Source organism: Mycolicibacterium bacteremicum (assembly GCF_002086115.1).
In the GTDB taxonomy this organism is placed as follows: Bacteria; Actinomycetota; Actinomycetes; order Mycobacteriales; family Mycobacteriaceae; genus Mycobacterium; species Mycobacterium bacteremicum.
In genome coordinates, this window is record NZ_MVHJ01000028.1 from 1 (window position 1) to 57,239 (window position 57,239).

The window sequence follows — 57,239 nt, forward strand, 5'->3', positions numbered from 1 at the left end:
CAGTTGGGCGGCCGGGGGCTGGGCAGCGACGACCGGCGAGGTCTGCGGTGTCGACAGCGTGGCCCGGTTGGCCAGAGAGGCCGACGCCGGTAGTTCCGAGCCGCCGAATTGCGAGCCGACCGCGAAGAGGGCGATCACCGCCGTCACCGCGGCGGCCCCGGCCAAGGTCATCAGGCGTCCACCGAGCGGCGGCAGCGACCACTCCCGGCGCGTGCGGACGGCGGCGGCGGGTTGTCTGGGCACCGCGTTGGTGAGGACCAGGTGCGCTGCCGCGTAGGCCGGCAGTTGCCGGGCGGCGGGCCCGCAGTCCAGGACGCGGCCATCGTCGATGCAGTCGGCGGCGTCGAAGTCGATATCGCCCTCGAACAGCTCTGCCAGCAGCGCGTGCGCGTCCATCGCGCTGGTCTCGGCCGTCGCGCTCTCGGCGGGCGGCGCCGTACCGGCGGGGGTGACCTGACGGACCGGACGCACGTCGGCACATCCCGTCGCGCGCAACGCGCTCAACAGATCGGCGGATCGGTTCTCGACCTCGGGGCTCCAGCAGACACCGATCGCCCCGATCCGGTGGCCGCCGGCCGCGGCGATACCGGCGGCGCCGCGCACCGCGGCAAGACAGCGCGGCACGAGGTCGTCGAGGTCGGTGACGGTGAACTGGTCGTCATCGAGCGGACGACCGGCGGGCACGGTGGCGTCGACGAGAACCCAGCCGATTCCGGCCGCGGTCACCGACAATCCGAGTACGGTTCTCAACCCCTGACCTCTACTCCTGTCTCATCCCCCGCCGCGGATCGCGACGAGCCTAGTTTGCTCGCATCGACTCGGCATCTCGTGAAAACGCCGTTTCCGGCGCCCTGCACTCGTTATCGCCGCCGCTACCACGGGCGTTACCAGGCACGATGGTCTCGTCGGACGGGCGAGTGAAATTCACCGAGAGTTCATTCACCACCGTGCCCCGTGAACCTGTTTCATGCCAGGCCTCGCAGCATCAGGTTCCAATACATGAACGGCAGGCCGTATTTTTTCAGATACCAGTAGCTACGGTGCGGCTTTGTCGGATCGAACAGCGGAAACGACGGTGTCAGATTCAGGTCGTAGTCGAATTCGGCCAGGAGCATGTCATGCGACGAAGTGACCAGCGGACACGAACCGTAGCCGTCGTACTGCGAGGTCAGTGGACGCCCCGCCAGATGCGACTCGATGTTCTTCACCACGACCGGAGCCTGCTTGCGCACGGCGGCGCCGGTCTTGGAGTTGGGTGACGATCCGGCGTCACCGAGAGCGAACACATTCGCATGGCGCACGTGCTGCATCGTGTGTTTGTCGACGTCCACGTAACCGGTCTCGTCGCCGGTCGACAGCGGGCCGGCCTTGATCCAGTCCGGTGCCGACTGCCGCGGCACGGCATGCAGCACGTCGTAGGTCAGCGAAAGATCGGACTCGGCGCCGGCTATGGCCACCTTGTGTGCCGCCGCGTCGACAGACGTCACTTCGGCGCTCGTGTGCACGGTGATCCCATAATCGGCGGCGACGGCATCGAGGGTGTCCGCGATCGCCGGGATACCGAACAGGCGCGGCGTCGGAAGCACGAGGTGGACGTCGATATCGGCGAGTACACCTTGCCTTCGCCAGTAGTCACTGGCCAGGTAGGCGATCTTCTGCGGCGCCCCGGCGCATTTGATCGGGCCCGACGGCATTGCGAACACGGCACTTCCGGAGCGCAGGTTTCGGATGAACTCCCACGTACGGGGCGCCAGATCGAATCGGTAGTTGGAAGACACCCCGTCCTTGCCGAGCGCGTCCTGCAGGCCTTCGGTGCGCGCCCAGTCCAGCTGGATGCCAGGGCAGACCACGAGCACGTCGTACTCGTATTCCGCCCCGTCGACGCAGATGACCTTGTTGTTGTCCGGGTCGATCTCGATGGCCGCATTCTTGATCCACGTTGCGCCTTCCGGCATCACCGAAGCCTCGGTCCGCACCGTCGATGACGCCTTCGCTTGGCCCCCGCCGACCAGGGTCCACAGCGGCTGGTAGTAGTGCACGTCGGACGGTTCGATGACGGCGACGTACGTGTGTCCGCGGCGCAGCAGTCGGGCGGCCACCGAGATGCCCGCCGTGCCGCCGCCGACGATGAGAATCTGGTGCTCGGCGATTGTCATGTTTCCTCCCGTTCTCAGGCCTGTTGTCGGGCGTCTTCCCAGGCGCCATACCCGCCCAGGATGTCGCTCACGTCGGTGAACCCGTTGCGCCGCAGCAGGCTTGCGGCCACCGAGGACCGGTAGCCACCGGCGCAGTACACAACCGTCGGCCGGTCCGGGTTCAACTCGCCGAGTCGGCCCGGTAGCTGACCCACCGGGATCGGGATGGCGTTCGGGATCGCGCCCGCCGCGACCTCACCGGGATTGCGCACGTCCACGATCTGTAGGTCGGCCAGCTCGGCCGCGCGCTGGTCGAACGCCCTGGCGGTCAGCCTGGACGCGACCTGAACCTCGTCCGGGTGGTCGACCATCGCCTCGAACGGGCGGTCCAGATATCCGATGACGCGGTCGAATCCGATGCGCGCCAACCGGGTCTTGCCCTCCAGTTCCTGACCGGGCTCGGTGAACAGCACGATGTCGACATCGCTGGCCAGCACCGACCCGGCGAACTCGGCATACCGGCCCGCCAAACCGATATTGACCGCGCCGCGCAGGTGCCCCAGCGCAAATTCTTCCGGCCCACGTCCGTCGACCAGCACCGCGCCCGCGTTCATGGCTTGGCGGACCTGGTCGAAGCTCATCGCCGCAGGCATCTCGGTCTCGTCCAGCAGCGCGCGGTCCTTGCGATTGAGGATCGCGTCGTAGACGAAGTAGCCCGGCGCGGGTGGCTGCCCCTCGGTGACCAGTTCCATGAAGGTGGCCTTGTCCGGGGCGCGCAGCGCGTAATTGGTCGCCTTCTGCTCCCCCATCGTCGACCACAGTTCGGTGGACAGGTTCTTTCCGCACGCCGAGCCGGCGCCATGGGCCGGATAGACCCGGGTGGCATCGGGCAGGGTCATCAGCTTGTTGTGCAGCGAGTCATAGAGTCTGTCGGCCAACTCCTCTCGGGTGTAGCCGATGGAGGCCAACAGGTCTGGCCTACCGACGTCCCCGATGAACAATGCATCGCCGGTGAGCACGCCGTAGGGAATCGTGTCGTCGGAATGCTCGTAGACCACGATGCTCAGCGACTCGGGGGTGTGGCCCGGGGTGTGCAGGAACTGCAGGGTCACCTCGCCGAGCGAATAGCGTTCACCATCGGCCACGCCCATCGACTCGAATTCCGTCTCGGCGACCGAAGAATAGACAATCCGAGCGCCGGTGGCCTTGGCCAGCTCCAGGTGACCGGACAGAAAGTCGGCGTGGAAGTGCGTCTCGATCACCAGTTCGATGGTGTAACCGTGCTCGCGCGCATCGCCAAGGTACTCGGCCACGTCCCGTTGCGGATCGACAACCACTGCGCGGCCGGTGGTTTCGTCGGCAATCAGGTACGACGCGTGGGACAGGCAATCCAAATAGTACTGAACGAACTTCATCTTGCAGCCTTTCATTCGCCTGACGGGCACCGCCATGATGGCCATACCCCGGTAGGTATGTCAACTACCCCGGGGGGTATAAAAATTTCGTAGTCGACAATACCCGCATGGGTATATCTAAACTGCCTTCAGCATACCCCCGGCGGTATCACTCACCCAAGAGCACTTGGTCACCGCCATCCCGTCGAAAGGACGTTTCGCCATGACCCCACCCGTGAACATCGATCCACAGACGCTGCAGGAAATGCTCGCTTCGGGCGCTCCACCGCGTGTCCTGGACGTGCGCACCCCGGGCGAGTTCGAGACCGCCCACATCGCCGGTGCCTACAACGTGCCGCTCGATCTGTTGCGCGAGCACCGGGACGAAATCATCGGACACCTCGACGAGGTGGTGTTGGTCTGTCGCTCCGGCCAGCGCGCCGCCCAGGCCGAACAGACACTGCGCGGCGCGGGCTTGTCGAATGTGCATATCCTCGACGGCGGCATCACGGCCTGGGAGGCAGATGGTTTCGCGGTCAAAAAAGGCGCGCAGCGCTGGGATCTGGAACGCCAGGTGCGCCTCGTGGCCGGATCGATCGTGCTCACCGGCATTCTGGGCAGCGTTGCCGTCCCCAGCTTGAAGTGGCTGGCCGCAGTGGTCGGCGGCGGCCTTGTGTTCGCCGCGCTCTCCAACTCCTGCGCCATGGGCATGCTGCTGTCCAAACTGCCCTACAACCGCGGCGCACGTTGTGATGCACAATCCGTCGTGTCGCAGCTAATCGACCCGGCCGGCACGGCGAGCTGACCGACCATGATCGCGCTCACCATCGGCTTGGCCGTATTCGTCGGCGTCGCACTGGGTTTACTCGGGGGCGGTGGCTCGATCCTGACCGTCCCGCTACTCGCCTATGTTGCCGGGATGGAGGCCAAGCAGGCCATCGCCACCTCGCTGCTGGTCGTCGGCGTCACCAGTGCCATCGGAGCCATCTCGCACGCGCGCGCCGGACGCGTGCAATGGCGCACCGGCTTGATCTTCGGCACCGCCGGCATGGCCGGCGCCTATGCCGGCGGACTGCTGGCCCGATTCATTCCCGGCGCCATCCTGCTCGTCGGCTTCGCCGTCATGATGATCGCGACCGCCGTTGCGATGCTGCGTGGCCGCCGGCGCGTCGAGACGGCCAGCGGTGATCACGGGCTGCCGATAGCCAAGATCATCGCGGAGGGCCTCGTCGTCGGGCTGGTCACCGGACTGGTCGGTGCCGGTGGCGGATTCCTGGTGGTGCCCGCGCTGGCGCTGCTGGGCGGATTACCCATGCCCGTCGCGGTGGGCACCTCACTGGTCGTCATCGCCATGAAGTCTTTCGCCGGCCTCGCCGGGTATCTGTCCACCGTGACGATCGACTGGCGCACGGCAACCGCGGTCACGGGCGCAGCGGTGCTCGGCGCGTTCGCGGGAACCAAGCTGACCGCACGCGTCGATCCCGAGACCCTGCGGAAGGCGTTCGGCTGGTTCGTGCTCGCGATGTCAGCGATCATCCTCGGCCAGGAAGTGAACCCGATCGTCGGGATCACCGCGGCTGGGAGCACGGTGCTCGTCGCCGTCATAACGTTCGCGTGCGCGCGGTACGCCCACTGTCCGCTGCGCCGCCGCACGGCGCGCCGAACGCCTGCGTAGCGAGCCCGGGAATACCCCCGCCGGTACCATTGCTGTTCGGTTCAGCGAAAGGAGAAGCCATGATCGGCGACGAGGATGCGATCGTTGCAGTGCTCAACCGGCTGCGCCGTGCTCAGGGCCAGCTCGCCGGTGTCATCTCGATGATCGAGCAGGGTCGCGACTGCAAGGATGTGGTGACTCAACTCGCCGCGGTATCGCGCGCCCTGGATCGCGCCGGCTTCAAGATCGTCGCGACGGGTATGCGGGAGTGCCTGACCGGCGAGACGGCCGACGGGCAGCAACCGCTGACCGAGGCCGAGCTGGAGAAGCTGTTCATGGCGCTGGCCTGACGGCCCTCGCTCAACCGAACAGTGTCGACGCGATGAGTACGCCGACGATGACGACGGCGAAAACCGCTGTCGCCGTGCCGATCCACACCACTTCAGCATGTGCTGCGGGCAGATGCGCGGGCTCGGGTACTGCGTGACCGCGCCGGATGACCTGGGCGCGTCGATGACCGACCGCCAGCACGCTCAACGCCAGGCCGGCGGCGATCAACGCGAGCACCGCGCGACCGGGCCCGAACGGCCCGTGTTGGCGGATCATGAGCAATACCCCGCCCACGAGAAAGCCCAAGGCGCTTCTCTCCCACGACAGCAGGGTGCGCTCGGCTTGCAGGCCGGGTTGTTGTGGCCGCAGCGCCATCTCACCGACCGCCGGCGGGCCAGAGCACCAAGATGACGAGCACGCCGACGGTGATCACGAAGATGGCACCGGCGAGCAGTGCCGGAATCGCGGTCTGCGGGAGGTCCGCGTTGCGCCGCATCGCCTCTTGCACCCGCCGCCAACGCCACACCGCCAACACTGCCAGCACTCCCCCGCCGGCCGTCAGCACGATACTCAAACCGTGCCGCACTCCGGCGATGCCGAAGGAGGGTACGAACTGGACGACGGCGATTCCGCCGGCGATCAGCGCCAGCGCAGTGCGGATCCAGGCCAGAAACGTCCGCTCGTTGGCGAGGGTGAACCGGTAATCCGGTTCCATCCCGACGCGATCGTCATCCGACTCGGTCACGAGAGCTCCCCCTAAGGCACATCAGCGGTCAGCGTACGTCGCCGGCACCCGCCGCGGCGCGTGCTTCACACCTTCGCGATCCGCGTCACGGTCGCGAACCGGGCCTGCAACCCGTCGATGAACGACGTGAGCGCCAGGTCGAAACTGGCCAGGTCGATCTCGTCGGCCCTGGCGGGCAACCGGTGGGCCTGTTCCATGTGCGGATAGCGGTCCCGGTAGACCTGGACGTCGTCGACGAAGCCGCGGGAGAACGACCCGATGGTGGATCCGAGCACCAGCGACCGGGTCGCGGCACCGATCATCGTGGCCTCGCGCGGCGGCCACCCGGCCCGCACCAGCCCGCCGTGCACGGCGTTGGCGATGCGCAGGCTCTCGTCGCGGTGTCCCGGACCCAGCGCCAGGAACGGCACCAGGTTGGGGTGGGCGGCCAACGCCGAACGGTAGGAGCGGGCCCAGTCCGCCAGCGCCACATCCCACTTCTCGTCGGCGTCGAAGGCCGAGGTGTCGACGACGCTCACGACCAGGCCGGCGACCTCGTCGAGCACCTCGGTCTTGGTCGGATAGTGCTTGTAGAGCGAGGCGGCCTGCACCCCGAGGTCGGCGGCCAGGTTACGCATGGACAGGCCCTCCAGCCCGGCCCGGTCGATGATGTCGAGCGCACTGTCACGGATGCGTTCGCGGCTGAGAATGCGCGGCCTACCCACGATGAGCTCCTTCGTTGCGTCAGCGAACGATGTTAGCTTATAGTGGCAGCAGATAGCTAACACCGTTCACCCCGAAGGAAGGTAGCGATGCGCAGGGACGTCTACACCCAGGAACACGAGGACTTTCGCGCCATGATCCGGGCGTTCATCGAGTCCGAGGTCGTGCCGGTGTACGACAAGTGGTTCGAGGACGGCATCGCCCCCCGCGACTTCTACTACAAGCTCGGCGAACTCGGCCTCTTCGGCATCGAGATCCCCACCGAATACGGCGGGTCGGGCATCGACTCCTACAAGTTCCAGGCGATCATCACCGAGGAATGCTCGCGGGCCGCGGTGTCCTTCGGCGGCTCCAGCGTGCACATCGGACTGTGCCTGCCGTACCTGAAGGAACTGGCCACCGAGGAGCAGAAGCAGCGCTGGTTCCCGGGCATGATGTCCGGTGAGACCATGTTCGCGATCGCCATGACCGAGCCCGGCACGGGTTCAGATCTGGCCGGAATGCGCACCACCGCAAAGCCTTCCGACGACGGCACACATTATGTGCTGAACGGGTCCAAGACTTTCATCACCGGCGGCGTGCACGCCGACCGGGTGATCGTGTGCGCCCGTACCGCCGCCCCGCGCGAGGACGACCGCCGGTTCGGCATCTCGCTGCTGGTGGTCGACACCACCTCCGCGGGCTACACCGTCGGGCGCAAGCTCGACAAGCTCGGGCTGCGGACCTCCGACACCGCCGAACTCAACTTCACCGACGTGATCGTGCCGGCCGAAGACGTGCTGGGCGAGGTGAACATGGGCTTCTCCTACCTGGGACAGAACCTGCCCCGGGAGCGCCTTGCCATCGCGGTCGGTTCCTACGCCCAGGCGGCGGCCGCCGTACGCTTCGCCGCCCAGTACACCAAGGACCGCACGGTCTTCGGCAAGCCGGTTGCGGCCTTCCAGAACACCAAGTTCGAATTGGCGGCCTGCAAGGCCGATGTCGATGCCATGGAAGCCGTGGTGGACCGCGCCATGAACGCCCACGACGCCGACGAGCTGACGCCGGCCGATGCGGCCGCAGCCAAGCTGTTCTGCACCGACCTGGCATCCAAGGTGATCGACCGCTGCCTGCAGCTGCACGGCGGCTATGGCTACATCAACGAGTACCCGATCGCCCGGCTCTACGCCGACAACCGGGTCAGCCGGATCTACGGCGGCACCAGCGAGGTGATGAAGATGATCATCGCCAAGGACATGGGCCTGTAATGCCGCACCCGATGTAACCGCCGTCACTTCCACCACGGGGTGACATCGGCGTCACAGTCTGCCGATGATCGCAAATCCGTTGCGCTGTGGTGCAATTGGCCGATGATCACGGCGCCGGGGGCCGACTCGACCGAATCGGTCGACGAGGGGCCCACCAACGACCCGAAGGAACCGCCGTATCGGGTGGCGGGCGCGGTCCTGCTGCTCATCGTGGTGCTGGTGTTCGGCTTCACCTGGGTGCAGTTCCGCGGGTACTTCGAAAGCGTTGTGCCGCTGGTACTCATGGCCGAGCGGGCCGGATTGTCGATGGACCCGGGATCGAAGGTGACCTTCAACGGAGTCCCGATCGGCCGGTTGACCTCCGCGGGCACCGTGACCGAGGACGGCGACGTCCGCGCGAAACTGCTGCTCGACGTCAAACCGCAGTACCTACAGCTGATTCCGGCCAATGTGGACGCTCAACTGCGGGCCACGACGGTGTTCGGCAACAAGTACATCTCGCTGCTCTCGCCGGCCGATCCGTCAGCGGACCGACTGCAGCCGGGCGCGGTGATCAACGCCTCGGCGACCACCACCGAATTCAACACCGTCTTCGAGACGATCATGGGGATCGCCCAGCAGGTGGACCCGGTGAAACTCAACCAGACCCTGACCGCGACCGCTCAGGCGCTGAACGGGTTGGGCGACAAGTTCGGTCAGGCGCTGGTGGACGGTAACGACATCATCGGCGAACTCAACGGACGGATGCCGCAGATCCGCCGGGATATGGCCGGCCTGGCCGCGCTGTCGGACACCTACGCCGATGCCGCTCCCGACCTGTTCGACGGTCTGGAGTACGGCAGCGTCACCGCACGCGCCCTCGATGACGAACGCGCCACGGTGGACGCCGCACTGCTCTCGGCGGTGGGCTTCGGGGCCACCGCCGCGGATGTGCTCGAACGCGGCGGCCCGTATCTGGTGCGCGGTGCTCAGGACCTGCTACCGACGAGCGCCCTGCTGGACTACTACAGCCCCCAGCTGCTGTGCACGCTGCGCAACTATTACGACGCCGCACCGAAGTTCGCGGACATGCTCGGCGGCAACGGCTATTCCCTGCAACTGCGCGATCAGCTCGTCGGGGCCGGCAACCGCTACGTGTTCCCGGACAACCTCCCCCGCGTCAACGCGCGCGGCGGCCCGGGCGGGCGTCCCGGCTGCTGGCAGCCGATCACCCGGGACCTGTGGCCCATGCCGTATCTGGTCATGGACACCGGCGCCAGCATCGCACCGTACAACCATTTCGAACTCGGCCAACCGCTGACCACGGAGTACGTCTGGGGACGTCAGGTCGGCGAGGACACCATCAACCCCTGACTCGACGATTCCGGGTCAGGCCGTGCCGGTGCGTTCCCGGTGCTTACAGCCCGGCCAGCAGCACGGCCTGCGTTTGCCCTCTTCGAGCTCCTCGGTGGTGCGGCGGATCCGGCGCGCGCGGGTCGCGTCCTGCTTGGCGTCCTCCACCCAGCAGATGAATTCGTTGCGTGCCAGCGGCGTGATGTCCTGCCACGCCGCCAGCACGCTGTCGTTGCCGATAAGCGCCGCGCGCAGATCGGCGGGCAGGGTGTGCACCACCCCGCCGGGAACCTGCCGGCCTGCCATCACAGCAATATAACCCAGCGGCTAGCGCCCGAACCCGGCGTTGCGCAACGCATCTGCCATCGATCCCGACGGCGGTGCAGCATCGCGGCGTCCGGACTGCTTGCCGCGGTTCGAGTTCCGGTTCTGATCGGCGCCGCGCCGCGGGTTGCCCCGTTGCTGATTGCCCTGTTGTTGATTGCCCGGTCCGCCCTTGCCGGGACGGCGGTCACCGCCGCGTGCCTCGTTGCCCAGCCGCAACGAGAGGCCGATCCGCTGCCGGTCGACATCCACGTCGACCACCTTCACCCGCACCACCTGACCGGACTTGACCACCTCGTGCGGATCCGAGACGAACTTCTCCGACATCGCCGAGACGTGCACCAGGCCGTCCTGATGCACGCCGACGTCGACGAACGCACCGAACGCCGCGACGTTGGTCACCACACCCTCGAGCACCATCCCGACCTCCAGGTCGGCGACCTTCTCGACGCCGGCGGCGAACGTCGCGGTCGAGAACGCCGGGCGGGGGTCGCGGCCCGGCTTCTCCAACTCGGCCAGGATGTCGGTGACGGTCGGCACGCCGAACCGCTCGTCGGCGAAATCGGCGGGTGCGAGCTTGCGCAGGGTCCGCTCGTTGCCGATCAGCTCGGCCAGCGTGAGGTTGGAGCGGTCCAGGATGCGCCGCACCACCGGGTAGGACTCCGGGTGCACGCCGGAGGCGTCCAGCGGGTCGTCCCCGTCGTTGATCCGCAGGAAGCCGGCGCACTGCTCGAATGCCTTGGGCCCCAACCGCGGAACCTTCAGCAGCGCGCTGCGACTACGGAACGGCCCGGTGTTCTCCCGGTGCGCGACGATGGCCTCGGCCAGGGTGTCGGTGACACCGGAGACCCGGGCCAACAACGGTACCGAGGCGGTGTTGAGGTCCACACCGACCGCGTTCACGGCGTCCTCGACCACGGCGTCGAGGCTGCGGGCCAGCGTGCCCGGCGTGACGTCATGCTGGTACTGCCCGACGCCGATCGACTTCGGCTCGATCTTGACCAGTTCGGCGAGCGGATCCTGCAGCCGCCGCGCGATGGACACCGCACCGCGCAGCGTCACATCCAGCTGCGGCAGTTCGTGCGCCGCGTACGCCGAGGCCGAGTACACCGAGGCACCGGCCTCGCTGACCATCGCCTTCACCGGCGCAGGCCCACCCGCCGCGCGGATGTCGGCGATCAGCTCGGCGGCCAACGCGTCGGTCTCCCGCGAGGCGGTACCGTTGCCCACCGCGATGAGCTGCACACCGTGCCGGGCCACCAGTGCGGCCAGCGTCGCCTTGGCGGAGTCCCACTGCTTCTGCGGCTGATGGGGGAAGATCGCGCAGGTGTCGACGACCTTGCCGGTGCCGTCGACCACGGCCACCTTGACCCCGGTGCGGAAGCCCGGATCGAGGCCTAGCGTGGTGCGGGTTCCGGCCGGCGCGGCCAGCAGGAGGTCTTTGAGGTTGCGGGCGAACACCGCGACGGCGTCGGCCTCGGCGCGCTGCCGCAGCCGGATGCGGGCGTCCACGGCGGCCGAGATCATCAGCTTGGTCCGCCAGGCCAACCGCACGGTGGTGGCCAGCCAAGGGGTCGCCGGTCCCCCGGCGGACAGATCGATACCCAGGCTCTGCGCGACCCGCGCCTGGTACACCTCGTCCTCGCCGCCGTCGAAGTTCACCGCCAGGATCTGTTCCTTCTCCCCACGCAACACCGCCAGCACCCGGTGCGACGGCATCTTCTCCAGCGGCTCGGAGAACTCGAAGTAGTCACGGAACTTCTGTCCGGCAGCGCTTTTCGCGGCCTCCTCGGACCAGGGCGCGGTCCGCAGCGCACCGTCGGCCCAGAACTTGGTGCGCACCTCGCCGACCAGTTCGGCGTCCTCGGCGGCCCGCTCGATCAGGATGTGCCGGGCCCCGTCCAGGGCGGCCGCGGCATCGGCGACCTGCTCGGAGAGGAACTCGGCGGCCACCTCGTCGGGTACCAGCGCCGGATCGGCCAGCAGCCGGTCGGCCAGCGGCTCCAGCCCGGCTTCGCGGGCGATCTGCGCCTTGGTGCGCCGCTTGGGCTTGTACGGCAGGTAGATGTCCTCGACCCGCGACTTGGTCTCGGCCGACAGCAGCGCCGTGCGCAGCTCGTCGGTCAGCTTGCCCTGCTCCTCGATGGACGCCAGCACCGCCTCGCGGCGCTGATCCAGTTCGCGCAGATATCCCAGCCGCTCCTCCAGGGTGCGCAGCTGCCCGTCGTCGAGGCTGCCGGTCACCTCCTTGCGGTAGCGCGCGATGAACGGGACCGTGGCGCCCTCGTCGAGCAGTTGCACAGCGGCAGCGACCTGCCGTTCGGCGACCGCCAGTTCCTCAGCGAGACGGGCATTTACGGTACGGATCACGGGCGCGCTCGAAGTCACGCCGAGACCCTACCGAATAGCCCTGACGGCGGCTCGGAGGGTGAGAGCGCAGCGAGCGCGCTTGGTATCAAGCGAGGGCACGCGCGGTCAGCACCCCGACCAGGAAACATGCCAGCGGAACCCATCCGTCGGCCCCGGCCAGGCCGTTCTTGGCGACCAGCAGCATCGCCACCCCGGCCGCGCAGATCAGCCCCCCGGCGACGACCGAACGGGCTCCGCGCGCGCCGACCTGGCCGTCCCACCACGGCAGCTTCCGGTGTTCCAGCGGGGAGAGCAGCAGGAACGTCGCGAACATCACCACCGCGAAGACGACCGCCCGCAGCGCCAACATCGCCCAGAAGTCGGGCGCGTCGACGTCGTAGGCGTCCAACCCGACACCGTTGAGGGCGAAGGTCGCCACGGCGATCGCGGGGATATGCCACAGGTAGAGCGTCATCGCCCCGGAATTGCCGACGGCCACGACGTACCAGACCCGTGGGCGCTGTGCCCAGCGGTCGACCAGGCCGGCGGCGGCGACGAACACACACGACATCCAGATGCAGTGCATCGCCAGCAGGACCGTGGGCGGGGACACGTTGGACACCCCGTGGCTGCTGCCGTTGGTGACCAGTGGCACCTCATAGGTCTGCGACAGCGCCAGCAGCACCTGCGCGGTGAACGCCACCGCGGCGACAGCCAGCGCCACGGCGGGCCGGATCAACCGGCGTGCATAGGCGACGCCGATGACCACCGGGATCAGCCAGACGATCAGGAAGTTGGTGACGCCCGCCTCGGCCGACCCGACGGCGAACCGCACCTGGTCGACGCCGGCGGCCACCGCCACCAGCCCGGCCACCACCGCCCCGGCGGCCGCCGCACTGCGCAGCCGGGTGAGCAGCGGTACGAAGGCGATCACCACCAGGTACACCCCGAGGAACCAGAGCAGCGCCACACATTCGCGGCCCAGCCGGTCGGCCGAGGCATCCCCGAGAATCAGCCGGGCCACCACCAGCGCGGCCGTCCAGAACGCCAGGTACCAGAACACCGGCCGGCACAGTCGCTGCGCTCGGCTGACCAGCCAGCTCCCCCACGGCGTACCCGAATGCCAGCCGTAGGCCGCCGCCGCACCGCCGGCGAAGAAGAACAGCGGCATCACCTGCACCACCCAGGTGATCGGACTCAGTGCCGGCAGTTCGCCGAGGATGTTGCCGATCCAGAGGCCGTCATCGTCGACGGTGGCCAGCAGCAGCGCGCAGTGTCCGAACATCACGACCACCAGCGCCGAGAGCCGGGCGACGTCGATGGCGCGGTCACGGTTCCCGGCGTCGGCGGCCACCGAACTGGGCGCGGGCAGAAGTTTGGCGAGCGGCATGGCTACAGCGTGCACCAATCGGCGCCGGCCCGGATGAGTAGGACTACCCGAGTTCACGCCGTGTTGTCGGCCAGCAGCTCGATGCGCTGCCGGGCCTCCTCGGCCGCGGTCGCGGTGTCGATACCGCCCGCGGTACCGCAGCTGGTGATCTCGATTGCCGCGTTGTGCGCGGCGACGAACAGGTTGTCGCAGTTCCACTCGGGGGCGCGCAACGACCACAGCACCGCTGCGTCGGGGGCCGGCTGCGCCGACGGCTGGACGTCGAAGGTGTAGGTGCGGCCCAGCATGGTCGTCACGGTGACGGCGGTGCCGGCACATTCCTCGACGGTCGCGCGGGCCCGGTCGACGGCGTCGGTGGCGGAGAAGTCGGACGGGTACACCGCCACCATCTCCTCCACCACCGCGTCGACACCGCCGACCTCGGTTGACCAGTGGCCGCCGTCCTCGGCCTCGGGATCGTGGTCGGTGATGAACGGTGGCTCGACCTCGCGCGCGACCCCGGCGCACCGTTGCGGCTCGACGGTGGCGAACAGGTTGCCGTCCTTGTCGAAGATGTCCGGGCTCAGCAGATCGGCGACCTGCCCCGGCGTGATCGGCCCGATCGGGGCCTGCGGTCGGGCCTGCGGGTTGTCGACCGGGCGGGTGCAACCGGCGATGGCGAACACCAGCACCGGCACGACCCACCGTCTCGTCACGGTGGCAAGTCTAGAGACGCTCGTGCATGTCACCACCCGGCGATGTCGTCGGTGGTAAACCCCTGACAACCCGATCGCGCTCTGTAAAGCTGCTGGGCCATGGCCACGGAACTGACGCCGCCGACGCCGGGCACCCATGGCCCGCGCCGCGCCTGGGCCGCGGTCGCGGTTCTCGCCCTGGTCGGCACCCTCAACTACGTCGACCGCTTCCTGCCCGCGGTGCTCGCCGAGCCGATCAAGAAGGATCTGGCCCTGTCGGACACCGCGATCGGTGTCATCAACGGGTTCGGCTTCCTGATCGTCTACGCGGTGCTGGGCATCGTCATCGCACGCATCGCCGACCGCGGCATGTTCGGCGCCGTCATAGCCGGCTGCCTGACGCTGTGGGGCGCGATGACGATGCTGGGCGGCGCGGTGCAGTCCGGGTTCCAGCTCGCGCTCACCCGGGTCGGCGTCGCGGTCGGCGAGGCGGGCAGCACGCCGGCCGCGCACGCCTACGTCGCACGTAATTTCGTCCCGGAGCGGCGGTCAGCGCCACTGGCGGTCATCACCCTGGCCATCCCGCTGGCCAGTGCGGCCAGCCTGCTCGGCGGCGGGTTGCTCGCCCAACACCTGGGCTGGCGGACGGCGTTCGTGGTGATGGGTGGGATCAGTGTGCTGATCGCCCCGCTGGTGCTGTGGGTGGTGGGTACCCGGCAGACCCTGCCCGCGCCGCCGGTACGCGAACGTCAGGTCAATTGGTGGGAGCTGCTGCGCAAGCCGAGCTTCCTGGCCGTCGTCGGCGGAACGTCGCTGATCTCGGCGGCCGGCTATTCGTTGACGACATTCGCGCCGGCGTTCCTGATGCGGACCCGCGACATGTCGCTGGGCGAGGTCGGCGTCGAATACGGTCTGGCCACCGGGGTGACCGGCATCCTGGGTCTGCTGATCGTCGGCCGGATCGCCGATCGGCTGGCCGCCCGTGACCCGCGGTGGCTGTTGTGGATCGTGGTGGCGCTCACCGCCGTTCTGCTCCCGGCCTCGGTACTGGCGTTCCTGGTCGAGAGCCGGACCTGGTGTGTGCTGCTGCTGGCACTGAGCTATGTGATCGGCACGGCGTATCTGGCACCCTCGATCGCCGCGATCCAGCGCCTGGTGCTACCCGAGCAGCGGGCCACGGCGTCGGCGATCTTCCTGTTCTTCAACGCCACACTGGGTTCGGTCGGGCCGTTTCTCACCGGGGTGATCAGCGATGCGCTGACCCCCGAACTGGGGCCGCACGCACTCGGGCGCGCGCTGCTGATCCTGGTACCGACGATGCAACTGGTGGCGCTGTGCTGTTATGCGCTGGCCGCCCGGCTGTACCGGCGCGACATCATCGAGGAGCCCGTCCGATCGTCGGGAGAGTGACGCAGTCGCTGCTCAGCGGGCGACCGCAGCAACGCGTTCGGCACTGTCGGCGGGCACCGCGGATCGGGCCGGCCGCCGGGTCGCACCCCACAGTCCGACGCCGATCCCGACGACGGCCCCGCCCAGCCCGATGACCCGCTGGGACTGGCGCATCTCGTGATGCACCCCGGCCCCGCCGAGCAGATCGGCGGCATCGGCGCCGCCGGAGGCCAGAAACCAGCCGCGGGTGCCCTTGCCGCGCAACCCGGCCGCCAGCAGCATGCCGCCGATGAGCGCGTCCCGGTAGCCCATCGACCGCAGCAGCAACTGCGCGGTGGCGTCGGGTTTGTCCGGTGAGCCCCATAGCTTGTTGGCGCGCAGCGGGTCCACCAGAAAGGAGATGCCCGACGCCATCCGCAGGCCCCCGGCCGCCACCGCGGCACCGTCGATCGACATGGCTGGCAGCCTAGGGGCGCCCCGGCCCGACCGCGTGCAATCGGGCCAACTCGGTCCGGCCACGACGCGGCACCGCGATAATCGAGAAGACCCGCCGAGCTCGACGAGGAGCACAAGAGATGGCCAACAGCGCCGACACCACATCCGAGCAACAGTTCGAGCAGGACGTGGCTGCCACCCAGGAGTACTTCGACAGCCCGCGCTTCGCGGGGATCACCCGGTTGTACTCGGCCCGCCAGGTCGCCGAACAGCGCGGCACCATACCGAGCGACTACCCGGTGGCACGCGAGGCGGCCGCCGCGTTCTATCCGCGGCTGCGGGAACTGTTCGAGCAGAAGAAGAGCATCACCACCTTCGGGCCGTACTCCCCCGGTCAGGCCGTCACGATGAAGCGGATGGGCATCGAGGGCATCTACCTCGGCGGCTGGGCCACCTCGGCGAAGGGCTCCATCAGCGAGGACCCCGGGCCGGATCTGGCCAGCTACCCGCTGAGCCAGGTGCCCGACGAGGCCGCAGGCCTGGTGCGCGCCCTGCTGACCGCCGACCGCAATCAGCAGTACCTGCGGCTGAAGATGACCCCCGAGCAGCGCGCGGCGCAGCCCCCGATCGACTACCGGCCGTTCATCATCGCCGACGCGGATACCGGCCACGGTGGTGATCCACACGTGCGCAACCTGATTCGGCGCTTCGTCGAGTCCGGCGTGCCGGGCTATCACATCGAGGACCAGCGCCCGGGCACCAAGAAGTGTGGACACCAGGGCGGCAAGGTGCTGGTGCCGTCGGATGAACAGATCAAGCGGCTCAACACCGCCCGCTTCCAGTTGGACATCATGCGGGTGCCCGGCATCATCGTCGCGCGCACCGATGCCGAGGCGGCCAATCTGATCGACAGCCGCGCCGACGAGCGCGATCAGCCGTTCCTGCTCGGCGCCACCAATGTGAAGATCCCGCCCTATAAGGCGTGCTTCCTGGCGATCACCCGCTATTTCCACAACCTGGGGGTCACCGAGCTCAACGGGCATCTGCTCTACGCGCTGCCCGACGGCGAATACGCCGCGGCCGAGGCCTGGTTGGAGCGGCAGGGCCTGCTCGACGCCATCAAGGAGGCCGCCGGGTCCTACCGGCCCGGCCAGTCCGTGGACGCGCTGTTCGACACGGTGGAGTCGCAGTTCGTCGAGGCCTGGCAGAACGACGCCGGCCTGGAAACCTACGGTGACGCGGTGGCCGAGCTGCTGGAGTTCCGGGAGCGCGAGGGCGAGAAGGCCGACATGAGCGCCGCCGAGTGGCGCGAATTCGCCAGGACCGCATCGCTGTACGCGGCGCGGGAGCAGGCGAAGTCGCTGGGCGCCGATGTGGCCTGGGATCCCGAGCGGGTCAAGACACCCGAGGGGTACTACCAGATCCGCGGCGGCATCCCCTACGCCATCGCCAAATCCCTTGCCGCCGCGCCATTCGCCGACATCCTGTGGATGGAGACCAAGACCGCCGACCTGGCCGATGCGCGGGAGTTCGCGCACGCGGTGCACGCCGTGTACCCGGACAAGATGCTGGCCTACAACCTCTCGCCGTCGTTCAACTGGGACACCACCGGGATGAGCGACGACGAGATGCGGGCCTTCCCGGAGGAGATCGGCAAGCTCGGGTTCGTGTTCAACTTCATGACCTACGGCGGGCACCAGATCGACGGTGTCGCCGCCGAGGAGTTCGCCACCGCGCTGCGCCAGGACGGCATGCTGTCGCTGGCCCGGCTGCAGCGCAAGATGCGGCTCGTCGAATCCCCCTATCGCACACCGCAAACGCTGGTGGGTGGCCCGCGCAGTGATGCCGCGCTGGCGGCGTCGTCCGGGCGCACGGCGACGACGAAGTCGATGGGCAAGGGCTCCACCCAGCACCAGCACCTGGTGCAGACCGAGGTGCCCAAGAAGCTGCTGGAGGAATGGCTGGCGATCTGGGGCGAGCACTATCAGCTCGGTGAGACGCTGCGGGTCCAGCTACGGCCGCGCCGCGCCGGATCCGATGTGCTCGAACTCGGTATCTACGGCGACGGCGAGGACAAGGTCGCCGATGTCATCGTCGACCCGATCAAAGACCGGCATGGCCGCAGCATCCTGACCGTCCGGGACCAGAACACCTACGCCGAGAAGCTGCGCAAGAAGCGTCTGATGGACGTCATCCACCTGTGGCTGATCCACCGCTTCAAGCCTGAGATCGTCTACTACGTCACGCCGACCGAGGACAACATCTATCAGACCGAAAAGCTGAAGAAACACGGCCTGTTCAGCAACGTCTATCAGGAAGTCGGCGAGATCATCGTCGCCGATGTGAACCAGCCACGCATCGACGAGCTGCTGTCCCCGGACCGGGAGGCCTTGAGCCGGCTGATCCGCAAGGAGGATTAGCGATTTCGGTGAGGATACGTGCGGTCAGCGCACGTATCCTCACCGAAATCACTACGGGGTGCCGAGGTTCAAGAACACCGTCTCGCCGTTGGCGTCCTCGACACCGTCGTTGTCGGTGATGACGTACAGGTTTCCGTTGCCGGCCACCGCCATTCCCTCCACCTTCTCCTGCACGAAACCGTTCGTGGCGGCCAGATCCGGGAGCAGATCACGGGCGAGGGTCTTGGGCAACACCTTCGGCGCCGCGGTGCCGGTGACGCCGGCCTCGGTGGGCAGCGCGACGCGGTAGATGGCCTTGACCCGGGCATCCGGACCGTTGAGCTTGTCCCGCTCGAGGACCAGCAGCGAGCCGTCGTACACCGCGATCTCGGACAGACCGATCCAGTCCCCGTCGGCGTCGGTGGTCTCCGTTCGGTAGCCGTACCACTCCCACTTCTGGTCGGCCGGGGTGTACTTGCCCAGCCGCACGACACCCGCCGGGTCCCCCTTCACCCCGCGCTGCAGGGCCACCCAGATGGTCTCGCCGTCGATCGCCACACCCTCCAGCCCCTGGCCTTCCAGTCCGGCGGCGATCTCGGCCGGCAGCGCGACGCGATCCTTGATCGCGCCGTCGGGTGCGACGTTGACCAGTTCGTTGCCGTCGCCCTGCTCGCCCTCGACGGCCAGCACGTACCCGTCGGGGCGCACCGCGAGACCTTCGATGTCCAGCGCGACCGGCTGCCCGTTCTCGGTGACGGTGAGTTCGCTGTCGATGAGGGCCGGGGTCTTGGTCAGGTCGATGCTCAGGATGCGGGCCGGCCCGTAGGCGATATCGGTCGCGGTGAACAGCCGGTCCCGCGCGGCGGGATCGGCGGCCAGCGCACCGAGGGCGCCCCAGCCGATGGGGGTGCCGTCGATGTCACCGGAGACGATGGACGGGAAGGCCGGCTTGCCACCGCTGCCGGCGAACGCCGCACCGAACCCGTAGACGTTCACCGACGCGCGGACGCGGTTGTCGGCGTCATCGGACTCCGAGGAGATGACCAGCAGGTCGCGGTTGGGGATCGCCAGGATCCCCTCGGGACCGGGTGTGGTCGGCAGGATCTGCCGGAAGACCGGCGCTTTCGGATCACTGACGTCATAGGCGGCGACGAAATTGCTGCGCTCGGAGGCCACCAGGGCCGTCGGCCGTCCGCCGATCTCGGTGATCGCCAGCCCTTCGGGCTCGGGGCCTTTGGACTCGGCACGGGACTCGATGTGTAGGCCGGTGCGGACCGCGAGCTGTTCGAACGAGTTGCCGGCATCCCAGACGACCGCACCGGTGGCCGCGTCGAAGACCGTCCAGCCGCGGGTGCCGCCCTTCCAGTCGCCTTCGTTGGCGGTCGCGATGTGATCGTCGCCGATCCAGCCGATGGCGTCCGGTTCGCGCGGGGCCGCCTCGATCGAACCGGTCTGATCCAGCGTGCCGTCCTCGGCGTTGTCGATACCGTTCACCGCCTGGGTGCCGGCGGTGAAGATGTCGGATACCGTGCCGGTTCTGCCGTCGATGATGGCGATGCCGTTGTTCTCCTGCAGGGTCAGTGCGATCTGCCCGCGGGAGTTGATGCTGACGTATTCGGGCTCGAGGTCTTGCGGGGTGTCCAGTCCGGCGGCGCGGGCGGCCTCGACGTCGAAGTCGACCGTGCGGGCCCGCCACCCGGCCGGCTCTCCGGTCAGGTCGAGCAGTTGCAGAAAACCGGTGGGCGGTTGCGGCAGATCGCCCTCGTCGCCGCCCGGTGGGGTGAACTCCTCGTCGCGCTGATTCTCCATGGCGATGGCCGCGAACGAGCCGTCCGGGCTGATGGCGATCGAGTCCGGCTGGCCGCCGAGGTCGATGCTGCGCACCCGGGTCCGGTCGGCCACCCGCACGATGTCGACGCGGCCGGACGGGTTGGCGAAATCGCCTCCGGTGGTGTCCACCACCACCAGGACGTACTCACCCACGGCCGCGACGGAGGTCGGCTGGTCATCGGCGTGGCCGAGCTCTTCCAACGACAGCGTGCCCACACCAACGGGTTTGAGCGGGTCGCGGATGTCGACGAAGCCGATGCGCTTGGCCGCGGCGTCGGTGTAGATGACGGTGTTGCCGTCGGGGGTGACGGTGGAGATCTCGGCGACGGTCTCGGTCTTCGGGTCCTCGCCGGCCGGCCGATTCAGGTACACCGGGTAGGTCGCCAGCCGGTGATAGCGCTCGGCGTCGGGGAAGTCGAAGTCGACCGGCGAGGTGGCACGCTGCACCTGCGGGGCGGGCCCACCATGGCCGGGCTGCTGGGTGTCGGTGGAGCAGCCGGCGGCCAGCAGCGCCGCGGCCGCGGCGGCTGTCAGACGACCCAGGTTCGACGTCATGAGGACCCCTGTTCGGTTCGGCGGTGAAGTCGAGTGATCTTGACGAAGCCGGGTGAACGTCAGGCAACACTCAGGTGGCCAACGAGAAAGGGCCGGTCCTGGGTTCCAGGACCGGCCCTTCTCTCACCTGTCGGGACTTTGCACTCTTGTCCCTGTCGGGACTATGCACTCTTGTCCCTGTCGGGACTACGCACCGTTGTCGGCGCCCTCATTGCCCGGGCGACCGCCGGGACCACCGCCGGCGCCGCCCTGCCCGTTGGAAGCGCCGCCGTTGCCGCCGTTGCCGCCGAGGCCACCGAAGCTGCCACTGCCGCCGTCGCCGCCGTTGCCTCCGGTACCCGACGTGATGCCCTGGTCGCCGATCCCGTTGCCGCCGTTGCCGCCACGACCACCGCCGGTCAGGATGCCGCGGCCGTCACCACCGTCGCCGCCCTCGCCGCCGGTGCCGCCCTGGAGTTCCTTGGTTCCGTCGCCACCGTCGCCGCCGCGGCCACCGCCACCGAGTGCCAGGCCGCTTCCGCCGCCGCTGCCGCCCGCGCCACCGGTGGCCTCACCGGTGGTCGCGGTTCCGCTGCCGCCGTTACCGCCACGGCCGCCGCTGCCCAGGATGGCGTTGCTCCCGCCGCTGCCGCCGGCGCCACCGGTCGCATTTCCGGTTGTCGCGGTGGCGTCGCCGCCGGTGCCGCCCCAGCCGCCGCCGCCGACCTCGACGACACCGCCGGTGCCGCCGGCACCACCGACCGCCGAACCACCGCCGCCCGCGGTGGCGCTACCGCCGTTGCCGCCGCGCCCCGGGTCGTACAGGCCCTGGCCGGCGTCGCCGCCCGCACCGCCGGTGGCGGTGCCGAGGCCGTCGCCCTGAGCGGTGCCGCCGGCACCGCCGTCGCCACCGCCGCCCACGATGCCCGCGGTGCCGCCATTGCCGCCGGCGCCGCCGACCGCGTTGGCGCCCTCGGCGCTGCCGCCGTTGCCGCCGTGACCGCCGTTGCCGCCGATCAGGCCGGCCGCGCCACCATCGCCGCCCGCACCACCGGTCTCGTCCGCGCCGGCCTGGTCACCGTCGCCGCCGCGCCCGCCGTCACCGAAGATCAGACCGCCGCGTCCGCCGTTGCCGCCGTCGGCGTTCAGTCCGGAACCGTCGCCACCGCGTCCACCATTGCCGAGAAGTCCTGCCGCGCCGCCGTTTCCGCCACCGAGGCCACCGTCGCCACCGCTGCCGAGAAGGCCGCCCTGGCCACCGTCGGCACCGAAGCCACCGGCACCACCGTTGCCGAACAGCAGGCCGCCGCGGCCGCCGTTGACACCCGCGGTGATGGAGCTGAAGCCGTTGCCGATCAGCAGGCCGCCATCGGGATTGGAAAGCGTGCCGTTGCGCACGAAGAAGCTGACGACCGGGATGCGCCCGCCGATGTCACCGAGTAGGCCGGCGATCACGCCGGGCAGATCACCGAGGCTGGCCTGGGCGACCTGCAGGGCGCCGTCGGCAGCAGCCACCATCACGGTTACCTCGGTGTCGGAGTCACCACCGGTGCGCGCGACCGCATCGGCCAGCACCTGGGGCGAGAAGTCCGGCGCGCCCGAACGTGCGCTGCCAGCGCCGAATTCACCGGACGGTCCCCCCTCGGCGCTGCCGCCGGTGGGCACGAAGGTGATCAGCGTGCCGCCGGCATCCGCCGCGCCGGGCACGGCGGCCTCGGGCGCGGCCGTGCCGCCGCCGACCTGTGCACCATAGAGCGCGTTGGGCGCCGGGGCAGGCAGCACCGCAGCCGCGAGGACCGGTTGCGCGTGCACGATCGGCGGGACCGCGACCGTTGCCGGGGCGGCAACCTCGGTCCGATCACCCTCCGCCGAGACGACGGCGATGCCCGTCGTCGCGAGGACACCTGCTGCCAATGCCGAAAAGACTGTGCTGGGCACGTTTCCCACCGAAGCTCCTTAAGCTGACCCAATTTGCCGCGAGCAGTATGTCAGACATTTGCTTAGAAATCTCTCAGTTTGCGGCAGTCTGCGCAAAAGTCGGCATCCGACGGCTTGACGTCGGCGTTTACCGATGAGTTTCGCGCGCACTACCGTATCTTCATCAAGATCATTGCCATCGACACGGTTTTGCTGCGCGCAATTTCGGCGGTGCTGCGACCCCGTCCTGAGCCGGTAGCTGTCCGTCGGAGTCGATCGCCGGGCGCACACCGCCGCCCGTCCCGGGTCGTTCGACGCGCCCGTCGACTTCGCCGACATTGCCATGAGCGGCGCGGTCGGGGTTTAAGGTGCAGTCCGTGAGCAGATTCGGGTTAGCCGGCAACCGTGGGCGGTGGTTGGCGCTCACGATGTCGGTGGTGGTGTCCGCGGCGGTGCTCGTCGCGCAGAACGCCACCCCGCCCGTCCACCCCGAAGAAGTCCCGGCCGCCGGCGCGCCGAGCACCGCACCCGCACAGCTGCCGGCGTTCTCCCCCATGCCCGGGCAGAGCGCGACCGAGGCGGAATTGTTGGCCGCCAGCGTCCCCGTCGAACCGCGGGTGCTGGACTTCCCGCTCGATCCCGGGGTGGCCCCGGAATCGAGCCTGCAGGTCAAGACGATCTGGGTGGCCCGCGCCATCAGCATGATGTTTCCCGAGATCACCACCATCGGCGGATACCGCCAGGACGCACTGAAGTGGCATCCCAACGGGTTGGCCATCGACGTGATGATCCCCGATCACAACAGCGAGCAGGGAATCGAACTCGGCAATCAGATCGCCGGGCTCGCACTGGCCAACGCCGAACGCTGGGGCGTCATCCACGTCATCTGGCGACAAGGCTTCTACCCCGGCATCGGCGCCCCGAGCTGGACGGCCGATTACGGTTCCGAGACCCTGAACCACTTCGATCACGTCCACATCGCCACGGATGGGGGCGGCTACCCCACCGGTGACGAGTCCTACTACCTCGGTTCGATGACACCGGCTCGATAGGGCCTTGGCATCAGACCGCGACAGCGGCGTCCCCGCACTGACCGGCCACCGCGTTCGGGTCGCCGCACACGGCGACCATCGTGATCACCTGGTTGGGGTCGTAGGGCGTGATGTCGGGCTCGGCCGGTGGCCACAGCGGGAAGATGCTGGCGCCGGTCACGCCGGTGATCCGCGCGACGATCTGCGCGGCGAAATTGGTCACCACGTAGCCGAGGTCGCCGAGGAACTCCGCCGGACCGACGGCCGCGCCGGCCAGGAAGCTGACCAGGAAGATGTTCTGGCCGGCAACGTCTTTGAGACCTCCGACGACGGTGTCGACGAACTGGCCCAGGAAGTACGGGATGGAGGCGAAGATGGTGCGCGCCCCCAGCGCCACATTGGTGACGATATCGGGGTAACCGTTCTTCTCGATGATGTCCTGCAGGGCGGCCCGCAGGGCGTCGTCACTGTTGATCGGGGTGACGTTGTCGTCGAGGTCGGTCATCGACGTGCCGTCGCTGTTCGGCCGGACCGGGACACCGAAGATGGTGGCCACCGTCGGTGTGACGTCCACGATCTCGTACTGAAGATTCACCGTGCCCGCGTCGAAACCGTCACCGCGGACGACGACGAATGTGCCCGTCTCGTCCGGGGATTGGAATCCGTGACCGAGCCCGCGCTGGGGCTGGTGCCCGTGATCGGTGACCATGATGACCGTCCACGTCTCACCCGGATTGGCGGCCTCCCACGCCGCGACGTCGGCCATGATCTCACCGAGATTGCGATCGAAGTTCAGCAGCGCATCCTTGTACTGCTGCGACGCCCCGCCGTACATGTGCCCGACCTCGTCCACACCGACGAAGTAGCTGAAGACGAAGTTGGCGACGTTCGGGTCGGCGCCGAGGATCACCGACTCGGTGACGTCGCCGACGGCGTCATCGGTGAGCATCCAGTTGGTGTCGCCGGGCACCTGGGCGATGTAGCGGATGTCGTCGGCCGGGGTGCTGCCCGCCCCGGCGATGGCGGCGATGACGTCCCAGTTGGCGATGGTGGTGGTCTGGATGCTCGGATCATGGTCTTCGAGCTGGTTGAAGATCGTGGGCCACTTGTCATAGGTCCACGGCGTGAAGATGTTGTTGATGACACCAGTGCGCTCACCCCAGACCCCGGTCAGGATCGACGACCAGGACGGGTTGGAGATGGTGGTGTGCCCGACGATGCTCGACGGGGCGGTGCTGCTCTGCTGGATCAGCTGGAAAAAGTTGGCGTTGGCGGGATCGGCCAGCACCCGGCTGAGGTTGGTGCCGTCCACGCCGATCAGCAGGACGTTCTTGGTCTGCACCGACGCGGTCGTCACCGCCTGCGCAGATGTGGTGCGCCGCAGCGTGTTGCGCTCCAACTCATCGCGCACCGCGGCCAGTGCCGCGACCGCCACCGCGGCCTGCAGCGGCGGCGCCTCCGGGTTGGTCTCCACCAGCGGCTGATCCCCGGCGGCCGAGGCGAGCTCGGCGGCTTCGCCCGAGGCGGCCCCGCGCAGCACCGGATCCACGGTCTGGACCGGGCCGGAGACGGCCGCCGGCAGCGTGGCGGCGGTGGCCGTGGCGGTGGACGTGGGGACGGTGGCCGACCGCGCCGGCGCCGACAGCGTCACCGTCGTGACCCGCTGGGTGTCGGCCTGCACCGCGGCCGGCGCCGTCTCGGCCGGTGGGCGCTCCTCGAGTCGGACCCGGCCGGCCGCCCGGCGCTCGATGGCCCCGGCCGCCCCGGCCTGCCGAGGGGACTTCTTCGCGGTCTTGCGGCCCTGTTGGGTGGTCCCGGCGCCCTCCGACGACGATGACGACGAAGACGACGGAGATGACGACGATGAGGTCGGCTCGGCGGTCGAGGATCCGGCGGACTGCGGCCCACCCGCCGTGGCGTCCGACGCGTCCGATCCCTCGGACCCCGACGTACCCGATGAGGTACTCGACGAGCTACCCGAGGGCGACGACCCACCGGTCGAATCCGCGAACGCCACAGGCGCAGAAGCCAATGCAACCCCGACGCCGAGCGTCACCGCCAACGCCCCCACCCGACCGATGTGCTTGGCGTAACCCATGAGAGTCCTTTCGAAGGCGGTACGGATCCGCAGCGTCGACCCGCCCGATGACGGCGGTTGCTATGGTCGCCACATCGTTGTCACACGCTGCTCGGTGAAGCTGTACCGCAAATTACGCCCCGGACACCGTCCGGTGGCCGGGAATGCACGACTTGGGCTGGCCGTGTTGTCGGCGACGGCGCTGCTGGTGTCGTGCGCGCAGACCCCATCGCCGGCCCAGCCGGCCGAACCTTCCGCGCCGGCGAACCCGCCGCAGGCCGAATCCGCTGCTCCGCCAAGCCCACCCCCGCTGCCGGCAACACCGCTGCCCGCGCAGCCCCGGCTGGCGGCCGATCCGGTACAGATCGCCGACGATCTGGTCGCCGACGAGCGCACCCTGCGCAAGCCCGGCTCATCCGAGGAACTGTTACGGGAAGCCGCGCGGCGCCAACAGATGGCCTACCGCACCATCGGCAGGCACCCCGAGTGGGACACGGTCGTGCGCCCGCGCATCGCGCCGGAGTTCGCAGCGATCTACGACCTGAACATCAGTGCGCGCCGGCACCTGGATGCGCTGCTCACCACCGAGGCCAACTCGACGCTGCCGGCCTGGCGGATCGTCGCACCCCCACCGGCCGGCGAATTGCTCGGTCACTACCGGGAGGCCGAGGCCGCGTCCGGGGTCGGCTGGCACTACCTGGCCGCGGTGAACCTCGTCGAGACCCGGCTGGGCAGCATCACCGGCACCTCCAGTGCCGGGGCGCAGGGGCCGATGCAGTTCCTGCCGTCCACCTTCGCCGCCTACGGAGAGGGCGGCGACATCCACGCACCACGCGATGCGATCCTGGCCGCCGGCCGCTACCTGGCCGCCAACGGATTCGTCGGCGATCCCGCCCGCGCGCTGTTCCGGTACAACAACTCCGATGACTACGTGTCCGCGGTCAAGGATTACGCGGCGGTGCTGGCGGCCGACCCGGCCGCAATGACCGGGTACCACCGCTGGGAGGTCTACTACCGGACCACCGCGGGAGATGTGTTGCTGCCCATCGGCTATGAGCAGGTCTCCCCCGTGCCGGTGGCCGATTATCTCGCGGCCCACCCGCAGTGACTACCGCGTCACGACGACCTTGCCGATCATCCGGCCAGATTCCACCGCACGATGTGCTTCGCGGATCCCCTCGGCGTCGAATCCGGTCACGATGCTGGTGACGGTGGTCGCGATCTCGCCCCGGTCGACCAGATCCGCCGTCGCGGCCAGCAGCTTCTGCTGGGCGATCATGTCGTAGCCGAACAGCGCCCGGGTGAACATCAGCTCCCAGTGCCAGGCGATGCTCTTCTCCTTGAGCACCACCAGTTCCAGTCCTTCGGGCTCATCGATCGCGGTGATGTGCCCAAAGGGGCGCACGATCTCGGCGTACACGTCGACGTTGCCGGCCGAGTGCGGTGAGAAGAGGTAGTCGATGCCCGCTGGTGCGATGTCGCGGGCCTGGGCCGCCAGGTCGTGGTGGTCGATGACGGCGTCGGCGCCCATCGTGAGGGCCCACTCGCGCGAATCCGGCCGGCTGGCCGTACCGATCACCCGCACGCCGGTCAGCTTCTTGGCCAACTGGATCAGCACCGATCCGACTCCGCCGGCCGCGCCGAGCACCAGCAGGTCACCGGTCGACCCGGCGGTCAGCGCGAACCGCTCGAACAGCGTCTCCCACGCCGTGATGGTGGTCAGCGGCAGGGCGGCGGCCTCGGCGAAGGACAGCGAACTCGGTTTACGCGACACGATCCGCTCGTCGACGGCATGCAGATCGGCATTGGTGCCCGGCCGGCTGACATCGCCGGCGTACCAGACCTCGTCGCCCACCGACAGGGTCGTGACCGCCGGCCCCACCGCCTCGATGACACCGGCGGCATCGTGACCGAGGATGACGGGTTCCACCGTGGGCTGCAGCGCGCCGCGACGCTTGATGTCGACCGGGTTCACCGATACCGCTTCGACACGCACCAGGACATCGTGTGGGCGCAGATCCGGCACGTCGATCTCGATGTTCTGCAGCGCTTTCGGATCATCGACCGGTAGTCCGTCGAATGATCCGACCGCCCTCATCGTGGCCATGTGCGTTTCCTCTCCGCTGGAGATGACAGTCCTCGGCGTCGGACGCCGATCCCTCGGCGCTCGCCCGAGGCGTTGCAACACCGTCGGCGCCCGCTGGCATTCCTGCCCAGCCGAAGGAGCCTGCCGACCGCGCCCCGTGCCGACCGGATAAGAATGCGACATCGCCGCGTTGTTCACCGGGACAACCGCTGCACGCCGGATGAAGGAAGACGCCATGGGATCGCATCTGTCGGTGGACCTGCTGGTCATCGGGTTCGGCAAGGGCGGCAAGACACTGGCCGCCGCGCTGGGCAATCGGGGCCGCAGCGTGCTCCTCGTCGAACAGTCACCGGCGATGTACGGCGGGACGTGCATCAACGTCGGGTGTGTCCCGACGAAAGCGATGGTCTACCGCAGCGAGCAGCGCCGCCCCGGTGACGACGGCGTCGCCGCGCACAATGCTGCGGTGGCCGCGACCGCGGCTCTGACCGCCGACCTGCGCGCGGTGAATTTCGGTATCTTCGAACCGATTCCGAGCGCCACCGTGCTGACCGGACGGGCTGTGTTCACCGGGCCGACCTCGGTATCGGTGGCAACTGCGGACGGCGAGGTCACCGTCACGGCCACCGACATCGTCATCGGTACCGGTTCGGTGCCCGCCGTTCCGGACATCCCCGGCCTGCGCGACTGCCCGGTGGCCGTCACGAGTGCCGAACTGTTGGAACGTATTCCGCGCCCGGACCGGTTGGTGGTGCTCGGCGGCGGATACATCGGCCTGGAATTCGCATCGATGATGGCCGGTTTCGGAACCGAGGTGACCGTTCTGGAACACCATGCGCAGATCCTGCGCGCCGAGGACGACGACGTCGCTGCGGCGGCCCGCGACCTGCTCCGACGGCGCGGGGTGGACATCATCACCGGCGCCGGCATCGAACGGGTCGACTCGGTCGACGGCGGCGCCCGCGTGAGCTATGCGGTCGATGGCCATCTCGACACGGTGGATGCCGATACGATCCTGGTCGCCCTCGGCCGTGTCCCGGACACCGCGGGCCTCGGGCTGGAGGCGGGCGGGGTACGCACCACAGCCGAGGGCGCCATCGTGGTCGACGAATTCCTGCGCACCAGTCAGCCGCACGTGTATGCCGTCGGCGATGTCAACGGCGGCCCGCAGTTCACCTATATCTCCCTGGACGATCACCGCATCGTGCTCGATCAACTGCTGGGCACGGCCGATCCGCGATCGACCTCACAGCGGCTCGCCGTGCCGAACTGCCTGTTCCTGACCCCGCCGCTGGCCCGTGTCGGGATCACCGAACGGGAGGCACGCCAGACCGGTCGGGATGTGCGGGTGGCGGTCAGCCCGGTGGCGAAGCTGGCGACAGTGCCGCGGGCCCGCATCGTCGGGGAGACCGACGGGCTGATGAAGCTTGTCGTGGAGGCCGAGACCGATCTCATCCTCGGGGCTGCCCTGTTGTGCCACGATGCGCACGAAGTCATCAACCTGGTGGCGCTGGCGATGCGCCACGGCATCACCGCGACGGCGATGCGCGACGGGATCTACACCCACCCGTCGATGTCCGAGTTCTTCAATCAGCTGCTGGGAATGCTGCGCTGACCGGTCCGGGGCCGTGCGCCGAACCGGTGCGCAATATCAGTGCGCGATGTCAGTGCGCAAAAAATGTCAGGCCGCAACGATCGGACCGGGCACCGAATCCGACGGTTCGGCGTGCGCCGCGGTCAGCAGCGGCGCACACACCGCGCATGGCTGCGGCCCGATCACGGGATAGCCGCACCCCGGGCACAGACCGACCCGCCGCTCTCCTGCATTCGTCATCGGGGTTCCTTTCGCCGACGCCGGCATACCCGTCGTAGGCAAATTTCATTCGGTCGACGTCAATATTTTCGCCACGCGTCCGAGTCCGCGTTTTCGGCACCGATTTCGGTGCGGTTTCGGCGGGCTTCGGCGCGCCGGACGATTTTCGCACGCCGCGGACGCGAAGATACAAATGTGGTTGTTGATGCGAATGTGACTGATGGTGAGAACCCCCCGGTGACGTCCGGGGAGCAGTCCGCCGAACCGGCAGCAGCGCCCATCACCGGGACGGCGGCACCGACCCCGCGCCCGAAACGGGAATGGTCGCTACCGAAGAATCCGGTGACCCGCCGGCATGTCGACCGGGCCGGCCGGGTCGCCCTCGACGTGGGCGGCTCGCTCGGCCGGTCCTGCGCACGCGGCGGCCGCGCAGTGGCACAGTCCGTCGCGTCGGTTCCGCCGACCGTGCGCGCCCTGGTCGTGCTCGCGTGCCTGATGCTGCTGGGCATCGTCGGTTCCATCGCCTGGCAGGACACCGCCGGCCTGCTGTGCTCGGTGGTGGTCATCCCGGTATGTGCCATCGCGCTCGGCGCGCTGGGCCAGCGCTGGTTCGGCGGCGCGCACGTCCAGCAAACCCAGTCCACGGGGGCCGCCGCGCCCGGGGAGACCGACCTGCAGCGCTCGGTCGAGTACATCGACACGAAGCTGACATTGGCGCTGAACGCATTCGGTGCCGAACGTCAGCAGTCGGCGATGATCGCACTCTTCCAGGCCAAGACAGCCATCGAACTCACCCTCGGGACCGAGCAGAGCGCCGCCACGGCCATCGAGACGCTGTTGACCGTCGACGAGAACGCGGCCCGCCCGCGCATCCGGGCCGGTGCGAAATCTGCGCTGCGCGACACCAATTCTCTGGCGGCATCGTGAACGGCCAGGTCGCCCACATCGAGGATGACTACACCCTGGTCATCAACCGGGGCGCGCAGGCGGGCGTCACGGCGGGCATGGTGTTCGCGGTGCACTCCGATTCCGGTGCGGTCATCACCGACCCAGAGTCCGGCCGGGAGCTGGGCCGGCTCAACCGGGAGAAGGTGCGGGTCAAGGTGTTCGACGTGCATCCGCTGTTCGCCAGGGCCCACACCTTCGCCCGCACCGACGATGTGCACGGGCTGTTCCAGGCGACGGCGGTGGTGACGATCGACGTCGGCGACACCGTCGAGCTGGTCGGTGCCGACACCCGGCTCGCCGAGAGCGGCTGATTCACCCGGTCCGATTCGGCCGGTTTGCTGCGCCGAGGGGCTCGGGCGGTCCATGCTGAAACCCGACAGCCACCCCTCATCTCCTGGGACCGCCCATGCCAACAGCGGAAGAACGCATCAGACGGCTTGCCCTGCTCTCCCGGCTGCAGGCCACCTTCCCGGAGGACCCGGAATGGCCCTTCGCCGACCAGGTCACCGTCGACCACTTCTGGGCCTACCTCAAGAACGCCCACGACGTCGGCGGTGAACTCGATGTTCCGGCCGTCTATGCGAACAAGGAGGAGGAACACTGGGAGCTGATGACCTACGTGCTGTGCGAAGTGCTCGGCTGGCAGGGCATCTGGGTCTCCGAGGAACGTCGTCGGCTGGCGAATGTGGACGTCGGGCGCTCGATCTACCTCGGCTGGCCGTACTACAGCCGATGGCTCTGGTCGGTGGGGCGGGTGCTGATCGAGAAGAAGTACATCACCTGGGGTGAGTTCACCGATCGATTGGCCGAGGTGCAGCAGCGCTACGCCGGCCTGCCCGTCGGCTCCCATCTGGACGCCGCGCCCCGATTCGCCGGTGACGGCAGCCAGGTGGTGCGCAACAAACACCACCGGCACGCCCAGGGAATCGGTGATCCGCAGGTCTTCACCGGCCGTGCCGGTCCCGCCAGGTTCGCCGTCGGCGATCCGGTCGTCGTGCGTGATCTGCCGGCCATGTACTACACCCGGACTCCCGAATATGTCCGCGGTGCGGCCGGCGTCATCGCCGACCTGGCCTACGAGAGCCCCGCCCCCGAGGACGAAACCTGGGCCGACGAGGACGCCACGCCCGAGTGGTTCTACATCGTGCGGTTCCGCCAGACCGAGTTGTGGGGCGAGACCTACACCGGATCCGATCACGACACCCTGCAGACCGAGATTCCCGAGCGCTGGCTCGCCGCTGCCGACAGATAGGACGGCCATGTCCGACGACCACGATCATGCCCACGACCATGACCACGTCCGGACCGTCAAACCGATGGTCGACGAGATCACCGACTTCGAAGTCCTCGAGATCGCGCTGCGCGAACTGTGCATCGAGAAGGGTCTGTTCACCGCGGAACAACACCGGCACTTCACCGAGTTCGCCGAACAGATCGGTCCCACCCCGGCCGCCCGGTTGGTTGCCCGGTCGTGGCTCGACCCGGAGTTCAAATCACTCGTCCTCACCGATCCGATCGTCGCGTGCCGGGAAGTCGGCGTGGACTGGTTGGCGCCCACGGGATTCGGGACACCCAGCGACTTCGTCGCGTTCAAGGTTCTGGAGAACACCCCGGATGTCCACCACGTGATCGTGTGCGCACTGTGCTCCTGCTACCCGCGGCCGATCCTGGGCAACTCGCCGGAGTGGTACCGAACACCGAACTACCGACGCCGCATCGTGCGGTGGCCCCGCCAGGTGCTTTCCGAATTCGGCCTGAATCTGCCCGACGCGGTGCAGGTGCGGGTCGAGGACTCCAACCAGAAGCATCGGTTCATGGTCATGCCGATGCGCCCCGCGGGCACCGACGGTTGGACCGAAGAACAGCTGACCGAGATCATCACCCGGGACTGTCTCATCGGTGTCGCACTACCCACGCCGGGGGTCACCACGAATGTCATCACCCGTACCCGGCCCGCCGCCGATCCGATCTGACCGCGATGAAGACCCCGCCGCCCAACGCACCCATCGACGCACTCGATGAGATCTCGAGTCGTGGTCAGACCTGGCCCACCATGGCCGCCAAGTATGGGGTCGAAAACCCGCTGCCGCCGTGGAAGACCAGTCTGGACGGCCTCACCGACGCCTTGGACCAGGCCGGGTGCGACGGCGCACTCACGTTCAAGGACCGCCGCGACGAGGAGGACGTGCTCGCGGCGTCGCACTATCAGCATCTGCCGTACCCGGAGAATCAGTTGATGGCACTGGCGCATTCCTTGATCAGCCGGGGCCTCGTCGACGAGGACGCACTGCGCGACCGGATGGCTGCCGTACGCCGGCGGCTGGAATCCTGAGCCTCAGTCGATCCCGCGGGCGATCATCGCCTCGTTGAAATCGTCGGCCGCGCGCAGCGCCCCCACGATGACCGGGACGAACACGATCCGCGGGGTGATTCGCAGTCCGCGTGCCCGCCGCGCCTCGTCGACCTTGCCGATGATCTCGACCACCAGCGGAATCGAGCGGATCGTCAGTGCCAGCGCGACCGCCACCTGGCGGACCGGGAATCCGAACCGGGCCAGCGGCGTCATCGCCCGGGTCGCGGCATCCAACATCGCCGTCGTGCGGGTCGTCAGCGTCACCATCGCGGCCAGCGTCACCGCCAGCAGCAGCACCCCGCACACCACCAGAGCCCGGCGCCAGTCGGTGAGCACCACCTGCAAGATGAAAATGACGCCGACCACCCAGAGCACCTGTCGCAGTTGCACAATGAGCGCCCATACCGACAATCGCGCCGTGACGGCGGCCGACACGACGGCAACCGCGGCCACCGCCAGCCGAGCCGGCGAATCCACCAGCACGGTCATCACGATGATGATTGCGCCCAGCCCCACCAGCTTGACCCCGGCCGGCAGCCGATGCAGCCACGAGGCGCCCGGCCGGTAGTGCCCCAGCATCGTCACGTCATCAACCGCCGGTAGACCCGCAGCGCGGCGGCGGGTGCATCGTCGGCGACCACGCGGCCCTCATCGAGCACGATCACCCGATCGACATCCTCGACCAGCTCCAGGTCGTGGGTGACCACCACGAGCTGGGTGTCCAACGCGGCGAACGCCTTCCGCAGCATCCGCGCATTGCGCAGATCCAACAGCGTCGTCGGCTCGTCGGCCACCACCACGGCCGGCTCGGTGACCAGCACGGTCGCCAACGCCAGCAGCTGCTTCTGCCCGCCGGAGAGCAGATGCGCGGGCTGATCGGCATGCCCGGCCAGCCCGAAGCGGTCGAGCACCCGGGCCACCTGCGCGGTGCGCTCCGCGCGGCTCAACGGTCGGCGCGACAGCGAGAGCTCGACATCCTCGGCGACGGTCGGCATCAGGATCTGCCGGTCCGGGTCGGTGAACACGAATCCGACCAGCCGGCGCACCTGTTTGGCCGCCCGTCTGGTGTCCAGGCCGCGTACTCGCACCGAACCCGCGTCGGGCAGCACCAATCCGTTGAACAGTCGGGCCAGCGTCGACTTCCCGCTGCCGTTGGCTCCGACGATGCCCACCCGCCGCTCGCCGATGGTCAGCCAGATGTCGCGCAGCACCTGTCGGTCACCGAAGGCGTGCGAGACGCCGTCGACGACGATGGTCTGCTCGGTCACCCGCGCCCCTGGGGGTCCTCCGTCGCCGCGCTGGCCCCGGCGCGGCGCCGCCACGGGGTGATCAGCCCGGGCCGGGCGCGGTGCACCTGTGCGGCGACGACACCGCACAACACCGCCTTGGCGATATCGCCGGGGAGGTAGATGCCGTTGGTGGACAGCGCGGCCCACCACGACAGGTCGGTGCGCAGCATCAGCCCGGCGGTGCCGAAGAGGTAGATGACGGCCATCCCGCCGACAATGTTGATGCCGATGCCCCACAGCACCCGGTAGCGCGGCATCATCAGCGCGGTCAGCACCCCGATGACGATGACGGCGGGCAACCAGCCGACGAAGAAGCCGGCCGTCGGCGAGGACAGCGACACCAGTCCGGTCCGGCCGCCGGCCAGGATCGGCAACCCGGCGATGGCCAGCACGGCAAACAGCGCGACCGCCAGCGCACCCTTGCGCGGCCCGAGGATGGATCCGGCCAACATCACCCCGAGGGTCTGCAGCGTGATCGGCACCCCGCTGGGTCCGATGGTCAGTGTTCCGGGCAGGCCGAGCGCGGCGAGCAGACCAGCGAAAACCGCGGCCTGGGTCAGATCGCCGGACTCGAGGCGGCCGAACCGTCGCGGTGGGGAGGTCTGTGCGCTCACCGGAGAAAGTATGGTCGACGCCGCGGCGTGATTGACTACTCCCCCGACTGGGTACCGCTGATCTTGAAACCGGACGTGCCGGTCAGGCGGAGGTAGCGCGGACACATGCTCGATATCAGCCCGGTGACATGGGGTGTGACGATTGGGATCATCGTCGTGCTGCTGGCGGTGGATCTGCTGCTGGCGGCGCTGCGCCCACACCGGGTCGGCTTCAAGGAGGCGACGGCCTGGTCGGTGTTCTACATCCTGGTGGCGGTGGCGTTCGGCGTCTGGTTCGCCATGGCCTACGGCGGGGACGCCGGCACCGAGTACTTCGCCGGCTATCTCGTCGAGAAGAGCCTGTCGGTAGACAACCTGTTCGTCTTCGTGATCATCATGACGACGTTCGCGGTGCCCGAGGAGCATCAGCACAAGGTGCTGACCTTCGGCATCATCCTGGCCTTGATCATGCGGGCGATCTTCATCGCGCTCGGCGCGACGCTGCTCTCGCTGTTCTCCTTCATGTTCCTGATCTTCGGTCTGCTGCTGATCTACACGGCCATCCAGCTGTTCCGGCACCGCGACGAGGATCCCGATGTCGAGAACAACATCATGGTCCGGGCGACCCGCCGTTTCCTGCCCGTCACCGACGACTACGACGGCGGCAAACTGTTCACCCGCGCGAACGGCCAGCGGATGGCCACGCCGATGCTGGCGGTGCTGATCGCGATCGGCAGCGTGGATCTGCTCTTCGCGCTGGACTCGATCCCGGCGGTGTTCGGCATCACCAGCGAGGCGTACATCGTCTTCGCCGCCAATGCGTTCGCGCTACTCGGCCTGCGCGCTTTGTTCTTCCTCGTCAAGGGCTTGCTGGACCGGCTGGTGTACCTGTCTACCGGGTTGTCGATCATTCTGGCCTTCATCGGCATCAAGCTGGTGCTGCACTGGGGGCACGTCGACATCAACCCGAGCATCCCGGAGATCAACACCTACCTGAGCCTGGTCGTCATCATCGTCATCCTGGTGATCGTCACCGTCGCCAGCCTGATCAAGACGCGCAACGATCCCAGCGCGAAGGCGCATCCGGGTTCGCTGCGCGCCACTCGCCGCAAGCCGGAAGAGCAGGCCGATGGCACCGGGTGAGTCGGCGGACTGATCCGGCGGTGTCGGTCAGATGAGCTCTCCGGTTTCCACCTGGGCGCCCTTGCGGTCGCCGGTTTTCCGCGCGCTGTGGATCGCGCAGTTCGTCTCCAATCTGGGTACCTGGATGCAGACGGTCGGCGCACAGTGGATGTTGGTCGGCGATCCACGGGCGGCCGTGTTGGTGCCGCTGGTGCAGACCGCGACGACGCTGCCGGTGATGCTGCTGGCGCTGCCGTCGGGCGTGCTGGCCGACCTGATCGACCGGCGTCGGCTATTGATCGCCACGCAGGGGGCGATGGCCGCCACCGTCGGAATGCTGGCCGTGCTGACCGGGTTCGGGCTGACCACGCCGACGGTGTTGTTGCTGCTGTTGTTCCTGATCGGCTGCGGGGCCGCGCTGACCATGCCGGCCTGGCAGGCCATTCAGCCCGATCTGGTTCCGGCCCAGCAGATCCCGGCGGCCGCGGCGTTGGGCAGCATGAGCATGAACGGCGCCCGGGCCATCGGACCGGCGATCGCCGGCGCGCTGGTGTCGCTGTCCGGCCCCGAGGTGGTGTTCGGGCTCAACGCGGTGTCCTTCGCGGGTACCGTGGCGGTGCTGTTGTGGTGGCGTCGGCCGGCCACGGAGCAGAACTTTCCGTCCGAGCGTGCACTGGCGGCGCTGAGCGCCGGCGGCCGCTATATCCGCAGTTCGCCCATCGTGCGGCGGATCCTGTTGCGCACCGCGTTGTTCATCGGCCCGGCCAGCGCGCTGTGGGGCCTGCTGCCGGTGATCGCCGACCGCAAGCTGGGCCTGTCGGCGTCCGGGTACGGACTGCTGTTGGGTGCATTGGGGGTGGGGGCGCTGCTCGGCGCACTGGCCCTGTCCCGGTTGCGGTCGCGGTTCGGCGAGAACTCGCTGCTGCTGGTCGCCGCCGTCGGATTCGGTCTGTCGACAACCGTTCTGGCCTTGGTTGACAGCTTCGCCGCGGTCATGGTGGCGCTGGTGTTCGGTGGCACGGCCTGGCTGCTGTGCCTGTCGACGCTCAATGCGTCGATGCAGCTGAGTCTGCCGGGCTGGGTGCGGGCCCGGGGATTGTCGGTGTATCAGCTGACCTTCATGGGCGGTCAGGCGGTCGGTTCACTGGTCTGGGGATTGGTCGCGGGGGCGACGACACCGGTCATCAGCCTGCTGATCAGTGCCGGACTGCTGGGCATGTGCGCACTGTCGCTGCTGTGGTGGCCGCTGCACGCCAAGACCGGGAACATCGATCTGAGTCTGTCCACGCACTGGCCGGAGCCGGCGCTGCTGTTCGAGCCCGAACCATTGGACGGCCCGGTGCTGGTGATGACCGAGTACCTTGTGGATGCGGCCGACGAGGCCGAATTCATCGCGGCGATGTCCGTGCTGGGTCGGTCCCGGCAACGCACCGGTGCGGCACGCTGGCGGCTGTATCGCAGCATCGAACGCGAAAGGGTTTTCGTCGAGACGTTTATCGTGCGGTCCTGGGGTGAGCATCTGCATCAGCACCACACCCGGCAGACCGGGCAGGATCTGCTCATCGAGCAGGGCGTCGCCCGGTTTGTCGACGGGGTGTCACATCACCTGATCGCGGTGCGTACTACTCGGTGACGTCGAGTTCGTCGAGCAGGTGTCGGACCTGCCGCTCGATGGCATCGCGAATCGAACGCACCGCATCCACCCCTTGGCCGGCCGGATCGGGCAGTTCCCAATTCTATCCGGCCGGCGCCGGCCGAACCCCGCCGCTGTCGCTGCCGAATGTGAATCCCCTGCGGTGAAATTCGAGATTCTCCGCTGACGATTCACATTCGGCGATCGACCTCCAGTGTCGTGCCCACGAAATGGTCTGCCGGGTGGTGCTATTCGGCCGCCGCGGGTGAATCCGACGCCTCTTCGTCATCGCATCATGCCGCCCTCCCCGCGGCGCGCACCGCGGCGCACGCCTCCTCGAAGCGTGCCCACTCCTGTGGGGTCGGCCGCGGCCCCACGTCGGCCACCGCCGCCGCGCTGATCTCCGGGCTCGGCAGATTCTCGGCCGACAACAGCTCGGCGAGGTTCATCAGGTGGCCTGCCGGGCTGTCCGCGAAACTCTGGTAGACCCTCTTGCGCAGCCAGGATTGTGCCTCGGTGATACCGGCGTCGATATCGAGCGCCGGAGCGCCGATCTGCCCGCCGCACCGTCGCAGCTGTTCTTCGTAACGGTCCTCCCAGAACTCGGTCCGCCAACCGGGCCACAACTGCGGCAACCATCGCAGCAACCCCGGGGCGGGATTGGTCATCCACACCCCGAGCGTCTTGTTCGGCACGTTGACATAGACGCCGCTTTCCGGGATCGCTCCCAGTTGCAGAGTCGGTTGACCCGGCCCCGGCAGCATGTCCAGCAGACCCGGACCGTGCCACGCGGCACTGCTGCCCCACCACAGCGGCCAGGCGCGTACCCGACCGGTGCGGTCGATCACGGTGACGAGGTGATGCAGCCGCGCAGTGTCCTCGGCCAGGGTCAGTTCGGGCTCGGATGGCCTGTCACGCAAGGACGCCGGCGCCCCGACATAGGCGGCGATCTCCGCCGTCGCGCCGTACGCCCAGGACACCGTGTATCCCGGCCAGAGCAGGGCCAGCACCTCGAACATGGCCCGGCGTTCGTTCATGGTCGTCATGAGTTCCTCACCGAAGAACAGCAGTCGGTGTGCGGTGAGGTCGAGCAGCAGGCCGCCGTCCGCCCACAGTTCGTCGGTCCAGAATTCGCTGGTCTGCTGCGCCCGGATATAGCGTGCGGCCAGCTCCGGTCCGGCCAGCAATGCGTCAAGCAGGCGACAGCCCGCACAGTGCGCGTATCGCAGCTGCCAACCGTCGTCGTCCACCAACACGATGTTGGCCCTGTTCCCCATGGTGCCCCCTAGCGGATAGGCGCCGCCGCGCTGGCGGCGCTCAGTCGTTTCCAGCGCCGACGGCGCTCGTTGTCCGCAGTATCCGCCCGGCCTCCGACAAGCCCCGACAAGCTCGCGATCGCGGAATAATTCCGTCGGCAGCGAGGTAGTCTGACCCATGACGACAACATTCCCGCTGGGTCCGTTCACCGTGAAGCGCATCGGATTCGGCGCCATGCAGTTGCCCGGCCCCGGTGTCATGGGCCCGCCGCGCGACCACGATCAGGCCATCGCCGTATTGAAGCGGGCCGTCGAGCTGGGCGTCGACCATATCGATACCGCGCAGTTCTACGGACCCAACGTCGCCAACGAGCTCATCCGCGAGGCGCTGCATCCCTACCCCGGGGATCTCGCGCTGGTCAGCAAGGTCGGTGCGCGCCGCAACGAGCAGGGTGAATGGCTGTCCGCGCAGCAACCCGACGAACTGCGCGCCGATATCGAGGCGAACCTGGAAACCCTGGGCACCGATCGGCTGGCGGCGGTGAATCTGCGGATCCACTCCGGTGACCCCACCAGTGTCGGCCCGGTGGACCGGGAACTCTTCGATCGTCAGCTGACCGCGATGATCGGTGCCCGCGACGAGGGGCTGATTGCCGGGATCGGACTGTCCAGCGTGTCGGTCGAGCATCTTCGAATTGCCTTGGACCGCACCGAGATCGTCACCGTGCAGAACGCGTTCAACCTGGTCGACCGCTCATCACAGCCGGTGCTCGACCTGTGCACCGAGCACGGCATCTCGTTCGTGCCGTTCTTCCCGCTGGGCTCCGGATTCACCGCCGACAACCCGGTGCTGGGTAATGCCGCGGTCAAGGAGGCGGCCGCCGATCTGGGTTACACACCGGCCCAGATCGCGCTGGCGTGGACGCTGTCGGTGGCACCGAACGTGCTGCTGATTCCCGGCACCTCGTCGGTGGCCCACCTCGAAGAGAACGTCGCCATCGCCGACATCGAGCTGCCAGCCGACTTCACGCCGTAGCCGCCGGCGCCGTTCGCCGGCATTCGATTCACGCTGCACCGCGACCCGCGACGTCGGTCGCGGTGCTCGCGCGCGCACGCTGACCGTATCAATGATACGGTCGAGCCATGGCCGACGGTTCGCGCGTCACACACCTGTCCTACGTGGTGCTGGGCGTGATCGCCGTGCGCGGGCCGACGACCTCCTATCAGCTCAAGCAATACGTCGCCGAGTCGATCGCCTATCTGTGGCCCCTGCAGCACGCGACGCTCTACCGCGAACCGCGCCGGCTGGAAAGCATCGGATTCCTGCAGTCGGAGACCGAACCTGGCGGCCGCCGCCGACAGTTCTTCACCATCACCGAGCAAGGGCTTGCGTGCCTTCGTGATTGGCTGCGCGAGCCGTCCACCGCCCAACCGGCCGAGCTACACGACGAGGCGCTGCTCAAACTGCATTTCGGTGAGGTGGTCGACCCGTCGAGCATTCGCGATCTCGCCGAGACGCAGATCGTGGAACGCAAGGCGCGGCTGGCCTATTACGCCGATCTGCAGCGCCGTTACCAGGACCGGCCGGATCTGGGATACCCGTTGGCGACGCTGAAGGCCGGGCAGATGTTCGAGAAGGCCTCCATCGCGTTCTGGCGCGAGATCGCCGAGACCGCCGACGAGCTGGCGCCGGCACGGCCCAGCACGGCACAGTCCCCCGCCCCCGACCGAAAGTGATTGCCTGATGACCCTTCCCGATATCCTGCGTGACAACCTCGCCCTTCCCGTGGTCGCGTCACCGTTGTTCATCTGTTCGGGGCCGGAACTGGTGATCGCCCAGTGCAGCGCCGGCATCGTCGGGTCGTTCCCCGCCCTCAATGCCCGTCCCACCCCGGCGCTGCGGGAATGGCTGGAGCAGATCTCCACCACCCTGGCGACGCGCCGCCGGGAGCATCCCGAACTGATCACCGCGCCGTATGCCGTCAACCAGATCGTGCACAAGTCCAATGCGCGCCTGGAAGAAGACGTTCAGGCGTGCGTCGACTTCCAGGTGCCGATCGTCATCACGTCACTGGGCGCCCGCGCCGATGTCAACGACGCCATCCATTCCTACGGCGGCATCGTGCTGCACGACGTCATCAACGACACCTTCGCCCGCAAGGCCATCGACAAGGGTGCCGACGGCCTGATCGCGGTCGCCGCCGGGGCCGGCGGGCATGCCGGCACGATCTCGCCGTTCGCGTTGGTCCAGGAGATCCGCGCCTGGTTCGACGGGCCGCTGCTGCTCTCCGGTGCGATCGGCCACGGCCGCTCCATCCTGGCCGCGCAGGCCGCCGGCGCCGATCTGGCCTACATCGGCTCGGCGTTTTTGGCCACCACCGAGGCGCGGACCGAACCGGCCTACAAGGAGATGGTGACCGCCAGCGGGGCCAGCGACATCGTGTACTCGAATCTGTTCACCGGTGTGCACGGCAACTATCTGCGCGGATCGATCGAGGCGGCCGGCCTGGACCCGCACAACCTGCCCGTGTCGGACCCCTCGAAGATGGACTTCGGTTCGGGCGGCAACACCGACGCCAAGGCGTGGAAGGACATCTGGGGCGCCGGGCAGGGCATCGGACCCATCCGCGAGGTGCTACCGACGGCGCAACTGGTCGAACGGCTGACCGAGCAGTACGTCGACGCGCGGACCCGCCTGCTGACCGAGAGTCTGGCCGCCGCCGGGGCGTGACGAGGCGTCGACACGATTCGCTGGGTCACCCACCCCAGGGCGTCACAGGTCGAGCACGACCGCGTCGACTGGTTGCGCGCAGCAGATCAGGATGTTTCCCTCGGCGGGCGGTTCCAGCGGCTCCGGGTCATAGCGGACCGTTCCCGACAGCAGCGCCGTCTCACAGTTGTGACACACCCCGGTGCGGCACGACCATCGGGTCGGGACGTCACACGTCTCGGCGAATTCGAGCAGACTGCTGCTGGGCGGCCCCCAAGGCGCCGTGATCGCGCTGCGGGCGAACTGCACTTGTGGCCCTTGCCCGGGCGGCCCCGCCGGCAGGTGCGGGGCTACCGACGTCGCGGCGATGCCGGGTGTGAGTGCGGAAGACGCGCCGAAGATTTCGGAGTGCACCCGGTCGGGGCGCAGCCCGTATGCCTCAAGGCTCGCGCTGAGGTCGTTCATGAATGCCGTTGGTCCGCAGAGGTAGGCGTCGGCGTCACGTGGAAGATCAAGTTCGGCAATGGTTTCGATTGTCAGGCGGCCATGGTCGGTGAAAGCTGTGCCGTGGCGGTCCTGCGGTGCCGGAGCGCTGTAGAAGATGCGCGCATGGCTGCCGGGCAACTGCTTCAACAGCTCGGCGCTTTCCCGCGCGAAGGGGTGTTCTGCCCCGTTGCGGGCCACGTGTAGCCACCACAGCGGGCGGTCGGAATGTGCGGACGCGAGGCGATGCAGCATCGAGAGCATCGGTGTGACACCCACACCCGCGGACAGCAGGATCACCGGTGCGTCCGAGTCGGTCAGGACGAAGGTGCCGCGCGGAGCCGCCACGTCGAGCAGGTCACCGGGGCGGATGTGCGCGTGGATGTATGCGCTCGCTGCGCCGTGGGACTCTCGTTTGACGCTGATCCGGTATGCGTCAGAACCGGGTCGGTTGGACAGCGAATAGTTCCGGATCAACGGCGCATCGCCCGGGCCGGGACGCAACCGCACGGTGATCGACTGTCCGGCAAGCCATGTCGGCAACCGTGTGCCATCCGGGTCGCACAGCCAGACCGAACGCACATGGTCGCTTTCGTCGTTCACCGCCTCGACCCGCAGTGGACGGAACCCGGTCCATGCCGGTGGTGGACTCGCGGGTCCGGTCAGCCCCGCGTTGCCCGCGGCTCCCTCGGTGCTCTGGTCTGCCAGGCTGCGCAGCGATCGCTGCCAGCCGGGGCTGAGCGCCGGGATGCGCAGCGCGCGGTGCAGGGCGTCGCGCGGGTGGCCGGGCAGATACAGCAGCGCGTCGATCTCGGCGACCGACACCTGCTCAGGCCCGGATGAGACCTTGACGATCTGCTGACCGGCTGCGAGCTCACCTTCGGTGATGACGCGGCAGTAGAACCCCGGCCGACCGTGCGAGACCATCAGTGCCGCCATCCGTGGTTCGCCGATACGCATTCCGGCGCGGTAGCAGGTGACCCGTGGCTGCGTGACTTCAAGAACGGCGTCCCCGATCCGGTACCGATCTCCGATGCACACCTCGTCGTCGGGCAGGCCGTCGACGGTGAGATTCTCCCCCAGCATCCCCGGCTCCAGGTCGTCACGGCCGAAGTGCTCCGCCCAGTGCCGGTAGGAATCGAGTTGGTAGACCAGCACGGCCCGGTTCTCTCCGCCGTGACCACCCAGATCACCCTGGCCGTCCCCGTCGATGTTGAGCCGGCGCACCATTCGCGGACCGGACACCGGGTGCTTCCACGCACCGGTGAAGACGGTGCGGTGATTCCACTCGACATCCCTGGGCAGGCCCACGTTCACCGAGAGCAGGGTCGCCAATGGAGTCTCCTCACTTCGCCGCTGCGCACGCTATTGCGGCGAGTCACCCGTAGTCGGGTGACGATGCCGCATCCTGATGCGGGGCGCGAGCCGTCCCGCCGGTGCTGCGCTACGCCGGATCCACGTCGAGCGCCGCGCCCGGTAATAGCGTTGCATAGCCGGGCCCGTGTTGATGCGAACCTTAACCATCCGCCGATAGCCGCGCTGCCACAACTTCGCCAACAGCACCGACCGGCCGTCGAAGGGGTTACGGTCGCCGGGTTCGGCTACCGAGCCCAGATACAGCGCATAGACGTATTCGGCGCGCGTGGACACCGCGCAAGCATGACCGAGTCGGCCCTGACGACAGCGGCGCCGCGCCGCGAGGGAGCCGCGGGTTCGCATCGAACTTCGGTCGAGGCCGACCGGAAACGACAGAACCCGCTCCAACCGAGGTCAGAGCGGGTTTTCTTGGTCGGGCTGACAGGATTTGAACCTGCGACCACTTGACCCCCAGTCAAGTGCGCTACCAAGCTGCGCCACAGCCCGAGTGCCTCCCGGGATCGCCGGTAGGCGAGCGAAACTCTACCTCAGGCCCCGGCGCAAATCCCAACCGCGTCATCCGTACCGGGAATGGGTACTGATCAGGGGTGCCCGACACCCGCGATGACACTCCCCTGTGGCTGTTCGCCGACCAGCTCGGACCCGCCGTCCACGGAGGTGAGCACGCCCATCGCGAGGTGCTGCTCATCGAGTCCACGGCTGCTCTGGCCAAACGCCGCTATCACCGCCAGAAGCTGCACCTGGTGCTGTCCGCCATGCGGCATGCCGACAAAGACCTCGGTGACCGGGCCACCCTGATCAAATCCGACAGCTACACCGATGCCCTGGAGCAATTCGGCAAGCCGGTGCTCGTCCACGAACCCACCTCACACGCCGCCGAGAAGTTCGTTCACCGGTTGCAGAAGCAAGGGCTGGTCACGGAGGTGCTGCCGACCCCGACGTTCGCGCTGCCGCGCAAGGACTTCGAAGAGTGGGCGGGCGAGCGCACCCGGTTCCGGATGGAAGATTTCTACCGCGACCAGCGGCGCCGCTTCGACGTACTGATGGAGGGCAAGGACCCCGTCGGCAACCGGTGGAACTACGACGAGGAGAACCGCGAGTCGCCGCCCAAGAAGCAGAAGACGCTGGAGGTCCCCGCGCCCTACAAACCGCGGGAGGACGATATCGACGCCCAGGTCCGCCGCGATCTGGACAAGCTCGACCTCGATACCGTCGGCAACGACGGCCCCCGCCTGTTCGCGGTCACCCCGGCCGAGGCCCAGCGGGCGCTGAAGAGATTCATCGAGCACCGGCTGCCGGCGTTCGGGCGCTACGAGGACGCCATCATGGACCAGGACTGGGCGATGTCGCACTCACTGCTGTCGGTCCCCCTCAACCTCGGCGTGCTGCACCCGCTGGACGCCGTCGAGGCGGCCGAACGCGCCTACCGCGAGAACGACGCCCCGCTGGCCGCCGTCGAAGGATTCATCCGCCAGATCCTGGGCTGGCGTGAATACATGTGGCACCTCTACTGGCATTTCGGCCCCGACTACACCGACAACAACGAGCTCAACGCCCGCACCCGGCTGCCGGACTGGTGGGCCGACCTCGACGCCGACGCCGTCACCGCCGCCTGTCTGCACTCGGCGCTGGAGGGTGTCCGCGACCGCGGCTGGACCCATCACATCCAACGGTTGATGATCCTGGGCAGTCACGCGCTGCAACGCGGATACCGCCCCGACGAACTCACCGACTGGTTCGCCACCGCCTACGTCGACGGCTTCCGCTGGGTGATGCCCACCAACGTGGTGGGCATGAGCCAACATGCCGACGCCGGCCTGCTGGCCACCAAGCCGTACACCTCCGGCGGCGCCTACATCAACAAGATGAGCGATCACTGCGGGGACTGCGCCTACGACCCGAAGAAACGCGTCGGCGAGGATGCCTGCCCCTTCACCGCCGGCTACTGGGCCTTCACCCACCGCCACCGCGACCGGCTGGCCAAGAACATGCGCACCCGACGGGCGGTGTCCTCGATGGACCGGCTCGGCGACCTCGAGCTGGTGCTGGAGCAGGAGTCAGCGCGCGACCGGTTCTGAGGGCACCTCGACCGGCTCACCGTGCTCGGGGGCATATTTCGGCGCCCGCGACACCCGCCAGGCGTAGCCGACCAACGACACCCACACCAGCACGATGACCGTATAGATACCGGTGGACCACGGCCACTGGACATCGAAGTGGTGCACCAGCTTCTGACTGTTGGTCAGCACGATCACGCCGCCCACGGCCGACCCCAGCAGCGCCGGGCTGATCTTGGTGACCAACCACGCAGCGATCGGCGCGGCGATCACACCGCCGACCATCAGCCCGACCACCACCGGCCAGTTCTCCAGGAATTCCTGTCGCAGCCCCACCAGGAAGCCCAACGAGGCCGACACCGCGACCAGGAACTCCGACGCGCTCACCGATCCGATCACGGTGCGCGGCGCGGTCTTGCCCTGCGACAGCAGCGTGCTGGTGGTCACCGGCCCCCAGCCGCCGCCTCCCGAGGCATCGATGAACCCACCGAAGAGACCCAGCGGCGCAAGGAACTTCGCGCTGTGGCTGGTGCCCCTGACCCCGAAGCTCAACGGTGTGCGCAGCGAGAACCGCAGCAACACATAGGCACCGATGGCCACCAGGATCGCGGCCATCAGCGGAGCGGCATGCTCGGTGGACAGGGAGGACAGCACGGTGGCGCCCAGGAACGCCCCGACCGCACCCGGTCCACCCAGCTTCAGGACCAGGGCCCAGTCGATGTTCTTGAATTTCCAGTGCGACAGCCCCGAGGCGAACGTGGTGCCGACCTCGGCCAGGTGCACCGCGGCGCTGGCCTGCGCCGCGCCCACCCCGGAGAGCACGAGCAGCGTGGTGGCGGTGACACCGAACGCCATGCCCAGGGCGCCGTCGACCAGCTGGGCGCCGACGCCGACGAGGGTGAAGATCAGAAGCGAACGCATGGCAGCTCTCGGGGATGGTGGTCACCATGGGGGTGACCGCGACGGATGGGGCGCGTCAGGGACGCGGACAACACCACTCGTCGAAGGCCATCAACCGACGGGACGGCCAGAACGGCTCGAGCGCGGACAGCTCGGACGGCGCAGACGTAATGCACACGCTGTCAGCCATCACCAATCCCATCGTCGAACCGAAACCTCGCCCAGCCTACACAGCCAACAATCGGTAGAGCCCGATCAATCCCACCACCACAATCACCGCGCGCAATGCCCCAGGAGACAGCCGGCGACCGTAGTGCGCGCCCAGGAAACCGCCGATCAGCGATCCGACGGCGATCAGACCGGCCGCGACCCAACTGATCCGGTCGAAGGCCACCACCGTGTAGGCCACCGCCGCCACGATGTTGACCAGCAGCGACAGCAGGTTCTTGGCGGCGTTCATGCGCTGCATGTCCTCGGGCAGCAGCGCCCCCATCACCGCGATCAGCAGGATGCCCTGTGCGGCCGTGAAATAGCCGCCATAGACGCCGACGGCGAACGTCCCGGTGATCAGAGCCGCCAGTCGACCCGCGCTGATGTGATCCGCCGACTGTCCCCGTGCATCGGCCCGCCGGCGGGCCCAGGCCTGGATGCGCGGGCCGACGACCACCAACACCAACGCCAGCACCAACAGCACCGGGACGACCTGTTGGAAGACCTTCTCCGGCAGGTGCAGCAACAGCCAGGCACCGCCGCCCGCGCCGAGCAATGACGCCGGAATCTGCCAGCGCAGCCGCGTCCACTGCCCGCGCAGTTCGCGCCGGTAACCCCAGGTGCCCGACACCCCGCCCGCGACCAGGCCCACGGCGTTGGACATCGTCGCCGTCACCGGCGGGAAGCCCAGGGCTACCAGCGTCGGAAAGGTGATCAGGGTGCCCGAACCGACGATCGCGTTGATCGCGCCGGCCCCCACACCGGCCAGGGCGACGAGGATCATGTGGGTGGTTGACACTCCGGCCACCCTACTCAGCGGGCAATCAGCGCTTCGGGCCGCGCTTCTGGGTCGCTTCGCTCCGTGCCCGAGGGTCGCTCCGCTAGCGCTTCGCTCCGTGCCCGAGGGTCGCTCCGCTAGCGCTTCGCTCCGCGCTTCTCGCGTACCCGGACATTGATCCGGATCGGGCTGCCCTCGAAGCCGAACGTCTCGCGCAGCTTGCGCTCCAGGAACCGCCGGTAGCCGGCCTCGAGGAACCCACTGGTGAACAAGACGAAGGTCGGCGGACGCGACGCTGCCTGGGTGGCGAACAGGATGCGCGGCTGCTTACCGCCACGCACCGGCGGCGGTGTCGCGGCGACGATCTCCTTGAAGAACGTGTTGAGCCGTCCGGTCGGGATGCGCATGTCCCAGGACCGCAGCGCGGTCTCCAGGGCGGGCACCAACTTCTGCACGGCCCGGCCGGTCCTGGCCGAGATGTTCACCCGCGGCGCCCACTGCACCTGCACCAGTTCCCGGTCGATCTCCTTGTCCAGCAGGTAACGCCGGTCCTCGTCGACCAGATCCCACTTGTTGAACGCCAGCACCAGGGCGCGTCCGGCCTCGATCACCATCGTCAGCACCCGCAGGTCCTGTTCGGTCAGCGGCACCGACCCGTCGACCAGCACGATGGCCACCTCGGCGGCATCGATGGCGCTGTGCGTGCGCACCGAGGCGTAGAACTCGTGGCCGCTGGCCTGGCCGACCTTGCGCCGCAAACCGGCAGTATCGACGAAACGCCAAGGCTTGCCGTCCAATTCGATCAGCGAGTCCACCGGATCGACCGTGGTGCCCGCGACGTCGTGCACCACCGAGCGCTCATCCCCGGCCAACCGGTTCAACAGCGAACTCTTACCGACGTTGGGCTTGCCGACCAGTGCGACGCGGCGTGGCCCGCCGGGCCCGCCGGTGCCGACCTCGGACACCTCGGGCAAAGCCTCGAGCACCTTGTCCAGCAGATCGGCGACCCCGCGGCCGTGCATGGCGCTGATCGGGTGCGGCTCGCCCAGACCCATCGACCACAGCGCGGCGGCATCGGCCTCACCACGCTCGTTGTCGACCTTGTTGGCGGCCAGGTACACCGGCTTGCCGGAGCGCTGCAGCTTCTTGGCCGCAGCCTCGTCAGCCGAGGTCGCGCCCGTGGTCGCATCGACGACCATGATGATGGCGTCGGCGGTCTGCATCGCGATCGCGGCCTGTTCGGCGACCTTCTGCTGCAACCCCTTGGCATCGGGTTCCCAGCCTCCGGTGTCCTGCACGACGAATCGCCGGCCCACCCAGTTGGCGTCGTAGGACACCCGGTCGCGGGTCACCCCGGGAATATCCTGCACGACGGCCTCGCGCCGGCCCAGGATCCGGTTGACCAGAGTGGATTTGCCCACGTTGGGGCGCCCGACGACGGCCACCACCGGCGGCGGTGCGGTCTGCTCTTCATCGGCGGTCTCATCGAAAACGACCGATTCCCAGTCGCTTTCGTCGGACCAGGTGCCGTCCTCGGTCATCGGTGCGCTCCTACCCGCTGCTCCACGAGCTCCTGCAGGTGAGCGATCACCCCTGCTTCGTCCATATCGCTGGTGTCCACGATCACCGCGTCGTCGGCGGGCCGCAGCGGGGACACGGCGCGCGTGGAATCGAGGTGATCGCGCCGCTGCACATCGGCGAGCACGGCCTCGTAGGCATCGCCGAGACCGGCCGCCATGTTCTGCGCGTTGCGACGGCGCGCACGCTCCTCGGCCGAGGCCGTCAGGAAGATCTTCACATCCGCGTCGGTCAGCACCACGGTGCCGATATCGCGTCCCTCCACGACCACCCCGTCCGTACCGGCGGCCAGCTCGCGCTGCAATTGCACCAGCCGCGCCCGGACGGCCGGTACCGCGGACACCGCCGAGACCGCACCGGTGACCTGGTCACCGCGGATCTCCTGCGAAACATCCTCACCGGCAAGGTAAGCCAGGTCCTGGTCGGGGTCGTAGCCGACCGCCAGGTCCACCTCGGCGGCCACCGCGGCCACCTGCTCGGCGTCGGCGAGGTCGGCCCCGGCACGCAGCACCGCGAGCGTCACGATCCGGTACATGGCGCCGGTGTTGAGGTAACGCAACCCCATGGCACGCGCCAGACCCCGTGACACCGAGGACTTTCCGGTGCCGGCCGGCCCGTCGAGCGCAATCGTCGGTCCCGTGCTCACATTCCCACCACCTTGTACAGCTCGCCGATCTCCTTGCGGGTCAGCACCCGGATGCTTCCGGGCCGCATCTCCCCCAGGTTCACCGCACCGATGTCGGTGCGCACCAAGGCCTCCACCGGGAAGCCCACCGAGGCCAACAGCCGGCGCACGATGCGCTTGCGCCCTTCGTGCAACGTCACCTTCACCAGCGTCTTGCCGGGCAGGGTGTCCACGACCGCGAAGTCATCGAGGGCCACCGGCCCGTCGTCGAGTTCCACGCCCTCGCGCAGCTTCTTGCCCAGGCCGCGCGGCACCCGGCCCACCACGGTGGCCACATAGGTCTTGGGCACCTCGTAGGACGGGTGCATCAGCCGGTGTGCCAGTTCGCCGTCGTTGGTCAGGATCAGCAGTCCCTCGGTGTCGGCGTCCAACCGCCCGACGTGGAAGAGGTTCTTGTTGCCCCGCACCCGGTGCTCCACCAGATCGCCCACGCACGGGCGGCCGCGTTCATCGGACATCGTGGAGTGCATCCCGCGCTCCTTGTTGATGGCCAGATACACCAGATCCTCGTTGACGACGACACGGCTGCCGTCGACCCGAATCTCGGCGTTGTCCGGGTCGACCCGGGTGCCGAGTTCGGTGACGATCCGGCCGTCCACCTCAACGCGACCGTCGAGAATCATGCGTTCGGCGACGCGGCGGGAGGCAACCCCGGCCTGCGACAACACCTTCTGTAAGCGGACACCGTCCGGCTCGTCCATGTCAGTCCTTGTCCACATCGATACCGGCCGGCGGCTCGGGCGCGGCGGCCGGGGCGCCGAGCTTGGCGAAGCGCGGCTCGTCGTTGAGATTCTCGCTGAGGTCGTCGATGACATCGACATCGGGCAACAGCGGCGCGATATCGGGCAAATCGGTCAGCGAGGTCAGACCCAGCCGTTCCAAGAACAGCTCGGTGGTCGCGAAAGTGACTGCGCCGCTGTCGGAGTCGGTGCCCGCCTCGGTGATCAGACCGCGCGCCAACAGGGTTCGCATCACCGCGTCGACGTTCACGCCGCGCACCGCGCTGACGCGGGCGCGGGTGACCGGCTGCCGGTAGGCGACCACGGCCAGCGTCTCCAGGGCGGCGCGGGTCAGCTTGGACCGGGCACCGTCGAGCAGCAGCCGCTCGACATACGGCGCGTAGCGGGCGCGGGTGTACATCCGCCAGCCGCCACCGGCCTCGCGCAGGTCGATCCCGCTGTCGCGTTCGGTCAGTTCGGCGGCCAGATCGGTCAGGGTGGCGGCGATCCGGTCGGCGGGCTCCCCGGTCGCCGAGGCCAGTGCCTCGACCGGCGCCGGGGTGTCCACCACCAGCAGCAGGGCCTCCAGTACGGCCCGCAGCTCGGCATCGTCGAGGGGCTCGACCGACGCCTGGGCATCGACTCCGTCGGCCGTGTCGAGCGCGTCGACGCTCGGCTCGGTATCGGTCACGTTGTCGGTCATGAGTCTTCTTCCACTGCGGCTGCCAGGTGTTCGTTGGTTGGCCGATCCCCGGTCCACGAAACCTGGAGCACACCGAGCGGTTCTACTTGCTCGAATGTTACCGCCCTGGCCCGGTACAGCTCCAACAGCGCCAGAAAGCTGCCGACGATCTGCATCACATCGCACCCGGCGACCAGCTCCCCGAACGAGGACCAGCCGCCGACGCCGCGCTCCTCCAGCAGACCCATCAGGCGCATGGCCTGCTCGGGTACCGACACCGGTTGCACGTGCAGGTGGTCCAGCCGGACGGTGGGCACCGGCCGCGGGGTGAAGGCCGCGGCGGCGATCTGCGCGAACCGATCGGCATCCACCCCGATCATCACCTCGGGCAGCAATTCCTCGAATCGCGGTTCCAGCGACACCGACCGCGGGTAGCTGCGCAGCGCGGCGGCCTCCAACTCGGCGAACATCAGCGCCACATGCTTGAACGCCCGGTACTGCAGCAACCGGGCGAACAACAGGTCACGGACCTCCAGCAGCGCCAGATCGTCCTCGTCGTGCACCTCGCCGGCCGGCAGCAGCCGGGCCGCCTTGAGATCGAGCAGGGTGGCCGCGATCACCAGGAATGCCGTGGTCTCGTCGAGTTCGAGCTGACGCCCGATCTCGCGGGTGTAGGCGATGAATTCGTCGGTGACCTTGTGCAGCGCGACCTCGGTGACGTCGAGGCGGTGCGCGAAAATCAGCTGCAGCAGCAGGTCGAACGGGCCCTCGAAATTGCTCAGCCGGACCTGAAAGCCCTGGGCAGCCTCGGGGGCAGCGTCCTCGGTCACGAACCGAAGCGGGCGATGACCTCGCGGGCCAACGACCGATACGCCAGGGCGCCGGTGGATTTCGGAGCCCACGTGGTGATCGGCTCGCCCGCGACGCTGGTCTCGGGGAACCGCACGGTGCGGGTGATCACGGTGTCGAAAACCAGGTCGCCGAACCGCTCGACGACACGCGCCATCACCTCGCGGGCGTTGACGGTGCGCGGGTCATACCGGGTCACCAGGATGCCGCTGATGTCCAGTTTGGGGTTCAGCCGATCCCGGACCTTGTCCACGGTGTCGGTCAGCAGCGCCAGCCCGCGCAGCGAGAAGTACTCGCACTCGGTCGGGATGATCACCCCGTCCGCGCAGGCCAGACCGTTCACGGTGAGCAGGCCCAACGACGGCTGGCAGTCGATGAGCACATAGTCGTAGCGGTCGAGCACCGGATACAGTGCGCGCGCCAGCGACTGTTCCCGGCCGACCTCGTTGACCAGCTGGATCTCGGCGGCCGACAGGTCGATGTTGCTGGGCACCAGGTCCAGGCCGCTGACCCGGGTCTTGATCAGTACCTGGTCGATCGAGACGCGGGGCTCGATCAGCAGATTGTGCACGGTGTGTTCGAGCTCGTAGTGCGGCACGCCCAGACCGGCCGACAGCGCCCCCTGCGGATCCAGGTCGACCAGCAGCACCCGGCGGCCGTACTCGGCCAGACTGGCGCCCAGGTTGATCGTCGAGGTGGTCTTGCCGACGCCGCCCTTCTGGTTGCACATCGCGATCACCTTGGCCGGGCCGTGCGAGGTGCGCGGCGCCGGTTCGGGGATCTCGCGGGGCGGGCGGCCGGTCAGGCCGAGTTCGACCTGGGGCTCGATGCCGAGGTTCAGGCCACCGTCTTCGCTCATGCGACGACCACCCAGGTCAGGCGGCACTCATCCACGGCGAACATCGCAGCGAGTCTAGCCGTGGACGACCCCGCGGTACGGCAGACCCGCTGGTTGGTGAGAAAGCTAGCGGGCCCGGGGGTGAGCACCGGCCCACACCTCACGCAGCGCGTTGACGGTGACCAAGGTGTAGATCTGTGTCGTGGTCACCGACGCGTGGCCCAGCAGTTCCTGCACGACGCGCACATCGGCGCCGCCCTCAAGCAGGTGGGTGGCGAACGAGTGGCGCATCGTGTGCGGTGAGACGGCCGCCGAGATCCCGGCCGCCGACGCCGCGTCCTGGAGCACCTGCCAGGCGCTCTGGCGGGACAACCGGCCGCCGCGCGCATTCAGGAAGATCGCCGGTGTGCCCTTGCCACGCCGGGCCAGGTCCGGCCGACCCCGCACCAGGTAGGTGTCCAGGGCGCTGATCGCGGGTCGCCCGACCGGCACCAAGCGGTCCTTGCCGCCCTTGCCGCGCAGTAGCACCGAGCGGTACTCGGTGTCGACATCGTCGATGTCCAGACCGACGGCCTCGGAGATGCGCGCACCGGTGGAGTAGAGCAACTCCAGCAGCGCGCGATTGCGCAGGCTCAGCGGGCCGTCGGAGTCACGATCCCCGCCGGCGGCCTCGAGCAGGGCGAGCACCTGGTCGACCGTCAGGCTCTTGGGCAGCCGCCGCGACGGGGTGGGCGGTTTGACGGCGCGGGCGACGTCGACCTCGACGACACCCTCGGCGGCCAGGAATCGGTGCAGCCCGCGCACCGCGACCAGCGCCCTGGCCGCCGACACCGCCGACAGGGCGGACGTGCCGGTGTCGGGGTCTCCCTTGCGCAGCGCGACGAGGAACTCGCTGACATCGTTCTCGCCGACCGCGCGTACATCGACGATGCCGCGACCGTTCAGGTACTCGGCGTAGCGGCGCAGATCGCGCCGGTAGGAGCTGATGGTGTTGGCCGCGACCCCGCGTTCGATGGTCAGGTGGTCGAGGTAACCCTGCACCTGGTCATCGAGTGCGCCGGTCGCGGTGGTCACGAAGGGTCCTGCCGCGCGGCGAAGGCGGTGGGGCGATCGGTCCACGGCGCGTCCACCGTGCGCAATGCGGATCGGTCGGTGGCCGCGTGCGCGGCCAGGATCCCCGCCACCGCAATCGAATTGACGATCTGGCCGGCCAGCACCCGCTCGACGGCCGTGTCGAGTGCCAGCCAGTCAAGTTTCAGGTCGGCTTCCTCGTGTTCGGCTTCGGGGCGTCCGATCTCGGAGAGACCCGTGGCCAGGAACACCCGCACACTCTCATCGCTGAACCCCGGCGAGGTGACGATATCGACGAGCACCGACCAGTTCTCGGCCGCCAGCCCGGCCTCCTCGTGCAGTTCGCGTGCCGCGGTCAATGCCGGTGCCTCCCCACCCACGTCGAGGAGTCCGGCCGGTATCTCCCACAGCCGTCGGCCCACCGGGTGGCGGTACTGATAGACCATCGCGACCCGGTCCTCGTCGTCGAGCGCCACCACCGCGACGGCCCCGAAGTGCTCGACCACCTCGCGGCGCCCGGTGGCACCGCCGGGCATCTGCACGTCATCGACGCGGAGGGCGAGGATCTTTCCGGTGTGAACGGTCTCGCTGGCGTCGACGACGAACTCGTGCTCAGCCACGTTGGGCCGGCTCGGGCGACACCTGTTCACTGTGCTCGGCGCCGTTGGTCGGCTCCACGTCTTCCAACGGAAGCCGTTCGGCGGCTTTGTAATCCAGTGCGGCGCCGATGAAGGCGGCGAACAGCGGGTGCGGCCGGGTGGGCCGGCTCTTGAGTTCCGGGTGGGCCTGCGTGCCGACCAGGAACGGATGCACGTCGGCGCCGTACTCGACGAACTCGACCAGATGCCCGTCCGGTGAGGTGCCGGAGAACTTCAGACCGCTCTCGGCGATCCGGTCCCGGTAGATGTTGTTGACCTCGTAGCGGTGCCGGTGCCGCTCGGACACCTCCGTGGCGCCATACGCCTTGGCCACAATCGATCCCGCCTCGAGCACCGCCGGGTAGGCGCCCAGTCGCATGGTGCCGCCCAGGTCGGCGTCCCCGGCGACCGCGTCGAGCTGATCGGCCATGGTGGCAATCACCGGGTCCGGGGTGTCCGGATCGAACTCGGCGGAACTGGCCTCGGTCAGCCCGACCGAACGGGCCGCCTCGATGACGATGCACTGCAGGCCCAGGCACAGGCCCAGCACCGGCACCCCCCGCTTGCGGGCGTACCGGATGGCCCCGATCTTGCCGTCGATCCCGCGGATACCGAAACCGCCGGGGATCAGCACCCCGTGCACACCCTCGAGCGCGGCGATCGCGCCGGCATCGAGTTCGCAGTCGTCGGAGGCTATCCACTCGATCTGCACCTTGGCGTGGTGCTTGAAACCACCGGCCCGCAGCGCCTCGGCCACCGACAGGTAGGCGTCGGACAGGTCGATGTACTTGCCCACCAAAGCGATTCGCACCGTCTCGCGGGGTTCGTGTACGCGCTGCAGCAGATCGTTCCACTGCGTCCAGTCGACGTCGCGGAAGGGCAGGTTCAATCTGCGCACCACATAGGCGTCGAGTTCCTCGCGGTGCAGCACCTTGGGGATGTCGTAGATCGACGGCGCGTCCGGGGTGGAGATGACACCGTCGATGTCGACGTCGCACATCAACGCGATCTTGTTCTTCAGGCCTTCGGGCACATCGCGATCGCACCGCAGGATCAGCGCGTCCGGGGTGATGCCGATGCTGCGCAGCGCGGCCACCGAATGCTGGGTCGGCTTGGTCTTGAGCTCACCGGAGGGCGCCAGGTACGGGACCAGTGACACGTGCAGGAAGAAGCAGTTGTCCCGGCCGACCTCGTGGCGGACCTGGCGGGCGGCCTCCAGGAACGGCAGCGACTCGATATCGCCGACGGTGCCACCGATCTCGGTGATGACGATGTCTGGGCGGTTGCCCTGGGCGTCCGGCTCGGCCATCGCCAGGATGCGGCGCTTGATCTCGTCGGTGATGTGCGGGATGACCTGCACGGTGTCGCCGAGATATTCGCCGCGGCGCTCCTTGGCGATCACCGTGGAGTACACCTGCCCGGTGGTGACGTTGGCCGATCCCGACAGGTCGCGGTCCAGGAAGCGTTCGTAGTGGCCGACGTCGAGATCGGTCTCGGCACCGTCCTCGGTGACGAAGACCTCACCGTGCTGGAACGGGTTCATGGTGCCCGGGTCGACGTTGAGGTACGGGTCGAGCTTCTGCATCGTCACCTGCAACCCGCGCGCGGTGAGCAGCTGGCCGAGGCTACTGGCCGTCAGGCCCTTGCCGAGTGAGGACGCCACACCCCCGCTGACGAAGAGGTGTTTGGTGGCGGTCTGCGGGTGCTTGCGTAACGAGGGCAAGTACAACCTCCGTGGCGATGGGGCGAATAGGTCGATCACCTACTCAGGGCCTGCCGACCCACGGAATCTCACCTTAACACCAGCGCGGACAAGCTGATACTGACGCGCCGTAACCCGGACGAGCGAATGACCCCGCGCTACTGCGGGACCGTGACCGACGTCGCACCCTGGCCGATGCCGTACCGGCCGGGCTGCCCGCCGCGCAGCAGATCACCGAGGGCCAACGCGGTCGTGATCCGGCCCGACTCGGCGCCGATGTCATCGACGGTGGTGACCGCCCCGGCCAGCGCCGCGTCCGATCGGGTCACCGCGACCGCCGCCGTCCCGGTCGCCGAGCCGTCGCGCCCCGCCAGCACCGTGCCGCCGCCGTGCGGGGCCAGCGCGGCGGCGAAGCGGGCGACGGTGGATCCGCGGTTGCCCGCGTCGTCGCCGAGGGATCCACCGGTGACGATGACGGCGGTATCCGCCGCGCCGATGCCCGCCTGGTCGTAGCTGATGAAGCCGGTGTCGCGCAGCGTGGCCAGCACGGTCTCGCGCTGGTCGTCGGGTACTGCGGGGTCCTTGCCGATCAACAGAGCGATACCGAGCAGGTCGCCGGCCTGTGAGCCCTGGTCCACCGAGGTGGTGGACAGCTGGCGCCCGGCGGGCACGATGGGTGAGTTCACCACCGACAGCAGCTTCTCCGAGGCGTTGGCGTCCACGAACTGCGTTGTCAGCGTGATGGTTCCGGTGACCCCGGCGCCGCCCTGGGCGACCACCCGGGACACCGCGTCGACGTCGTCATCGGCGGCATCGGGGGTCCGGAAGATCACCACCGACTTGTCCCGCAACGTGTCGCGCAGGATTCGCGGTGCCATCAGTCCGTCGAACTCGCCTGCTGCGCTGAGCTTCTCGTTCAGCTCGTTCTTCTCATCGGTGAGCGTCTCGATCTCGGTGCGCAGGTCTGCCTTATCGTTGCGC

General features: G+C 68.3%; 54 protein-coding genes, 1 tRNA gene and 1 pseudogene (1 of these 56 running past the window's edge). 21 read left to right on the forward strand and 35 right to left on the reverse strand.

Features of this window, described 5'->3' with window-relative positions:
* The 3 genes and pseudogenes from BST17_RS23185 to BST17_RS23195 all read right to left on the reverse strand — a co-directional run.
* Positions 1-750: pseudogene (locus tag BST17_RS23185) on the reverse strand (hypothetical protein); the annotation flags it as partial.
* 215 nt (positions 751-965) lie between these two features.
* On the reverse strand, positions 966-2,156 hold the full coding sequence (locus BST17_RS23190) for an NAD(P)/FAD-dependent oxidoreductase (protein ID WP_083061256.1): 1,191 nt from the start codon (positions 2,154-2,156) through the stop codon (positions 966-968).
* A gap of 14 nt (positions 2,157-2,170) precedes the next feature.
* Entirely contained in the window at positions 2,171-3,550 is a 1,380-nt protein-coding gene (locus tag BST17_RS23195; protein WP_083061308.1) for an MBL fold metallo-hydrolase, read from the reverse strand.
* 202 nt (positions 3,551-3,752) lie between these two features.
* On the opposite strand from BST17_RS23195, the gene BST17_RS23200 reads away from it, so the two are divergent.
* From BST17_RS23200 to BST17_RS23210, 3 genes are read left to right on the forward strand one after another with little or no spacing between them, the layout of a single operon-like run.
* The gene (locus tag BST17_RS23200) at positions 3,753-4,334 is read left to right on the forward strand and encodes a rhodanese-like domain-containing protein (protein WP_083061257.1); all 582 of its coding nucleotides are present in this window, start codon (positions 3,753-3,755) and stop codon (positions 4,332-4,334) included.
* A 6-nt stretch (positions 4,335-4,340) separates the two neighbouring features.
* Entirely contained in the window at positions 4,341-5,204 is an 864-nt protein-coding gene (locus BST17_RS23205) for a sulfite exporter TauE/SafE family protein (protein ID WP_083061258.1), read from the forward strand.
* Positions 5,205-5,263: 59 nt separating this feature from the next.
* Positions 5,264-5,533: a metal-sensitive transcriptional regulator gene (locus BST17_RS23210; protein ID WP_083061259.1), complete on the forward strand. Its 270-nt coding sequence runs from the start codon at positions 5,264-5,266 to the stop codon at positions 5,531-5,533.
* Positions 5,534-5,543: 10 nt separating this feature from the next.
* Here BST17_RS23210 and BST17_RS23215 read toward each other — a convergent pair whose 3' ends face one another.
* From BST17_RS23215 to BST17_RS23225, 3 genes are all read right to left on the reverse strand, one after another.
* Positions 5,544-5,888: a DUF202 domain-containing protein gene (locus tag BST17_RS23215; protein ID WP_083061260.1), complete on the reverse strand. Its 345-nt coding sequence runs from the start codon at positions 5,886-5,888 to the stop codon at positions 5,544-5,546.
* A 1-nt stretch (position 5,889) separates the two neighbouring features.
* Entirely contained in the window at positions 5,890-6,228 is a 339-nt protein-coding gene (locus BST17_RS23220; RefSeq protein ID WP_083061309.1) for a YidH family protein, read from the reverse strand.
* A gap of 95 nt (positions 6,229-6,323) precedes the next feature.
* The gene (locus BST17_RS23225) at positions 6,324-6,962 is read right to left on the reverse strand and encodes a TetR/AcrR family transcriptional regulator (protein ID WP_083061261.1); all 639 of its coding nucleotides are present in this window, start codon (positions 6,960-6,962) and stop codon (positions 6,324-6,326) included.
* Positions 6,963-7,049: 87 nt separating this feature from the next.
* Between BST17_RS23225 and BST17_RS23230 the strand changes: the two genes are divergently transcribed.
* On the forward strand, positions 7,050-8,207 hold the full coding sequence (locus BST17_RS23230) for an acyl-CoA dehydrogenase family protein (RefSeq protein WP_083061262.1): 1,158 nt from the start codon (positions 7,050-7,052) through the stop codon (positions 8,205-8,207).
* Between the two features lie 102 nt (positions 8,208-8,309).
* Entirely contained in the window at positions 8,310-9,560 is a 1,251-nt protein-coding gene (locus tag BST17_RS23235) for an MCE family protein (RefSeq protein ID WP_083061263.1), read from the forward strand.
* A gap of 15 nt (positions 9,561-9,575) precedes the next feature.
* On the opposite strand, the gene BST17_RS23240 is transcribed toward BST17_RS23235, so the two are convergent.
* From BST17_RS23240 to BST17_RS23255, 4 genes are all read right to left on the reverse strand, one after another.
* Complete coding sequence (locus BST17_RS23240) at positions 9,576-9,845, reverse strand: YdeI/OmpD-associated family protein (protein WP_083061264.1); 270 nt, start codon at positions 9,843-9,845, stop codon at positions 9,576-9,578.
* A gap of 21 nt (positions 9,846-9,866) precedes the next feature.
* On the reverse strand, positions 9,867-12,230 hold the full coding sequence (locus BST17_RS23245) for a Tex family protein (RefSeq protein WP_165762338.1): 2,364 nt from the start codon (positions 12,228-12,230) through the stop codon (positions 9,867-9,869).
* 88 nt (positions 12,231-12,318) lie between these two features.
* Positions 12,319-13,602 (reverse strand): acyltransferase family protein, encoded by a 1,284-nt coding sequence (locus BST17_RS23250; RefSeq protein WP_083061266.1) that lies wholly within the window; start codon positions 13,600-13,602, stop codon positions 12,319-12,321.
* 53 nt (positions 13,603-13,655) lie between these two features.
* Positions 13,656-14,297 (reverse strand): sensor domain-containing protein, encoded by a 642-nt coding sequence (locus BST17_RS23255; protein ID WP_234807786.1) that lies wholly within the window; start codon positions 14,295-14,297, stop codon positions 13,656-13,658.
* Positions 14,298-14,396: 99 nt separating this feature from the next.
* Here BST17_RS23255 and BST17_RS23260 point away from each other — a divergent pair, with 99 nt between their 5' ends.
* Positions 14,397-15,686: a spinster family MFS transporter gene (locus tag BST17_RS23260; protein ID WP_083061267.1), complete on the forward strand. Its 1,290-nt coding sequence runs from the start codon at positions 14,397-14,399 to the stop codon at positions 15,684-15,686.
* Between the two features lie 12 nt (positions 15,687-15,698).
* Here BST17_RS23260 and BST17_RS23265 read toward each other — a convergent pair whose 3' ends face one another.
* Complete coding sequence (locus BST17_RS23265) at positions 15,699-16,121, reverse strand: DUF4267 domain-containing protein (RefSeq protein ID WP_083061268.1); 423 nt, start codon at positions 16,119-16,121, stop codon at positions 15,699-15,701.
* Between the two features lie 119 nt (positions 16,122-16,240).
* On the opposite strand from BST17_RS23265, the gene aceA reads away from it, so the two are divergent.
* Positions 16,241-18,520: an isocitrate lyase ICL2 gene (aceA, locus tag BST17_RS23270; protein WP_083061269.1), complete on the forward strand. Its 2,280-nt coding sequence runs from the start codon at positions 16,241-16,243 to the stop codon at positions 18,518-18,520.
* A 51-nt stretch (positions 18,521-18,571) separates the two neighbouring features.
* On the opposite strand, the gene BST17_RS23275 is transcribed toward aceA, so the two are convergent.
* Positions 18,572-20,884 (reverse strand): esterase-like activity of phytase family protein, encoded by a 2,313-nt coding sequence (locus BST17_RS23275; RefSeq protein WP_083061270.1) that lies wholly within the window; start codon positions 20,882-20,884, stop codon positions 18,572-18,574.
* A gap of 186 nt (positions 20,885-21,070) precedes the next feature.
* Positions 21,071-22,801: a hypothetical protein gene (locus tag BST17_RS29895; RefSeq protein WP_165762336.1), complete on the reverse strand. Its 1,731-nt coding sequence runs from the start codon at positions 22,799-22,801 to the stop codon at positions 21,071-21,073.
* 347 nt (positions 22,802-23,148) lie between these two features.
* Between BST17_RS29895 and BST17_RS23290 the strand changes: the two genes are divergently transcribed.
* Positions 23,149-23,832, forward strand: coding sequence for a VldE C-terminal domain-containing protein (locus BST17_RS23290; protein ID WP_234807787.1), 684 nt, complete (start codon positions 23,149-23,151; stop codon positions 23,830-23,832).
* Between the two features lie 10 nt (positions 23,833-23,842).
* Here BST17_RS23290 and BST17_RS23295 read toward each other — a convergent pair whose 3' ends face one another.
* Positions 23,843-25,909: an alkaline phosphatase family protein gene (locus BST17_RS23295; protein WP_234807788.1), complete on the reverse strand. Its 2,067-nt coding sequence runs from the start codon at positions 25,907-25,909 to the stop codon at positions 23,843-23,845.
* A gap of 133 nt (positions 25,910-26,042) precedes the next feature.
* Here BST17_RS23295 and BST17_RS23305 point away from each other — a divergent pair, with 133 nt between their 5' ends.
* Positions 26,043-26,996, forward strand: a complete 954-nt coding sequence (locus BST17_RS23305) for a lytic transglycosylase domain-containing protein (RefSeq protein WP_083061313.1) — start codon at positions 26,043-26,045, stop codon at positions 26,994-26,996.
* On the opposite strand, the gene BST17_RS23310 is transcribed toward BST17_RS23305, so the two are convergent.
* Entirely contained in the window at positions 26,997-27,995 is a 999-nt protein-coding gene (locus BST17_RS23310; RefSeq protein ID WP_083061273.1) for a zinc-binding alcohol dehydrogenase family protein, read from the reverse strand.
* 214 nt (positions 27,996-28,209) lie between these two features.
* On the opposite strand from BST17_RS23310, the gene BST17_RS23315 reads away from it, so the two are divergent.
* The gene (locus tag BST17_RS23315; protein WP_083061314.1) at positions 28,210-29,589 is read left to right on the forward strand and encodes an FAD-dependent oxidoreductase; all 1,380 of its coding nucleotides are present in this window, start codon (positions 28,210-28,212) and stop codon (positions 29,587-29,589) included.
* 66 nt (positions 29,590-29,655) lie between these two features.
* Here the strand turns inward: BST17_RS23315 and BST17_RS29395 are convergent, their stop codons facing one another.
* Complete coding sequence (locus BST17_RS29395) at positions 29,656-29,808, reverse strand: hypothetical protein (protein ID WP_165762337.1); 153 nt, start codon at positions 29,806-29,808, stop codon at positions 29,656-29,658.
* A 216-nt stretch (positions 29,809-30,024) separates the two neighbouring features.
* Between BST17_RS29395 and BST17_RS23320 the strand changes: the two genes are divergently transcribed.
* The 5 genes from BST17_RS23320 (at position 30,025) to BST17_RS23340 (ending at position 33,067) form a co-directional block, all read left to right on the forward strand.
* A complete protein-coding gene (locus BST17_RS23320) occupies positions 30,025-30,714 on the forward strand; it encodes a hypothetical protein (RefSeq protein WP_234807789.1) in 690 nt (229 codons plus the stop codon).
* Positions 30,711-31,046 carry a hypothetical protein gene (locus BST17_RS23325; RefSeq protein ID WP_083061275.1) on the forward strand — a complete coding sequence of 112 codons (336 nt, stop codon included), beginning with the start codon at positions 30,711-30,713 and terminating at the stop codon, positions 31,044-31,046. The genes BST17_RS23320 and BST17_RS23325 overlap by 4 nt, the downstream gene beginning before the upstream one ends.
* Before the next feature lie 95 nt (positions 31,047-31,141).
* The gene (locus BST17_RS23330) at positions 31,142-31,987 is read left to right on the forward strand and encodes an SH3-like domain-containing protein (protein ID WP_083061276.1); all 846 of its coding nucleotides are present in this window, start codon (positions 31,142-31,144) and stop codon (positions 31,985-31,987) included.
* 7 nt (positions 31,988-31,994) lie between these two features.
* Positions 31,995-32,708 carry a thiocyanate hydrolase subunit gamma gene (gene scnC, locus BST17_RS23335; protein WP_083061277.1) on the forward strand — a complete coding sequence of 238 codons (714 nt, stop codon included), beginning with the start codon at positions 31,995-31,997 and terminating at the stop codon, positions 32,706-32,708.
* A gap of 5 nt (positions 32,709-32,713) precedes the next feature.
* Positions 32,714-33,067, forward strand: coding sequence for a thiocyanate hydrolase (locus BST17_RS23340; protein ID WP_083061278.1), 354 nt, complete (start codon positions 32,714-32,716; stop codon positions 33,065-33,067).
* Between the two features lie 3 nt (positions 33,068-33,070).
* Here the strand turns inward: BST17_RS23340 and BST17_RS23345 are convergent, their stop codons facing one another.
* The 3 genes from BST17_RS23345 to BST17_RS23355 are packed head-to-tail and all read right to left on the reverse strand — an operon-like array spanning position 33,071 to position 34,991.
* Positions 33,071-33,673 (reverse strand): energy-coupling factor transporter transmembrane component T family protein, encoded by a 603-nt coding sequence (locus BST17_RS23345; protein ID WP_083061279.1) that lies wholly within the window; start codon positions 33,671-33,673, stop codon positions 33,071-33,073.
* Positions 33,670-34,356 carry an energy-coupling factor ABC transporter ATP-binding protein gene (locus BST17_RS23350; RefSeq protein ID WP_083061315.1) on the reverse strand — a complete coding sequence of 229 codons (687 nt, stop codon included), beginning with the start codon at positions 34,354-34,356 and terminating at the stop codon, positions 33,670-33,672. The genes BST17_RS23345 and BST17_RS23350 overlap by 4 nt, the downstream gene beginning before the upstream one ends.
* Positions 34,353-34,991 carry a biotin transporter BioY gene (locus tag BST17_RS23355; protein WP_207573705.1) on the reverse strand — a complete coding sequence of 213 codons (639 nt, stop codon included), beginning with the start codon at positions 34,989-34,991 and terminating at the stop codon, positions 34,353-34,355. Before BST17_RS23355 ends, BST17_RS23350 begins: the two co-directional genes overlap by 4 nt.
* Positions 34,992-35,096: 105 nt before the next feature.
* Here BST17_RS23355 and BST17_RS23360 point away from each other — a divergent pair, with 105 nt between their 5' ends.
* Entirely contained in the window at positions 35,097-36,113 is a 1,017-nt protein-coding gene (locus BST17_RS23360) for a TerC family protein (RefSeq protein WP_083061280.1), read from the forward strand.
* A gap of 31 nt (positions 36,114-36,144) precedes the next feature.
* A complete protein-coding gene (locus tag BST17_RS23365) occupies positions 36,145-37,725 on the forward strand; it encodes an MFS transporter (RefSeq protein ID WP_083061281.1) in 1,581 nt (526 codons plus the stop codon).
* 293 nt (positions 37,726-38,018) lie between these two features.
* On the opposite strand, the gene BST17_RS29745 is transcribed toward BST17_RS23365, so the two are convergent.
* The gene (locus BST17_RS29745) at positions 38,019-39,002 is read right to left on the reverse strand and encodes a hypothetical protein (protein ID WP_083061282.1); all 984 of its coding nucleotides are present in this window, start codon (positions 39,000-39,002) and stop codon (positions 38,019-38,021) included.
* Positions 39,003-39,159: 157 nt separating this feature from the next.
* On the opposite strand from BST17_RS29745, the gene BST17_RS23380 reads away from it, so the two are divergent.
* The 3 genes from BST17_RS23380 to BST17_RS23390 all read left to right on the forward strand — a co-directional run bounded on the left by BST17_RS23380 (position 39,160) and on the right by BST17_RS23390 (position 41,712).
* Positions 39,160-40,017 (forward strand): oxidoreductase, encoded by an 858-nt coding sequence (locus BST17_RS23380; RefSeq protein WP_083061283.1) that lies wholly within the window; start codon positions 39,160-39,162, stop codon positions 40,015-40,017.
* 107 nt (positions 40,018-40,124) lie between these two features.
* Positions 40,125-40,718, forward strand: a complete 594-nt coding sequence (locus tag BST17_RS23385; RefSeq protein WP_083061284.1) for a PadR family transcriptional regulator — start codon at positions 40,125-40,127, stop codon at positions 40,716-40,718.
* 7 nt (positions 40,719-40,725) lie between these two features.
* Positions 40,726-41,712: an NAD(P)H-dependent flavin oxidoreductase gene (locus tag BST17_RS23390; RefSeq protein WP_083061285.1), complete on the forward strand. Its 987-nt coding sequence runs from the start codon at positions 40,726-40,728 to the stop codon at positions 41,710-41,712.
* Positions 41,713-41,754: 42 nt separating this feature from the next.
* On the opposite strand, the gene BST17_RS23395 is transcribed toward BST17_RS23390, so the two are convergent.
* From BST17_RS23395 to BST17_RS23405, 3 genes are all read right to left on the reverse strand, one after another.
* Positions 41,755-43,509, reverse strand: coding sequence for an MOSC and FAD-binding oxidoreductase domain-containing protein (locus BST17_RS23395; protein WP_083061286.1), 1,755 nt, complete (start codon positions 43,507-43,509; stop codon positions 41,755-41,757).
* Between the two features lie 30 nt (positions 43,510-43,539).
* Positions 43,540-43,824, reverse strand: coding sequence for a hypothetical protein (locus BST17_RS23400; RefSeq protein ID WP_083061287.1), 285 nt, complete (start codon positions 43,822-43,824; stop codon positions 43,540-43,542).
* Between the two features lie 136 nt (positions 43,825-43,960).
* Positions 43,961-44,037: transfer RNA gene (locus BST17_RS23405), tRNA-Pro, on the reverse strand.
* 101 nt (positions 44,038-44,138) lie between these two features.
* On the opposite strand from BST17_RS23405, the gene BST17_RS23410 reads away from it, so the two are divergent.
* On the forward strand, positions 44,139-45,629 hold the full coding sequence (locus tag BST17_RS23410) for a cryptochrome/photolyase family protein (protein WP_083061288.1): 1,491 nt from the start codon (positions 44,139-44,141) through the stop codon (positions 45,627-45,629).
* Here the strand turns inward: BST17_RS23410 and BST17_RS23415 are convergent.
* The 12 genes from BST17_RS23415 to BST17_RS23470 all read right to left on the reverse strand — a co-directional run.
* Positions 45,609-46,529 carry a sulfite exporter TauE/SafE family protein gene (locus BST17_RS23415; RefSeq protein WP_083061289.1) on the reverse strand — a complete coding sequence of 307 codons (921 nt, stop codon included), beginning with the start codon at positions 46,527-46,529 and terminating at the stop codon, positions 45,609-45,611. The genes BST17_RS23410 and BST17_RS23415 overlap by 21 nt on opposite strands.
* A gap of 205 nt (positions 46,530-46,734) precedes the next feature.
* Positions 46,735-47,502 carry a sulfite exporter TauE/SafE family protein gene (locus tag BST17_RS23420; RefSeq protein ID WP_083061290.1) on the reverse strand — a complete coding sequence of 256 codons (768 nt, stop codon included), beginning with the start codon at positions 47,500-47,502 and terminating at the stop codon, positions 46,735-46,737.
* Positions 47,503-47,633: 131 nt separating this feature from the next.
* Positions 47,634-49,037, reverse strand: coding sequence for a ribosome biogenesis GTPase Der (gene der / locus BST17_RS23425; protein ID WP_083061291.1), 1,404 nt, complete (start codon positions 49,035-49,037; stop codon positions 47,634-47,636).
* Positions 49,034-49,720, reverse strand: coding sequence for a (d)CMP kinase (gene cmk, locus BST17_RS23430; RefSeq protein ID WP_083061292.1), 687 nt, complete (start codon positions 49,718-49,720; stop codon positions 49,034-49,036). The genes der and cmk overlap by 4 nt, the downstream gene beginning before the upstream one ends.
* The gene (locus BST17_RS23435; RefSeq protein WP_083061293.1) at positions 49,717-50,460 is read right to left on the reverse strand and encodes a pseudouridine synthase; all 744 of its coding nucleotides are present in this window, start codon (positions 50,458-50,460) and stop codon (positions 49,717-49,719) included. The genes cmk and BST17_RS23435 overlap by 4 nt, the downstream gene beginning before the upstream one ends.
* 1 nt (position 50,461) lies before the next feature.
* Positions 50,462-51,181 carry an SMC-Scp complex subunit ScpB gene (scpB, locus tag BST17_RS23440; RefSeq protein ID WP_083061294.1) on the reverse strand — a complete coding sequence of 240 codons (720 nt, stop codon included), beginning with the start codon at positions 51,179-51,181 and terminating at the stop codon, positions 50,462-50,464.
* Positions 51,178-51,990, reverse strand: coding sequence for a segregation/condensation protein A (locus tag BST17_RS23445; protein WP_083061295.1), 813 nt, complete (start codon positions 51,988-51,990; stop codon positions 51,178-51,180). The genes scpB and BST17_RS23445 overlap by 4 nt, the downstream gene beginning before the upstream one ends.
* A complete protein-coding gene (locus tag BST17_RS23450; RefSeq protein ID WP_083061296.1) occupies positions 51,987-52,868 on the reverse strand; it encodes a ParA family protein in 882 nt (293 codons plus the stop codon). The genes BST17_RS23445 and BST17_RS23450 overlap by 4 nt, the downstream gene beginning before the upstream one ends.
* A gap of 105 nt (positions 52,869-52,973) precedes the next feature.
* Positions 52,974-53,921, reverse strand: a complete 948-nt coding sequence (gene xerD / locus BST17_RS23455; RefSeq protein ID WP_083061297.1) for a site-specific tyrosine recombinase XerD — start codon at positions 53,919-53,921, stop codon at positions 52,974-52,976.
* Positions 53,918-54,538 carry an NUDIX domain-containing protein gene (locus BST17_RS23460; protein ID WP_083061298.1) on the reverse strand — a complete coding sequence of 207 codons (621 nt, stop codon included), beginning with the start codon at positions 54,536-54,538 and terminating at the stop codon, positions 53,918-53,920. Before BST17_RS23460 ends, xerD begins: the two co-directional genes overlap by 4 nt.
* Positions 54,531-56,279 carry a CTP synthase gene (locus BST17_RS23465; protein ID WP_083061317.1) on the reverse strand — a complete coding sequence of 583 codons (1,749 nt, stop codon included), beginning with the start codon at positions 56,277-56,279 and terminating at the stop codon, positions 54,531-54,533. The genes BST17_RS23460 and BST17_RS23465 overlap by 8 nt, the downstream gene beginning before the upstream one ends.
* Positions 56,280-56,416: 137 nt before the next feature.
* Positions 56,417-57,239 carry the 3' portion of a copper transporter gene (locus tag BST17_RS23470; RefSeq protein WP_083061299.1) on the reverse strand. It continues 110 nt past the right edge of the window, so 823 of the gene's 933 nt are visible here — the last part of the coding sequence; its start codon lies off the right edge, out of view; the stop codon is at positions 56,417-56,419.

What these genes read in the sequence shown, in the direction of transcription:
- BST17_RS23190 (WP_083061256.1), bottom strand. Translation starts at nt 2,156, where the DNA reads ATGACAATCGCCGAGCACCAGATTCTCATCGTCGGCGGCGGCACGGCG.
- BST17_RS23195 (WP_083061308.1), bottom strand. Translation starts at nt 3,550, where the DNA reads ATGAAGTTCGTTCAGTACTATTTGGATTGCCTGTCCCACGCGTCGTAC.
- BST17_RS23200 (WP_083061257.1), top strand. Translation starts at nt 3,753, where the DNA reads ATGACCCCACCCGTGAACATCGATCCACAGACGCTGCAGGAAATGCTC.
- BST17_RS23205 (WP_083061258.1), top strand. Translation starts at nt 4,341, where the DNA reads ATGATCGCGCTCACCATCGGCTTGGCCGTATTCGTCGGCGTCGCACTG.
- BST17_RS23210 (WP_083061259.1), top strand. Translation starts at nt 5,264, where the DNA reads ATGATCGGCGACGAGGATGCGATCGTTGCAGTGCTCAACCGGCTGCGC.
- BST17_RS23215 (WP_083061260.1), bottom strand. Translation starts at nt 5,888, where the DNA reads ATGGCGCTGCGGCCACAACAACCCGGCCTGCAAGCCGAGCGCACCCTG.
- BST17_RS23220 (WP_083061309.1), bottom strand. Translation starts at nt 6,228, where the DNA reads ATGGAACCGGATTACCGGTTCACCCTCGCCAACGAGCGGACGTTTCTG.
- BST17_RS23230 (WP_083061262.1), top strand. Translation starts at nt 7,050, where the DNA reads ATGCGCAGGGACGTCTACACCCAGGAACACGAGGACTTTCGCGCCATG.
- BST17_RS23235 (WP_083061263.1), top strand. Translation starts at nt 8,310, where the DNA reads ATGATCACGGCGCCGGGGGCCGACTCGACCGAATCGGTCGACGAGGGG.
- BST17_RS23240 (WP_083061264.1), bottom strand. Translation starts at nt 9,845, where the DNA reads ATGGCAGGCCGGCAGGTTCCCGGCGGGGTGGTGCACACCCTGCCCGCC.
- BST17_RS23250 (WP_083061266.1), bottom strand. Translation starts at nt 13,602, where the DNA reads ATGCCGCTCGCCAAACTTCTGCCCGCGCCCAGTTCGGTGGCCGCCGAC.
- BST17_RS23260 (WP_083061267.1), top strand. Translation starts at nt 14,397, where the DNA reads ATGGCCACGGAACTGACGCCGCCGACGCCGGGCACCCATGGCCCGCGC.
- BST17_RS23265 (WP_083061268.1), bottom strand. Translation starts at nt 16,121, where the DNA reads ATGTCGATCGACGGTGCCGCGGTGGCGGCCGGGGGCCTGCGGATGGCG.
- aceA (WP_083061269.1), top strand. Translation starts at nt 16,241, where the DNA reads ATGGCCAACAGCGCCGACACCACATCCGAGCAACAGTTCGAGCAGGAC.
- BST17_RS23275 (WP_083061270.1), bottom strand. Translation starts at nt 20,884, where the DNA reads ATGACGTCGAACCTGGGTCGTCTGACAGCCGCCGCGGCCGCGGCGCTG.
- BST17_RS23295 (WP_234807788.1), bottom strand. Translation starts at nt 25,909, where the DNA reads ATGGGTTACGCCAAGCACATCGGTCGGGTGGGGGCGTTGGCGGTGACG.
- BST17_RS23310 (WP_083061273.1), bottom strand. Translation starts at nt 27,995, where the DNA reads ATGGCCACGATGAGGGCGGTCGGATCATTCGACGGACTACCGGTCGAT.
- BST17_RS23315 (WP_083061314.1), top strand. Translation starts at nt 28,210, where the DNA reads ATGGGATCGCATCTGTCGGTGGACCTGCTGGTCATCGGGTTCGGCAAG.
- BST17_RS29395 (WP_165762337.1), bottom strand. Translation starts at nt 29,808, where the DNA reads ATGACGAATGCAGGAGAGCGGCGGGTCGGTCTGTGCCCGGGGTGCGGC.
- BST17_RS23330 (WP_083061276.1), top strand. Translation starts at nt 31,142, where the DNA reads ATGCCAACAGCGGAAGAACGCATCAGACGGCTTGCCCTGCTCTCCCGG.
- scnC (WP_083061277.1), top strand. Translation starts at nt 31,995, where the DNA reads ATGTCCGACGACCACGATCATGCCCACGACCATGACCACGTCCGGACC.
- BST17_RS23340 (WP_083061278.1), top strand. Translation starts at nt 32,714, where the DNA reads ATGAAGACCCCGCCGCCCAACGCACCCATCGACGCACTCGATGAGATC.
- BST17_RS23360 (WP_083061280.1), top strand. Translation starts at nt 35,097, where the DNA reads ATGCTCGATATCAGCCCGGTGACATGGGGTGTGACGATTGGGATCATC.
- BST17_RS23365 (WP_083061281.1), top strand. Translation starts at nt 36,145, where the DNA reads ATGAGCTCTCCGGTTTCCACCTGGGCGCCCTTGCGGTCGCCGGTTTTC.
- BST17_RS29745 (WP_083061282.1), bottom strand. Translation starts at nt 39,002, where the DNA reads ATGGGGAACAGGGCCAACATCGTGTTGGTGGACGACGACGGTTGGCAG.
- BST17_RS23380 (WP_083061283.1), top strand. Translation starts at nt 39,160, where the DNA reads ATGACGACAACATTCCCGCTGGGTCCGTTCACCGTGAAGCGCATCGGA.
- BST17_RS23385 (WP_083061284.1), top strand. Translation starts at nt 40,125, where the DNA reads ATGGCCGACGGTTCGCGCGTCACACACCTGTCCTACGTGGTGCTGGGC.
- BST17_RS23390 (WP_083061285.1), top strand. Translation starts at nt 40,726, where the DNA reads ATGACCCTTCCCGATATCCTGCGTGACAACCTCGCCCTTCCCGTGGTC.
- BST17_RS23415 (WP_083061289.1), bottom strand. Translation starts at nt 46,529, where the DNA reads ATGCGTTCGCTTCTGATCTTCACCCTCGTCGGCGTCGGCGCCCAGCTG.
- BST17_RS23420 (WP_083061290.1), bottom strand. Translation starts at nt 47,502, where the DNA reads ATGATCCTCGTCGCCCTGGCCGGTGTGGGGGCCGGCGCGATCAACGCG.
- der (WP_083061291.1), bottom strand. Translation starts at nt 49,037, where the DNA reads ATGACCGAGGACGGCACCTGGTCCGACGAAAGCGACTGGGAATCGGTC.
- BST17_RS23435 (WP_083061293.1), bottom strand. Translation starts at nt 50,460, where the DNA reads ATGGACGAGCCGGACGGTGTCCGCTTACAGAAGGTGTTGTCGCAGGCC.
- scpB (WP_083061294.1), bottom strand. Translation starts at nt 51,181, where the DNA reads ATGACCGACAACGTGACCGATACCGAGCCGAGCGTCGACGCGCTCGAC.
- BST17_RS23450 (WP_083061296.1), bottom strand. Translation starts at nt 52,868, where the DNA reads ATGAGCGAAGACGGTGGCCTGAACCTCGGCATCGAGCCCCAGGTCGAA.